This window comes from Nonomuraea sp. NPDC050310 (genome assembly GCF_040655795.1).
Classification (GTDB): Bacteria; Actinomycetota; Actinomycetes; order Streptosporangiales; family Streptosporangiaceae; genus Nonomuraea.
Genome location: NZ_JBFAKP010000010.1, coordinates 166,902 through 222,517, shown reverse-complemented (window position 1 = coordinate 222,517; position 55,616 = coordinate 166,902). Strand labels below are relative to the sequence as shown.

Here is a 55,616-nt window from a genome sequence, read left to right as displayed (position 1 = left end):
CCGAGCGCGGCGTTGCCCGGGTACGGGCTGCCCACGTGGTAGGCCAGCCGGGTGACGTCACCGCCCTCCTCGTCGAGGGAGATGACCGGCTCGCCGGCCGACTTCAGGGCCGCGGTGAGCTCGCTCACCTGCGGCGGGGTGGAGACGTTGAATCCGAAGAGTGTGACGCCACCCAGGCCCTCGCCCAGCGCCCGCAACACCCAGTCGGGTGCCGTGGTGCCCTGGAACGCGGCCAGGAGTGTGCCGGCCGCAAGGCGGCGCAGCCCCCGATCACTCATGATTTTTCCCATCAGGAAGTACGGCCCGCGCCCCGGCAGGACGCGGCGCGAGCCGTACGGAGACCTTGGCTAGCCCTTGACGGCGCCGGCCACCAGGCCGGACACCATGCGGCGCTGAACGAGGAGGAAGAAGATGACCACGGGCAGGGTCATCAGCGTTGACGTCGCCATGATGGCGCCCCAGTCAGTGCCTCGCTGGCCGAAGAAGAACTGCAGCGCGACCGGCATGGTGTACTTGGTCGGGTCGTTGATCAGGTACAGCGCCATGACCAGTTCGTTCCACGCCGTGATGAAGGAGAAGATGCTGGTCGCCACCAGGCCGGGGGCCACCAGCGGGAAGAGCACCTTCCAGAAGGTGGTGAACCGGCTGGCCCCGTCGATCCAGGCCGCCTCCTCCAGCGACTTGGGCACGGCGGCCACGAAGGTGCGCAACATCCAGATGCCGAACGGCAGCGTCAGCGCGATCTGCGTGACGATCAGCCCGGCGAGCTGGTCGTACAGGCCGAGCCGCTTGACGTTCATGAAGAGCGGGATGACCAGGGCTTCGGCGGGGATCATCTGCATGATGAGCAGCGTGGCCAGGAAGCTGGTGCGGCCCTTGAAACGGAAGCGGGCGATGGCCGTGGCCGACAGCAGGGCGAAGACCGCGCCGATGAGCACGGTGACCAGCGCCACGATGGCGCTGTTGCCCAGGTAGAGCCAGATCGAGTGCTCCGCGACGCCCTTGGTGAGGACGTTCGTGAAGTGCTCGAAGGTGAAGTCCGTGGGGAACGGGATGAACTCCGTGGTGAAGATCTGCTCGTTGGACTTGAAGGCCGTGGAGACCATCCAGTACACGGGGAAGATCATCACCAGCAGCACGATCACGGCGAGCGCGTTCATGCCGATCTTGCCGATGAGGCGGCGGGCGTACGGAGTCATCAGAGCTCCTCCTGCTTGAACAGCTGCCGGATGTAGGCGGCGGTCACGATGAGCAGCAAGATCGTGAGCACGACGGCGATGGCCGCGCCCGAGCCCATCTTCGGCGGGGCCTTGAAGGCCTCGGCGACGGCGTACATCGACAGGTTGAACGCTTCCCGGTTGGTCTGGCCGCCCAGGACGACCAACTGCCCGAAGACCTTGAAGTCCCAGATGATCGACAGCACGGTCAGCACCGCGAACACCGGCTTGAGCAGCGGGAAGGTGATCTTCCAGAACGTGCGCCAGGCGCCCGAGCCGTCCACCCTCGCGGCCTCGTAGAGCTCACTGGGGATGCCCTTGAGCCCGGCCAGGACCGAGACGGCGACGAACGGGATGCCCGCCCAGACGACGCAGAGGATCAGGATCATGTAGATGGACCAGGCGTCGTTGAGCCAGGGCTCGCCGGTCCAGTCGGAGCGGCCGAACAGCAGGTTCGACAGCCAGTCGGGCAGCAGGTTCAGCGCCCAGTTGATGATGCCGCGCTCGCCGTCGGCCAGCCAGCGCCAGATGGCGCCCTGGGCCACGGGCGGGACGGCCCAGGCGAACATCAGACCCACGATCAGGACCAGGGACATCTTGCGGCCGAGCTTCTGCAGCAGCACGCCGACGGCGGTGCCGAGGATCAGCGTGAGCGGGACGGCGATGGCCGCGAAGACCACCGTGTTCCGCAGCGCGGTCCAGAAGATCTCGCTCTCGAAGATGCTGGTGTAGTTGTCGACCCCCACCCACGTGGCCGGCTTCTTGCCGGCGACCTGGGCCACGCCCACCTTCTGGAAGGACATGATCGCCATCTGGATCAGCGGATAGACGAGCAGTCCGATGATGACCAGCAGGCCGGGGATGAGCAGAACGTACGGCACCGCCCAGTTGGGCAGGCCCTTCGCCCGGGCCGGGCGGCGGCGATTGGACCCCCGACCCGGGGAGGAGGAGTGTCGGCCCCCACCCCGGGCGAGCGTAGACGTGTCAGTCATGTGATCAGGACTGGTTGAGGATCGTCTCGATTTCCTTCTTGGCCGCGGCGAGAGCCTCGTCGACCGTGGCCTTGCCCTCGATCACCTGGCGCGCCGCGTTCTGCATGACGGCCTTGGTCTCGTTGGCCTCGGTCCAGTTCGGGTCGGCCGGGAAGGCCTTGGCCTTGGCGAAGGCCTTGGCGAACGGAGCCTGGTCCGGGTCCTCGGCGAGCTTGGCCAGGGTGTCGGAGTAGACCGGCAGCAGGCCGCCCTCGAGGGCGTAGCGGTCCGCCCACTCCTTGGTGGTGGCGAACTTCACGAAGTCCTTGGCCAGGTCCTTGTCCTTGGCGTTGCCCCACACCGCGATGTCGTTGCCACCGAAGAAGGACGCGGCCTCGCCGCCGTCCTTGGCGGGCAGCGGGAAGAAGGCCAGCTTGTCCTTCTTGATCTTGCCCTTGGAGTCCTGCTCGATGCCGGGGATGTCCCAGGAAGCGGTCAGGTACATGCCCACCTTGCTGTTGGCGAAGCGGGTGCGGATGTCGGTGGTGTTCTGGTTGAGGCGCGACTTGGAGGAGATGCCGCTGGTCACCAGGTTGGTGTACTGCTCGAAGCCCGCCTTGAAGGCCGGCTCGGTCACCTTGCTGACCCAGTTGTCGCCTTCCTTGACGGCGTACTCGCCGCCGCCGGTCCAGGCGAGGGCGCCGAGGAGGTGGTTGGCGTCGGAGCCGCCGTTGAAGGCGAAGCCGTCGACGTCCTTGCCCTTGGCCTCCTGGATCTTCTTGGCCGCCGCGAGGAGCTCGTCCCAGGTCTTGGGCACCTCGAGGTTGAGCTCCTTGAACCAGTCGGTGCGGTAGAGCACGGCGCGCGAGCCGCCGCCCCACGGCACGGCGTAGGTCTCGCCGTCAATGGTCTCCAGGCCCATCAGGTTCTTCGGGATCTGGGCCTGGTCGCCCGCGGACACGATGTCGGTGACCGGCTCCAGGGCCTCCTGGCTCTGCCAGAGCGGGACCTGGTCGTTGCCGATCTCAGTGACGTCCGGGCCGGCGCCGCCCGCGGCGGCGGCGGTGAACTTGTCGTTCACCTGCGGCCACGGGATCCACTCGACCTTGACGGTGGCGCCGGACTGCTCGGTGTAGGCAGCGGTGAGGGCGTCGGTGTACTTCTTGGCGGCCGGGTTGACGTCACCCAGGCGCCAGAGCGTCAGCTCCTTGCCGGCGAACTGCTTGCCGGCGGGGGTCGCCGCGGCGGACGAGCCGCCGGCCTGCGGGGCCTCGGACGGCTTGGCGGGCTCACTTCCGCCACACGCGGCCAGACCCAGGGCAAGGGCGGCCGTGGTGACCGTCGTGGCCGTGATCTTCGAGATCCTCACTAGGGTTCTCCCTTCCCGGCTTCAAACGCGTCGGGGGTTTGCGTTTCAGAAACGGTGCCGGGCCCTGGGGTCCGCACCTGGCTGATCGTCAGTCTGGATGACTGCTGCTAAACTAACAAGAAACTTTCTTAAAAGAAACAACTCGTTAGCCGATCGTGACGAGAGGGGGGCCGAACCGTGGTCCAGAGTCCTGGGACGCCTCGACTGCTCCGCAGGCTGAACGATCGCAGCGCACTCGAGCTCCTCCTGTCGGTCGGACCGCTGACCCGGGCCGAGCTGGGGGAACTCACCGGCCTCTCCAAGGTAACCGCAGGTCAGCTGCTGGCACGCCTGGAGGAAAGGGGACTGGTCGAGGTCGCCGGCGAGCGGGCCGGCGGGCGCGGTCCCAATGCCGCGCTGTACGGCGTCGTGCCCTCCAGCGCCTACGTCGCCGGGCTCGAAGTGCTGCCGGAGAGCATCACCGTGGGTGTGGCCGACATCACAGGTAAAATCGTGGTTGAGATCACTGTTGACCCATTGGACGGCAAGAATCCCGTCAAGACCGTACAAAGCGCGGTCCAGCGGGCGTGTGCTTCAGCCCAGATCGAACTGGGCCAGTTGCGGTCCTTCGTCATCGGCACCCGCGGCGTCGTCGACCCGGCCACCGGCGACGTCCGCTTCTCCCTCGACCTGCCCGGCTGGCACGTCGGCGTGCTGGACAACCTCCGCCGGACGCTCGGCGCCTCGGTCACCATAGAGAACGACGTCAACCTGGTCGCGCTGGCCGAGCACCGCTACGGCGCCGCCACCGGCCAGGACGACTTCGCGGTCGTGTGGGCCGGCATCGGCCAGGGCCTCGGCGTCATGCTCGGCGGCCGGCTGCACCGCGGCATCTCCGGCGGCGCCGGCGAGATCGGCTGGCTGCCCGTGCCCGGCCAGCCGCTGCCGACCGACGTCTCCCAGCCCAAGTCCGGCTCCTACCAGCGGCTCGTCGGCCACGACGCGCTGGAGGAACTGGCCGCCCTGCACGGCGTGCCCGGCCGCACCGTCCCCGACCAGCTCCGCACCGCCGTCGCGCGCAACTCCGAGAGCTACCTCGACGAGGTCGCCACCCGCCTGGCGGTCGGCGTCGCGGCCATCTCCGTCGTCCTCGACCCCGGCCTCGTCGTGCTCAGCGGCGACGTCGGCCGCGCCGGCGGCGAGGTGCTGGCGGCCAAGGTCGAGCAGGCGGTCGCCCGCGTCTGCCCCACCCGGCCGCGCGTCGTCACCACCGGCGTCACCGGCAATCCGGTCCTGCGCGGCGCGCTCGTCGCCGCGCTGGAGCAGGCCCGTGAGCAGGTCTTCTCCGACACCGTGTGAGAATTGATCCCCATGCGGGATGACATCGTGCTGATCTCCGACCCTCGGGTGGCCGCCGTTCCGGTGGCGGAGTCCGGCGAGCCTCTGGCCGACGTGCGCGGCCGGCTCCGGCTGGACACGCGCCTGGCCGACGCCGCCGGCGCCTACGCCCACCTGCGCACCGGGCTGCTGGCCCGGCTGGAGAAGGCCGAGCGGAGGCTGCCCGACGGCTACCACCTGCTGATCGTCGAGGGCTACCGGCCGATCACCACCCAGCAGGAGATCTTCGACGGCTACTCGGCCTCGCTGCGCGAGACCTTCCCCGACCTGAGCCCTGAGGAGATCGAGGTCGCGGCCAGCCGCTACGTCGCGCCCGTCGCGGTCGCGCCGCACACCGCGGGCGCCGCGGTGGACCTCACACTCTGTGACCCCGACGGGGTCGAGTACGACCTCGGCACCGAGCTCAACGCCACGCCCGAGCAGAGCGACGGCGCCTGCTACACCGGCGCCGCGAACATCTCCGGCGAGGCCCGCCAGCACCGCAAGCTCATGGCCGCCGCGCTCGAACCGGTCGGGCTGGTCAACTACCCGACCGAGTGGTGGCACTGGTCCTTCGGCGACCGCTACTGGGCCCTGGCCACCGGCTCGGCGCACGCGCTCTACGGGCCGACCGTCCTGTCGAGCGTGCCCAGGGCCTCCGCCACGTAGTGCGCCGTGCCCGTGCGCACGCCGTAGGCCAGGTCGCCGACCAGGGCGCAGCGCGCGTAGAAGGGCACCCGCTCGACCCAGCCCGCGTCCGTCGGGTTGTGGTACGGCATGCGCGCCACGAAGTCCGGGCCGACGTCGCGGTAGAGGAGGGCGAAGTCGCGGGCCGGGTCGGCGATCGCCGCGTCGCTCCAGTCGATCACGCCGCTCACCCGGCCCTCGCTCACCAGCACGTGCTCCTGGGCCAGGTCGTTGTGGCAGAACGCGAGCAACGCCGAGTCGGCCGGCACCGGCCGCGCGAGGAAGCGCTCGATGGTACGGCAGGCCGCGGCGGGCAGCTCGGCGGCCACCTCCCGGAACTCCGCCGCGGCCCGGTCACGCAGCTCGGCCAGCGGGGTGGCCACCCGCGGGACCGGCTGGCCGGTGACCGGCGCGCGGTGCAGGGCGGTGAGGAACTCGCCCAGCTCAGCGGCGATGCCCGGTTCCGGGGCCGACAGAGGCTCGCCGTGCAGCTTGCGGTAGACGATCAAGCCCGTGCTCTCATCGGCGAACACCACCTCGGGTACCGGCAGGGTCGCGTGCGCCGCGACGGCGGCGAGCAGAGCCACCTCGCGCCGGGTCAGGTCTGGGTCGGGCGCCTTGCTCAGCCGCACGATCAACTCGCCGCCGAAGTCGTAGGCGACGTTGTCCCATCCCTCGCCCAGTCTGGTAATCACCGCCGCAGCCTAGCCGGGTTCGCCTGACGCACTGGATGGGCACAAACCGGTACGTGACCCCCCTTATCGGGATCGAAGAGGAATATCTCGTCGTCGATCCGGCCACCCGGCATGTCACGCCCCGGGCGGCCGAGGTCCTGGCGGCGACCTCGCGGACACTCGACCTGACCCACGAGATCACCAAGTTCCAGATCGAGGCCCGCACCCCGCCCACCACGGCGCTCATCTCCATCGGCCACCACCTGCGCGCCGCCAGGAAGGAGATCGCACGTGCGGCGCGCGAATGCGGGCTGGCCGTCGTGGCCAGCGGAATTCCGGTGCTCGGCGAGGTGGCACCGGCCCCGCTCACCGAAGGCGCCCGCTACGACCACGCCCGTGCGGTCTACCGTGCGCTGCACGACGAGATCAGCATCTGCGCGCTCCACGTCCACATCGACGTCCCCAGCCCCGAACACGCGGTCTACGTGGGCAACCACCTGCGGCCCTGGCTGCCCGCGCTGCTCGCCCTCGCGGCCAACTCCCCGTACTTCGCCGGGCGCGACACCGGCTACGCCTCCTGGCGGGCGATCAGCTGGAGCCGCTGGCCGGTGGCCGGGGCTCCGCCGTACTTCGCCAGTTACGCCGACTACCAGGCGGCCCTGACCGCCATGGCCCGCTCCGGCGCGCTCATGGACCCCAAGACCGTCTTCTGGGACTGCCGGCCCTCACCGGCCCTGCCCACCGTCGAGATCCGCGTCGCCGACGTGCCGCTCGACGTCAACGACAGCCTTGTGCTCATCGGGCTCATCCGCGCCCTCGTCGTCACCGCCCTGGACGCCGTCGCCCGCGGCGACCTCGGGCCGCCCATCCCCGCCGAGCTCGTCCGCGCCGCCTACTGGCGGGCCGCCCGCGACGGCACCTCCGGCTCCGGCCTCGACCTGCTCCAGGGCGACCTCCTGCCCGCCGCCGCCCTGGCCCACCGCCTCTTCGACCACGTACGGCACGCCCTCGACGCCGCGGGCGACCTCGAATTCGTCGAAGAGGGACTCGACCTGCTCATCCTGCGCGGCTCCGGCGCCACCCGCCAGCGCCGTGCGCACTCGTGGGGCAACGGCCTCACCGGCGTCGTCGACGACCTCATCGAGGCGACGGTCGCCTGACCCGTACAGCGCGTCGCCGTCCTGCCCAGACCGATCAGCATCACCGCAACCGCCACCGGCCGACGCAGGGCCGGTGGTCGGGAGGTCGCCAGGGATCAACTGCGGCGCACCTGGCCGTTGCCGACGAAGCCGACGGCCAGAACGCCCTGCGGTCTCACCGGATCAGCGGGACCTTCGGGATCTGCGGATCAGCTGGATCTGCGGGAGCTTCGGGGTTTGCGGATCAGCTGGCTGCGGGATCAGCTGAATCTGCGGGATCAGCTGGGCGCGGCCGCGAGACGAACCCCCTGACCCCGTCCCCGGAGCGCAGCGGAACCTGCGGGGATCAGCCTGGCCGGCGGGATCGAACCGAGACTGCCCCGGGTGCCGACCTGCTCGCGCCCGGGGATTCTTCTGCCGCACGGCCCCTGGGGCGGGCTCAGGCGCGCAACCGAAGGCCCCGGGGCGTCGGATGGAACCCAGCCGCCTCCAGCGCCGCCCCCAGAGGCGAGTCGTTGATGGACTCCCCGTCCGCCCGCTCCACGGTCAACTTTCCCAGCACCCCGTCCCGGACGGCCAAGGCAAGCGCATCCACCGCCGGCTGGAGCCGCTCGTCGTCGGTGAAGGAGAGCAACGTCTTCCCACCCCGCTCCACGTACACCACGAGCGACCCGTTCACCAGCACCACCAGCGCACCCGCCTTCCGCCCAGGCTTGTGCGAGACGTCCCCGGGATGTGCGGGCCAGGGCAACGCCGCCCCGTACGGGTTGGCCGGATCGGCAGCAGCCAGCACCACAGCACGCCGCACCTCCCCAGACCACCCCGCGGATCCGCCCCCTCCACCCGCCGCCGAGCGAGGCTCCCCAGCCGAGCGGGGCCCGTCGGCTGAGCGAGCCCCGTCGGTCGAGTGAAGGCCGTCGGTTGAGCCGAAACCGCCCGCCGAACGAGGGCCGTCACCTGCTCCAGGGTTGTCCACCGGGCCGGGGCCATCGCTCGGGCCGAGGCCATCGGTCGGGCCGGAGACGAGGGTCGAGGGGAGGGCGTCAGCCGGGGGAAGATCGGTTGGGCGAAGGGTGTCGGTTGAGGGAAAGCCGGTTGGGCGGGGAGTGTCGGTTGGGCGGTAGCCGGGGGAGTCGCCCAGGCGAGGGGAGAGTGCCCGCATCCGATCCACCGCGCCAGGCAGCGCGAACTGCGCCCCACCCAGCCCCTCGACGAAGTACCCCCGACGACACCGCCCGCTCTCCTCGAAAGCCCGGAGCACCTGGTAAACCGCCGAGAACCCCCCGGACAGCCGCTCGGCCGTGACAGCCCCCCGGGTGACCACGCCGTGCCGTTCCAGGAGCACCTCGGCCTGGGCCTGGGCCCGGAGCGTGGGTTCGGCGGACGGCTCGGGCAACAGCCACCACCGCCCGGCCGCCGTGGGCGGCCCGCTACGGGTGGGCAGGACGGCCCGGCGACGGCGGGTGGTGGCCGGGCGGTGGGCGGGACGTCCGGTGCCGAGAGTGGCCCGGAGCGGCGCCAGGGTGTCCCCCGACACCCGGCCCGACCACACCAGGTCCCACAGCGCGGCGACCAGTCCGGAGTCGTCGAGCGACCCTGCCCGGTCGGCCAGCCCGCGGAAGAACAGCGCGCCACCGCCCCCGAGCACCTCCAGCACCTTCTCGTGCAACGGGGTGAGGGTGATGTCGAGCGGGTCGGGCATCAGCAGGGGCGCGGTGTCGGCGAAGTACAGGGACACCCAGCCGTCCCCGCCGGGCAACGAGCCCTGGCCGGCCCAGACGACCTCGCCCGAGGCGGTCAGCTCGTCGAGCAACGCGGGGTGGTAGCCGGGCACGCGGGCGGGCAGCACCAGGGTCTCCAGCGCGGAAGCGGGCACTGCGGCGCCTTGCAGTTGCTCCAGGGCGTTGACCAGCGAATCCATCGCCCGAGCCGCCCCGGCCGCCCCGCTCCGCGCCCCCCGAAGGTCGGCCCCGCCATACCCCCGCCCACCAGCACCAGCCGGCCCGGCGTAGCCGTGCACCCCGCCGTAGTCCCGCCCACCGCCTCCGACAGAACCGCCGGCCCTGCCGTACTCGTGTCCGCCGACACCGGCAGGACCGTCCGCTCTGCCGTACCCTCCGGAACCGATAGGACCGTCCACACCGCCGGCGGCAGCGGCTCCGCCGTACCCCTGGTCGGGGCCGCGCGCGCCGGAGTAGGTCGAGGCCGTGATGCCGTGCCAGGCGGGCAGGAAGGTCGCCAGGGTCTCCGCGGAGACCGGCTCGACCTCCTTGCGCAGGGCGGCCAGCGACCGGCGGCGGATCATCCGCAGCACCCCGGCGTCACACCACTCCTCGCCCCGCCCGCCGGGCCGGAACTCACCGCTCACCACCCGTCCCGAGGCGACGAGCCGCTGCAGGGTGTCGCTCACCACCGCGACGCCCAGGCCGAAGCGGGCCGCGGCGGTGCCGGAGGTGAAGGGGCCACGGGTGCGCGCGTGCCTGGCCACGAGGTCGGCGAGCGGATCGGCGACCGGCTCCAGGAAGACGTGCGGGATGCCCACCGGCAACGGCACGCCGAGGGCGTCGCGCAACCGGCCGGCGTCCTCGATGGCGGCCCACTGCTCCTCGCCGGCCACCCGCACCCGGATGGCCCGCCGGGCCTGTTCGAGCTCGGCCAGCCAGGCTGGGTCGCCCTCGCGGACGCTGACATCGGCCGCGAGCAGCGGGCCGTGCGAGCGCAGCAGGTCGGCGAGGTCCTCCCGGTCACGCAACGGCCGGTCGAGCCGCGCCAGCTCCCGCTCGCAGTCGGCGATGACGTCGGGGTCGAGCAGCTCGCGCAGATCGGCCTGCCCGAGCAGCTCGGCCAGCAGCGCGGTGTCGAGCGCGAGCGCCTGCGCCCGCCGCTCGGCCAGCGGCGCGTCGCCCTCGTACATGAACGCGCCGATGTAGTGGAAGAGCAACGACGCGGCGAACGGCGAGGCCTGCGAGGTCTCGATCTCCACCACCCGGATCCGCCGCGCGGCGATGTCGCGCATGAGCTGCACCAGGCCGGGGACGTCGAAGACGTCCTGGAGGCACTCGCGCATGGTCTCCAGCACGATCGGGAAGCTGGCGTACTGCGAGGCGACCCCCAGCAGGTGCGCCGCCCGCTGCCGCTGCTGCCACAGCGGCGACCGCTTCCCCGGCGTACGGCGGGGCAACAGCAGCGCCCGCCCCGCGCACTCGCGGAACCGCGAGGCGAACAGCGCCGACCCGCCCAGCTCCTCGGTGACGATCCGCTCGATCTCGTCGGCGTCGAAGGCGGCCACGTCGGTCGGCGGCTCGCTCAGCGTGTCGGGGATGCGCAGCACGATGCCGTCGTCGGAGTGCACCGCCTGCACGTCGAGGCCGTAGCGCTCGCGCAGCCGCCGGTTGATCGCCAGTGCCCAGGGCGCGTGCACCCGCGCGCCGTACGGGGAGTGGATGACGACCCGCCAGTCGCCCAGCTCGTCGTGGAACCGCTCGACCACCAGCGTCCGGTCGTCCGGCACATAGCCGGTGGCCTCGCGCTGTTCACCGAGGTAGGCCAGGAGGTTGCCCACGGCGTAGTCGTCGAGCCCGGCCGCCCGCAACCGCCCCACCGCGTCACCGGGGCCGCCGCCCTCGGCAGAGGCCCCGGCCTTCGCACGCTTACCGGTGGCCGCGGTTTTCCCGGAGGTCCCGGACCCTCCCGGCTTCCCGGTCTTCTTCTCCGCGCCCTCGCTCGACAGCTCCCGGAGGAACGCCCCGATCGCCCGCCCCAGCTCCACTGGCCGCCCCTGGGTGTCGCCGTGCCAGAACGGCAGCTTGCCCGGCTGCCCGGGAGCGGGGGAGACCAGCACCCGATCGGCCGTGATGTCCTCGATCCGCCAGGAGCTCGCGCCCAGCACGAAGACGTCGCCCACCCGCGACTCGTACACCATCTCCTCGTCGAGCTCGCCCACCCGCGAGCCCTTCTCCCCGACCAGGAACACGCCGAACAGCCCGCGGTCGGGGATGGTGCCGCCGTTGGTGACCGCCAACCGCTGGCTGCCGGGCCGGCCCTGGAGCAGGCCGGTCACCCGGTCCCACACCACCCGAGGCCGCAGCTCGGAGAACTCCTCGCTCGGGTAGCGCCCGGCCAGCATGTCGAGCGTCGCCTCCAGCGCGGTGCGCGGCAGCGTCGCGTAGGGCGCGGCCCGCTTGACCAGGGCCTCGACCTCGTCGACCGTCCACTCGTCGAGCGCGGTCATCGCCACGATCTGCTGGGCCAGCACGTCGAGCGGGTTGCGCGGGTAGCGCATCTCCTCGATCTGGCCGCTCTTCATCCGCTCGGCGACGACCGCGGTCTGGATCAGGTCGCCGCGGTACTTCGGGAAGATCACGCCACGGGAGACCGCGCCCACCTGGTGCCCGGCCCGGCCGATGCGCTGCAGCCCGCTGGCCACGCTCGGCGGGGCCTCCACGCAGGCGACCAGATCGACCGAGCCCATGTCGATGCCCAGCTCCAGGCTGGAGGTGGCGACCACGGCCGGCAGGCGGCCCGACTTGAGCGCCTCCTCGATCTGGGAACGCTCCTCCTTGGAGACCGAGCCGTGGTGTGCCCGGACGATCTCGGTGGGCGCGCCCTTGGCCGCGCCGGCCTGCGCCATCATGTCGGCGGGCGGTCGCCGGGCGCCGGGCCCGCGCACACCCTTGTCCTCCCGGGGCGGCCGGGCGGGCTCGCCGGAGCCGGGCGGCGTCTCCCAGACGGACAGGTCGATCGCCTCCAGGCCCTGCTCCCGCTCGAAGGCCAGCTCGTTGAGGCGCGTGCACAACCGCTCGGCCAGCCGCCGGGAGTTGGCGAAGACGATGGTGGAGCTGTGCTCCTCGATCAGGTCGAAGAGCCGGTCCTCCACATGCGGCCAGATCGACCGCCGGGCCGGCTCGGCCATCTCGAACTCGGCCCCGGAAGGCGGCGGCGCGGCGTCGAGCTCGGTCATGTCCTCGATCGGGACGACCACCTCGACCTCGATGACCTTGTCCGACGGCGGCTGCACGACGGTCGCCGGGCGGGTGCCGCCGAGGAAGGCGGCCACCTCGCTGACCGGGCGGACCGTCGCCGACAGCCCCACCCGCTGCGCCGGCCGCTCCAGCAGGGCGTCGAGCCGTTCGAGGCTGAGCGCGAGGTGCGCGCCGCGCTTGGTCGCGGCGACGGCGTGGACCTCGTCGACGATCACCGTCTCGACGCCGCGCAACGCCTCGCGCGCCTGGCTGGTGAGCAGCAGGAAGAGCGACTCGGGCGTGGTGATGAGGATGTCGGACGGTTTGCTGGCGAAGCGCCGCCGCTCCTCGGCCGAGGTGTCGCCGGAGCGGATCGCGACCGAGATCTCCGGCACCGGCTCGCCCAGCCGCCGCGCGGTCTGCTTGAGCCCGGCCAGCGGCGCGCGCAGGTTGCGCTCGACGTCGACGGCGAGCGCTTTCAGCGGCGAGATGTAGAGGACCCGGCACGACTTCGTCTCCGACGGCGTGGTGGCCAGCCGGTCGAGCGACCAGAAGAAGGCGGCGAGCGTCTTGCCGGACCCGGTCGGCGCCACGACCAGCGTGTTGTCACCGCGCGCGATGGACTCCCACGCGCCGTCCTGCGCCGCCGTGGGCGCGGCGAAGGCGCTGCGGAACCACTCTTGCGCCATCGGGCTGAACCGGTCGAGCGAGGTCATGCCCACAGTGTGCCCTCGCCGACCGACAGAATCGGTCAGCCGGCGGACAGGCCACGGGAGATCAGCGCCACGACCGCCTCGAAGTGCTGGTCGATGCCGGGATCCGACCACTCGGGGGCGTACTGCGGATCATGGAAGCGGTTGGTGGCGTCGAAGACCGCCCGGGCCGACACCGCCGGGTCGTCGGTGCGGAACACGCCCTGCCGTACCCCGTCGGAGATGATCTCGGTGAGCTGCCCGACGAGGTCCGCGATGTGCGCGTCGATGACGGCGCTGGACTCGCCGACGAGCACGAGGTAGGTCGCGAACAGCTCGGGATCGTCGAACGCCTTCTTGCGCTTGGCCGCGAACAGGGCGCTCAGCCAGGCGCGCAGCCGGTCCGGGGCCGGTCCGGCGGGGACGGCGGCCAGGGCGGCGTGCGACTCCTCCAGCCAGAGCTGCGTCACCGCCTCGCGCAGCGCGGCCTTGCTCGGGAAGTGCCGGTAGACGCTGCCGTGGCTCACCCCGAGGGCGCGGGCCACGTCGACGACGGTGGCCTTGGCCGGGCCGTACCGCCTGAGCACCTCCTGCGCGGTGGTCAGGATCTGCTCGCGGGTCAGCACGCCGTCGGTCATGTCCCGATTTTCTCAGTGTTCACTGTCCAGGTGCGCCATCTGGGCCTCGCCGTACCGCGAGCCGGCCGCGGCGCCCGCGGGCACGGCGGCCTCGACGGCGGCCAGGTCGGCGGGGGTGAGCGCGAGGTCGAGCGCGCCGAGCGCCTCGGCGAGCCGTTCGCGGGTGCGAGCGCCGATCAGGGGCACGATGTCGGCGCCGCGCGAGAGCACCCAGGCGATGGCGAGCTGCGCGACCGTCACGCCACGGGCTCCGGCGAGGTCGCGCAGGGCCTCGGTGAGCGCGAGGTTGTGGGAGAGGTTCGCGCCGGTGAAGCGCGGGCTGACCGAGCGGAAGTCCCCGGGCGCGAGTTCGCGCGCGGGGGACCAGTGGCCGCTCAGCAGGCCGCGGGAGAGCACGCCGTAGGCGGTGATCCCGATGCCGAGCTCGCGGCAGGCGGGCAGGATCTCGTCCTCGACGCCGCGCGACAGCAGCGAGTACTCGATCTGCAGGTCGGCGATCGGATGGACCGCGTGCGCCCGGCGGATGGTGTCGGTGCCCGTCTCGGACAGGCCGATGTGCCGGACATATCCGGCCGACACCAGCTCGGCGATCGCGCCGACGGTCTCCTCGATCGGGACCGCGGGGTCGACGCGGGCGATCCGGTAGACGTCGACGTGGTCGGCGCGGAGCCGGCGCAGGCTGTGCGCGAGGAAGTTCTTGACCGCCGCGGGCCGGCCGTCGTAGCCCAGCCAGGCGCCCGCGGGGTCGCGTAGCGCGCCGAACTTGACGCTGATCTGCGGCCGTTCGCGGCCTTCGAGGGCCTTGGCGATGAGCAGCTCGTTGTGCCCCATTCCGTAGAAGTCGCCCGTGTCGAGCAGGGTGACCCCGGCGTCCAGGGCTGCGTGGATGGTGGCGATCGACTCGGTTTCGTCGGCCGGGCCGTACAGATCGGACATGCCCATGCAGCCGAGGCCGAGCGCGGAGACCTGGTTCTTACCCAGGGTGCGAAGTTCCATAGCCTTGAGTATGGACTATGGACTGACAGATTTCAAACTTTGTCAGCGAGGATTGAGTCCCATGCCGCGGGAGATATGAGGAAGTGAGGTGAACCCCAGGTGAGCGAGATCGACTACGCGGCCGTCGCCGCCAAACGTGAGCACATCAAGCAGCAGTACCTCCTTCCCCACCGTCCCCCGAGCAGCGCACGCGGCCTCCACCACTTCGCCCTGCTCTCCTCCGACGTCGAGCGGACCGTCCGCTTCTACCAGGAGCTGCTCGAATTCCCGCTGACCGAGATCTTCGAGAACCGCGACTACAAGGGCAGCAACCACTTCTTCTTCGACCTCGGCAACGGCAACCTGCTGGCCTTCTTCGACTTCCCCGGCCTCGACCTCGGCCCCTACCAGGAGGTGCTCGGCGGCCTGCACCACATCGCGATCTCCGTCGACCCGGCCACCTGGGAACGGCTGCGCGGCAAGCTGGAGATGGCCGGCGTGCCGCACCAGATCGAGAGCGGCGCCTCCATCTACTTCAGGGACCCCGACGGCGCCCGGCTGGAGCTGCTCGCCGACCATCTCGGTGAGATGTACGGCTCGCGCGTGCTGTGATCAGCGGCGCGAGGCGCGCCTGGAGCGATCGACGCCCGCCCGCGGCTCCCGCCGGAGACCCGCGTGCCGCTCGGAGCGCTCCGCCTTCTCCTTCTGTACGGCCTGCCGCATCAGAAGGTCGAGGTGGCGGCGCCGGGCCCGGCCGGTCCGGTTCTTGGCCGACTTCGGGGGCGATGGCTGCGACTTCTTGGGGGATTTCGCCATGGCCCGGTCCTACCCACTCCGGCGGTGGTTCGATACTTGGCTGATGCGCCTGACTGAGTTTTGGAGACGGATGCGGGCCCACTTCGGCGACGCCTACGCCGAGTCGTGGGCACGCGACTACGTGCTGGCGCCGCTCGGCGGCCGGACCGTCGAGCAGGCGCTGGCCGACGGCATCGGCGCCAAGGAGATCTGGCGCGCGGTCTGCCAGGTGGAGAACGTCTCCAGCCGGCTCACCTAGTCGTCGGGCTCCTGGGCCAGCACCGTCTTGATCGCCGTGGCGGTGCCGCCCAGATCCTCCGCGCTGCCCTGCCCGCCCGGCGACCACAGGAAGAGCCACCCGCGCTGCGTGGGCGTGGCGAAGATCAGCGTCTGGCGGCCCGTGCTCGGGTGCCAGGCCCACAGCACCGGATCGTGGCCGCCGACCATGCGGCCGACCAGGCCGTGATCGGGGAGCAGTTCGGCCAGCGCCTGGAGATGGCCGCGCCGTTCCTCGGTGTAGGTGCTCGCCACACCTTTCAGGATCTCCCCAGGTCACGGCCATGGCAACAGGGCGGGAGCATTGTGGGGGAATGTCTAGTCCCGGTGTCGGGCCAGCTCCCGCACGATCTTCCGGAAGCGAAGGTGCGCCCGGACGGTGATCGCCGCCGAGGCCCCGATGAACAGCGCTCCGGCCGCGATCGCCACGGCCAGCCCGGTGCCGCGGTCCGCGGCCACGGTGACCGTCACCGCCGTCGTCGCCAGCGAGGCCGCCAGCGCCAGCCAGCCCGCGACCAGCCCGTCCAGCGCGAACAGCGGCCGCGGCCCGAGCACCGACCAGGCCCCGAACGCCGTCCAACCGGCGCAGATCAGGGCCAGCAGCGCGAACACCAGCCGGGTGCGGTCCGGCAGCGGCCCGGGCTCGGTCGCCCACAGCGTGATCAGGAACGTCCCGCCCACCAGCCCGCCGAGCAGCGCCACCGTCCCGCGCAGCCGCCGCCACGGGCTCGACTCGGCCCGCACCAGCGCGATGATCTCGTCGTCTTTCATGGCTTCTCCTCCAGTTGTCCACGAAGCAGGCCGCGTGCCCGGTGCAGCCGGGATTTGGCCGTTCCCAGCGGAATGCCGCAGATCTCCGCGCAGTCCTCCAGCGACAGGTCCTCCAGGTAGAAGAGGACGAGGATCTCCCGCTCGCGCGGCGGCAGCGCGGCCAGGCCGTCGAACAGCTCGGCCCGGTCGAGAACCGCTTCCGTCCCGTCCGGTACGGCAGGCGGCTCGGCCCCGGCGTCGAGCGCGGCCTCGCCGTACTCCGCCCGCAGCCGGGTCGCCACCGCCCGCCGGGCGATGGTGAACAGCCACGGCGCGAAGCGCGCCGGGTCCTTGAGCCGGGGCAGCCCGCGCACCACCGCCACCCAGACCTCCTGGGTCACGTCGTCGGCGCGCCCGGGGCCGAGCATCCGGCGCACGTAGGTCAGGACCGGCTCGTGCCACGCCCTGACCAGCTCCGTCAGCGCGGCCCGGTCGCCCAGACGGCACCTGAGCACCAGCGATTCGTTGTCCATCCCACTCCCTCGTCGTCCACGCCGGTACAGTCGCGGAGCGGACACGCCAGGTTCACGTTCGGATGAGATCGAACAGCCGTTCGGCTACTATGAAGCCACCCGGACCGAGGTCCGGCGGAAAATTGTCGGTCGCAGGCCGTAGCTTTCTCACGACTGACCGGACCACGATCCTCCAAGGGGAGATCCCATGGCTATCAACGACCGCGAGAAGGCCCTTGAGACTGCCCTCGCACAGATCGAGCGTCAATTCGGCAAGGGCTCCGTCATGCGCCTCGGCGACGACGCCCGCGCGCCGATCGAGATCATCCCGACCGGCTCGATCGCCCTCGACGTCGCCCTCGGCATCGGCGGGTTCCCGCGCGGCAGGATCGTGGAGGTCTACGGCCCCGAGTCCTCCGGCAAGACGACGGTCGCCCTCCACGCCGTGGCCAACGCCCAGCGCGGGGGCGGCATCGCCGCCTTCATCGACGCCGAGCACGCGCTCGACCCCGAATACGCCAAGAAGCTCGGTGTCGACACCGACGCCCTCCTGGTCTCCCAGCCCGACACCGGTGAGCAGGCCCTCGAGATCGCCGACATGCTGATCCGCTCCGGCGCGGTCGACCTGATCGTCATCGACTCGGTCGCGGCCCTGGTGCCCAAGGCCGAGATCGAGGGCGAGATGGGCGACAGCCACGTCGGCCTCCAGGCCCGCCTCATGTCCCAGGCGCTGCGCAAGGTCGCCGGTGCGCTCAACAGCACCGCCACCACCGCCATCTTCATCAACCAGCTCCGCGAGAAGATCGGCGTCATGTTCGGCTCGCCCGAGACCACGACCGGTGGTAAGGCGCTGAAGTTCTACGCCTCGGTGCGCCTCGACATCCGCCGCATCGAGACGCTCAAGGACGGCACCGAAGCGGTCGGCAACCGCACCCGCGTCAAGGTCGTCAAGAACAAGATGGCCCCGCCCTTCCGCGTGGCCGACTTCGACATCCTGTACGGCGTGGGCATCTCCCGTGAGGGCGGCCTCATCGACATGGGCGTCGAGCACGGCTTCGTCCGCAAGGCCGGTGCCTGGTACACCTACGAGGGCGACCAGCTCGGCCAGGGCAAGGAGAACGCGCGTAACTTCCTGAAGAACCACCCGGACATCGCCAACGAGATCGAGAAGCGGATCAAGGAGAAGCTCGGTGTCGGCCCGCGGGTCGACGCTCCCGCCGACGCCGCCCCTGCCGCTCCCGCTCCGGCGGCTGCCGCCCCGGCTCCGTCCGGCCGTGGCTCCCGCGCCGCTGCTGCCGCCGCCGCGCCGAAGCCCGGTGACGTCTGAGCGCTCGGCGTATGAACGAGCCGAAGAGCCGGCCTGACCCCGGGCGCGCCCGCCGCGCCCGGCCATCGCCGCCTGGCTGGAGCGACTCCGATCCAGCCGACGCCCCACCCTGGCTCTTCGGCGACCCTCCTACACCGAGCGACTCCCTTACACCCGGCGACCCTCTTCCGCCGGGCGATCATCCTCCACCTGGCGATTCTCTTTTGCCGGGCGATCACCCTTCACCTGGCGCCCGTCTTTTGTCGGGCGATCATCCTTCACCCGGCGATTCTCTTTTGCCGGGCGATCACCCTTCACCCGGCGACCCTCTTGTGCTGGGCGACTCTCTTCCTCCCGGCGGGCTCACCTCGCCGGGCGGCTCTGCCTCGCCAAGCGCTGCCCCTTCCCCGGCTCACCCGCGGGACTGGGGTGCCTGGCCCGACCCCGCCGAACACCCCATCAAGCGCCGCCGCCGCAACCCGTCCTCCCGATCTCAGACCCCGGACCCGACCGGCACCTCCTACCCGGCTCAGCCTTCGGGTACGGCTCAGCCCTCGGGTACAGCTCGCCCCTCGGGTACAGCTCGCCCCTCGGGTACAGCTCGCCCCTCGGGTACAGCTCAGACGTCGAGCTCGGCTCAGACCCGTGGCGAGGCCCGGCCTCAGGCCCTGGACTCGTCGGAAACCTTTGCCTGGCCCACCTTCCCATCTGAGGCCGCGTCCCCACTCGAGGCCACGTCCCCACCGGTGACCTCGTCGTCGCCTCCGGCTGCGGACGAGGGCTCCTGGTGGGCTCCGGCTGCCCAGGAGGGGCTCGACTCCGGCCAGGACGGGCACCCGTTCTTCAGCCTGGGCTCGGGAGACGACGGCAGCGGCCCGCTCTCCGGTCTGGCGTCCGGGGACGACGGTTCCGAGACCCGGAGTCGTAAGCGCGCGCGCCGCTCCAAGAGCACCGGGTACGGCAAGCGTCCCCGCCGGGCCGACCCTGACACCGATGACCAGGCCTTCGAACCGGCCCCCTTCGAACAGGCTCCCTTCGGCGGCCTGTTCAGCAAGCCCTCCTCAGACTCTGAACCGACCGAGCTCCGCCACTTTGAGGGCAGCGGCTTGTTCAGCGAGTCGACGACCTCGGGGGCTGAGCCGACTCCGGCCAGCCACGTCGAGGGCGGCGGCTTGTTCAGCGAGCTGACCCCGGAGCCCGAGCCGACTCCGGTCAGCCACGACTGGGGCAGCGGTCTATTCAGCGAGCCGGTCTCGGAGGCTGAGCCGACTTCGGTCAGCCACGACGGGGGCGGCGGCTTGTTCGGCGAGCCGACCCCGGAGGCCGGGCCCACCTCGTCCGCCGAGCTCACCTCGTCCGCCGAGCCGGCCTGGGCCGCCGAGCTCAGCTCGCTCACCGAGCCGACCCCGGCTGCCAAGCCCACCCCAGCCACCGAGCTAACCCCGCCCAGCCCCGACACCGGCGGTGGGCTGTTCGGCAGCGAGTCTGGCCAGGGGGGCGGGCTGTTTGATGGGGTGCAAGCCGATTCGGGCGGGCGGGGAAGTTCGGGTGGCGGAGGGCTGTTCGAGGGTGAGCCGTTCGGGGCGGCGGGGGGCTCCGGCGGTGGGCTGTTTGATGACGACGGTGGGGAGCGGCGGCGGGCTGGGCGGGGGAAGGGGCGGTACGGGCGGAAGAAGGGGCGCGGGCGCTACGGGGACGGGCCGGATCCGGGGTCGGGGGCGGCGCAAGGGCCGCCGGCGGATCCGGAGTCGGTGGCACGGAACATCGCGCTCCGTCTGCTGGCCATGGCGCCCAAGACGCGGGCGCAGCTCGCGGAGGCCATGCGGAAGCGGGAGGTGCCCGAGGAGGTCGCCAACGTCGTGCTCGACCGGTTCACGGAGTTGGGGTGGATCAACGACGAGGCCTTCGCTGAGGCTTGGGTGGAGTCCCGGCACCATGGGCGGGGGCTGGCCAAGCGGGCTCTGGCGGCCGAACTGCGGCACAGGGGTGTGGACGGGGAGACGGTCAACGAGGCCGTCGAACGGCTGGATCCCGACCAGGAACTGGAGACGGCTCGGCGGCTGGTTGAGCGGAAGCTCGGGTCGACGCGGGGGCTTGAGTCCCAGGTCCGGATTCGGCGGCTGGCGGGGATGCTTGCTCGGAAGGGGTACGCGCCGGGGCTGGCCTATCGGGTGGTTCGGGAGGCGCTGGAGCAAGAGGGCATCGAGGTCGAGGACGACTTCTCCTAGGACGAGGCCCGCGGCCGGGACGAGGACCGGACACGGGGACCAATGCCGGGACGGGGACCGGGGCCGGGGCGGAGACCGGGGGTGGGGTGAGGACCAGTGCCGGACGGGACCCGGGGGTGGGGCGAGGGTTGGTTTCGGCTTGGGATGCCCTTCGAGGGCCCGCAGCACGTCGGCCTGTGTGCTCCGGTCCGGCGTCCGTTCTGAGGGCCGCGGCCGTCGGCTGGTGTTGCGCCGGCGCTGCTGTGCGGCCCTCTGTCGGCTTCGGTGCTGTCTCTTGAGCTGCTGCGCCAGCCCCACCTCTCTGGCTCGCTGCTTCGGTGGGTTCCCTTGGGAGGGTCCAGCAGGGTGGGGGGTTCGGGGCGGTGGCTGCTTGGTGTGGGGAGCTGGCGCAGGCGTGGGGGTGGTCAGGCGAGGTGGCCGAGGGTGAGGGCGGCGATCACGGGGGCCAGGTAGAGCACGGGGTAGACGACGGTCGAGTAGGAGCGGGCGCGGAGCACCGTGACGATGGCGCCGGTGAAGTACAGGATCAGGGCGATCCCGGCCAGGATGCCGATGATCGGCACGAACAGACCGATCAGGAGGCCGATGGAGCCGGCGGCCTTGGCCGCGCCCAGCCAGGGCCACCACGTGCTGGGGACGCCGTAGTCGGTCAGCGGCTTCACGACCCACTCGGCGCGGCGGAGGAGTGAGAAGGCGGAGAAACCCACCCAGAGGGCGGCCAGAACGGTGACGACGGTGGCGGTGGTGGACATCGGGGACACTCCCTAGCTGGTGCTTTCTTGTGAGCTCCATCCTGGGGAGGCGGGTTGATATGTCCGCTATGTGTGTGCGATGTGCGGCACAGGCAAGGGGAGCGATCCGGCGGGAAGAGGGGGAGCAGGGCGACGAGGAAGAGGGGGTGTGCCCCAACCGGAGCTCGACCGGGAGGGGGCGGTTGGCTCGGTCGAGTCGTGGGTGAGGGCGGTCAAGGGCAGGGGAAAGGGTGGTCGGGGCCGAAATTGCTTTCCCATGGAGCGGTTTCATCAGGTCAAACGTTGGGAAAAGCCGTCCAGGCAAGGGTTTTGCTCGTTGTGGCCGAGAGATTCGGGCGAATGGGACGGACTGTCGAGTGGGACACGCTTGACAGCCAGTCTTTGCTTGCTCGTTACCACTTCGACGCATAACCTCGACGGCAGTGAGGAGTTACTCCGCGACGCGCGGATTGCCATACCGGTGAACTACGGACGAACGAACGTGATCGATCGAGGCGGGGCGAGGTGTCGGCTCAGGCAGTCGGCGCCTGTTCAGCCTTGGGTGCAGTCCCGTCCTGGTGTCGACGCCGTCCCGGCTGTCCGCGCCGTGCAGGTGACCCCTCCCGTGGCAAGGCAGTAGCTGAGCGAGCGATGCAGGGGCACAGCAGCGCTGTGAGCGTGAGCGCGAGGAGGGCGGAGCGCCGATATGGACGCGGTAGTGGTGCTGACCATGGCGGTACTCCTGCTGGCGTTCGTGACGATCGCGACACTGGTGCTGGTCATCAGGCGTACCGCGACGCCGAAGGTGGCGCGCCCGTCGGCTGAGCAACTGGCCGAGGTGGACGACGAGCTGGCGCTGGCCAGGGCGGAGGCCGGGCAGATCCGGGTCAAGGCCGAGTCGGAGGCCGACGAGATCCTGCGCAGGTCGGAGGCGGCGGCCGAGAGCGCGGCCCGGCTCCGGCAGGAGGTCGAGGAGGAGAGCCGGACGCTCAAGCACGAGCTGAAGGAACTGCGCGCCGACCTCGAACGCCGCGAGAAGCGGCTGGCCGAGCGCGAGGAACGGCTGGACGAGGAGTCCAAGCGGCAGGGCGAACGCGAGCGCAAGCTGGCCGAGACCGAGGCGGAGCTGGCCGAGCGGCGCACGGAGTTGTCCCAGGTGGACGAGGAGCGCCGCAAGGTGCTGGAGCGGGTCGCCCGGCTGACGGCGGAGCAGGCCAAGGCCGAGCTGATCAGGGACATCGCCAACCAGGCCAAGCGCGAGGCGGCGCTGATCATCCGGGAGATCGAGAGCGAGGCCCGCAAGGAGGGCGAGAAGCGCGCGACGAAGATCGTGACGCTTGCCGTACAGCGGGTGGCGGCGGAGCAGACGGCCGAGTCGGTGGTCAGCGTGCTGCATCTGCCGGGTGATGAGATGAAGGGCCGCATCATCGGGCGCGAGGGGCGCAACATCAGGGCGTTCGAGTCGACGACCGGGGTCAACCTGATCATCGATGACACGCCGGAGGCGGTGTTGTTGTCGTGTTTCGACCCGGTGCGCCGCGAGACCGGGCGGTTGACGCTGGAGAAGCTGATCCTCGACGGGCGCATCCACCCGCAGCGCATCGAGGAGGCCTACGAGCGCAGCAAGGCCGAGGTGCAGGCGTTGTGCGCGCGGGCGGGCGAGGACGCGCTGGTGGAGCTCAGCATCACCGACATGCACCCTGAGCTGACGCTGCTGCTGGGGCAGTTGCGCTATCGCACCTCCTACGGGCAGAACGTGCTCAAGCACCTGATCGAGTCGGCGCACATCGCCGGGATCATGGCCAGCGAGCTCAAGCTGGACCGGCAGTTGCTCAAGCGGTGCGCGTTGCTGCACGACATCGGCAAGGCGCTGACGCACGAGGTCGAGGGCAGCCACGCGCTGATCGGCGCGGAGATCGCGCGGCGGTACGGCGAGAGCGAGGACGTGGTGCACGCGATCGAGGCGCACCACAACGAGGTGGAGGTCCGCACGGTCGAGGCGGTGCTCACCCAGGCGGCCGATGCGATCAGCGGGAGCCGGCCCGGGGCGCGGCGGGAGTCGCTGGAGGCCTACGTCAAGCGGCTGGAGCGGCTGGAGGAGATCGCCTCGTCGTACGAGGGAGTGGAGAAGGTGTTCGCCATGCAGGCCGGGCGAGAGATCCGGATCATGGTGAAGCCCGACTCGATCGACGACATCCAGGCGCAGGTGATCGCGCGGGACATGGCCAAGCAGGTGGAGGAGGAACTGACCTATCCGGGGCAGATCCGGATCACCGTGGTCAGGGAGTCCAGGGCCACCGAGTTCGCCCGCTGACCCTTCCCGCTGATCCTCCTAGGGGGTGACGGTGGGGCTTTCCACGCCGCCGAGCCAGGCGGCGGTCTTGTGCGGGCGCCACTGCTGGCGGACGTAGTAGGGGCGGCCGGCGACGGCTGACGGGATGGCGTACCAGCCCTCGGGGACGCAGACGTGCTGGGTGCGGCCCAGGGTGAAGCGCATGTCGTGGCACTTGAGCTGCACGGTGATCGCCCGGTTGTCGTGGGCGTCGAAGACCTGCATGGCCATGTCCGTCTGGAAGCCGTCGGGCGCCTTCATCCGGACCTGCGTGTAGAGCCTGCCCTCGACGGCGCGAAGGCACGGGCTGAGGTAGACGCCCTGGCCGGCGTGGCCCCAGTCGCCGCAGCGGATGACCTCCTTGGCGGCCGGGGTGGGGTCGTCGGCCTCGGCGGCGAGTTCCTGGGCGATCTCGGACTCGGCGGGTGGCGACTTCTTGACCGGCGGCTTGGTGGTGGCGGGGCGGGAGGGCTGGGGTGTGGGCTTGGCGCCCCGGGACTGGGGGGTGGGGGTGCGCACCGGCTTGGTGGAGGGCGGCTTCCGCGTGGACGGCTTAACGGAAACCGAAGCCGACACTGACACCGGAACCGAGGCCGACACCGGAACCGAGGCAGCAGCGGCAGGGCCGGCGTGCCGTACCGGGTCGGCGGTGGACGGGGTGCGGTCCCACAGGACGAAGGTGGTCGCGGCGACCAGCGCGACCCCGGCCGCCCCGGCGCCCAGCAGCAGGCGCGGCGGACGCCTGCCCGCCCGCGGCGCCCCCGCCACAGCGGGCGAGGTGGTGGCCGAAGAGGAGGAGGGCGCGGCCGGTTGGCGGGCCAGGGGAGTGCCGTCGAGCGGGACGGCGGTGTCGGAGAGAGGCGCCTCCCGCGAGACCGGGTCGAGCGAAGGCACCCCCGCCAGCGCCCCCGAAGCCGCCCGGAGCTGCCGGGCGACCTGCTCGGCGGCGGGCCGGGCGCCGGGGTCCTTGGCGGAGCAGGCCACGATGACGTCCCAGAGCGGGTCCGGAATCCCGGGCAGCCGGCGCGGCGCCATGTGGAAGGCGCAGTGCAGGGCGCTCATCGTGTGCCCGCCGGCGAACGGCGCCCGGCCGGCCAGCAACTCGTACAGGAGCATCGCCAGCGCGTAGAGGTCGGCGGCGGGCCCGGGGCGCTCGCCGCGCAACACCTCGGGGGCCATGTAGACCGGCGTGCCGACCACGCTGGTCGCGGTGCCGACGGTGGTGGTCTGCAGGATGCGTGAGACGCCGAAGTCGCTGAGCCGGAGCGCGCCGCCGCCCGCTTCGAGCAGCACGTTGCCCGGTTTGACGTCGCAGTGCACGACCCCGCCGGTGTGCGCGTAGGCGAGGGCGTCGGCCACCTGCGCGGCCATGGCGGCGGCGGACACGGGCGCGAAGGTGCCCTGGCGGCGCAGCGCCTCGCGCAGGTCGCCGCCGGACACGAGGTCCATGATGATCGCGATCCGGTCGCCTTCGAGGACGAAGTCGCGGATGGAGACGATGCCCGGATGCCGTAACCGCAGCAGGACCGTCCGTTCCCGGACGAAGCGCGCCACCACCTCCGGATCGGTCGCCAGCCCGGGATGCAGCAGCTTCGCCGCCACGAACTCGCCGGTCCGGCGATCGACCGCGCGCCAGACGGCGCCCATGCCGCCTTCACCCAGCGGCTGGACTAAGTGATAGGCGCTGCCGAGCGTATCGTCCACCAAGGCCTCCCCCGCCCCGTAAAGAAGAATGATCTTAGCGGGGGCGCGGCCTCAATCGAAGATCTGCTGGTAGAATGCCAGCTCGGCGGCGAGCGCGGCGGTGCGCGTCTCGGCCCGCCGGAAGCCGTGCGACTCGCCCTCGAAGGCCAGGTAGGTGCACGGCACGCCACGTTCGGCGAGCGCGTCGGCGAAGGCGGAGGACTGCTCGGGCGGCACGACCGGGTCGTCGAGGCCCTGGAGCAGCAACATCGGGCAGCTCACCCCGTCGACCAGGGCCAGCGGCTCGCGGGTGGCGTACAGGCCGGGGTCGTCCGGCCCGACCAGCCACTCGACGTAGCGCGACTCGAAGTCGTGCGTGTGCGCGTTGAGCGGCGCCAGCGCGCTGACCCCGTAGTACGAGACGCCGCCGGCGAAGGCGTCGGAGCGGCAGCAGGTGGCCATCACCGTCCAGCCGCCCGAGCTGCCGCCGCGGACCGCGACCTGCCCGGCGAGGCCCTGCGCGAGCAGCCATTCGGCCGCGGCGACGGTGTCCTCGACGTCGACCACGCCCCACTGGCCGCGCAGCCGTTCCCGGTAGGCCCTGCCGTACCCGGTGGAGCCGCCGAAGTTGAGGTCCAGTACGCCGATGCCGCGCGAGGTGAGGAACGCCTTCTCCAGGTCGAGCGCGGTGGTGGTGTGCGCGGTCGGGCCGCCGTGGACGAAGACGACGTACGGCGTGGCCCCCTCGGCGCTGCGGCCGGGTGCGGCGGGACGGTAGAGGAAGGCGTGCGCGCGCCGCCCGAAGCGGCCGGTCACCTCGACCGGCTCCGGGGCCGGCAGCCAGGCGATGTCCGGCAGTTCGTCGATCTCGCGCCGCAGGCCCTCGACCCGCCCGGTGGCCAGGTCGAGGCGGACGACCGAGGTCGGGACCGCCGGGCCGTACCCGACGCCGACCAGGGCGCCGCCGTCGGCGGCGAGCGCGGGCAGCCAGCCGTCGTAGGGCACGTCGAGGTCGGTCAGGACGCCGCTGTCCGGGTCGAGCAGGCCCAGCCGCAGGTCGCCCTGCCCGTGCAGGACCGCGAGCCGCCCGTCCTCCAGCACGAGGTACGGCAGGCCGCCCAGGGTCCACATCGGCCAGGCGAACTCCTGCTCGGCCGGGTGGAGCGCCTGGGAGGAGGTGCCGTAGATGCTGATCCGGTAGAGGTTCCACCACCCTGACCAGTCGGAGATCAGGTACAGGTGGGAGTCGTCGCGGAACTGCGGCGCCAGGACCGATTCGCCGAGCCCGCCCTTGACCGTCCACGAGCTCCCGTCGGCCAGCCGGGTGAGCCGCAGTTCGGTGCCGTTCCACGGCATGCGCGGGTGGTTCCAGCAGATGTAGGCCAGGAGCTGGCCGTCGGGGGAGAGGGTGGGCGAGGCGTAGAAGTCGCTGCCGGTGACGTGCTCGCGCGGCTCGCCCCCGGCCAGCGGGATGGACACGATCGAGCGCTGCACCTTGCCGTCGTCCTCGTGGCGTTCCCGGACGGCCCAGAGGTCGTCGCCGCGGACGAGCAGGTCGGCGTAGCGGCAGCCGTCGTCCGGGGTCAGCGGCACGGGGTCGCCGCCGTCGAGCAGGTAGAGCCGCTGGTCGCCGAGGTTGGCGAAGACGACCGCGCCGGAGCCGGTCACCGCGTAGGGCCGCCCGCCGTACTCGTGCACGCGGGTGCGGGCGCTCCAGGGCGCGGGCAGCAGCTCGGTGCGGGTGCCGTCGGCCGCCCGATGCATGATCGTCGAACGGCCGCCCTCGTCGGGCCGGTCCTCGGTCCACCACACCTGCCCGGCGGCCGCGGTCGGCCAGCCCAGGCGCAGGCCCGCGCGGGCCACGTCGGAGGTGCTGAGGGGCGAGCTCCAGGGGGAGAACGACATAGCCCGAATCCTGCCCGAAACTCGCCCGGAGTTCCTCGCTATTCCATGCCTTCGATGGCCGCCGCGCCGGGCGTGGCCGGGCCCATCCCGATGAGGGCCGGGCCGGGCGGCGCGATGGGCGGAGCGGCGGTCTTGCGACTGCGCCGGCTGCGCTTCTCCAGCCAGGTGGCCAGGGCGCTCAGCGCCATGTTGAGCCCGATGTAGATGATGCCGATCACGATGGCGGCCGGGATCAGCGAGCCGAAGAAGTTGGCCGGGATGAGCTTGAAGCCCATGTTGAGCAGGTCGACGTAGGCGATGATGTAGCCGAGCGCGGTGTCCTTGAGCAGCACCACGAGCTGGCTGACGATCGCCGGCATCATCGCGGTGACCGCCTGCGGCAGCAGGATCATCCGCATGACCTGGCTCTTGCGCAGGCCGATGGCGTAGGCCGCCTCCGACTGCCCGTTGGGTACGGCCAGCACGCCGGCCCTGACCACCTCGGCCAGCACCGAGCCGTTGTACAGGGTCAGGCCGAGCACCAGGGCGAAGAAGGTGTAGTCGCCGCCCTGCATCAGGAAGTAGATGAAGAAGATCAGCAGGAGCAGCGGGATCGACCGGAAGACCTCGACCACGAAACCGGCGATCATCCGGATCCAGCGGTGCTCGGAGAGCCGGGCCAGGCCGAACACCGCGCCGAACACCAGCGCCAGCACCGCCGCCGCGGCGGCCGCCTTCAGCGTGCCGAGCAGGCCGGGAATGATGTAGTCGGTCCAGGTGCTGGGGTCGACGAACGGCGCCCAGATCTTGCCGTCCCACTGGCCCTTGTCGTCGAAGCCGCGGTAGATGAACCACACCACCGCGCCCACCGCGACCAGGCTGATCGCGGTGAGCAGGTGGTTGCGGATCCGGGCGCGCGGCCCGGGTGCGTCGAACAGGACGGACGAGCTCATCGGGCCACCGCCAGCCTCCGGGCCAGCCACCCGGTGAAGAATCCGATGGGCAGGGTGACCGCCATGAAGGCCACTACGATGCCCAGGAAGATCGGGATCGAGGCGCCGGTGGTGTCGAAGACCTCGCGCATGTTCGCCGCGACGTCGGCGGCGAAGCCACCGGCCACCGCCACGGTGGTGTTCTTCACCATGGCGATCATCACGCTGCCGAGCGGGGCGACCACGACCCGGAAGGCCTGCGGCAGGATGATCAGCGTCAGCGATTGGAAGAAGCCCAGCCCGAGGGCGCGGGCCGCCTCGGCCTGGCCCATCGGCACCGTGTTGATGCCCGACCGGATCGCCTCGCAGACGAAGGCCGCGGTGTAGACCGACAGGCCCAGGGCCACGATCCAGAAGGCGTTGGTCCGCGGCTCCTCGGAGAAGACCAGGTCGAGCTGGTCGCTCAGGCCGAGGATGGAGAAGGCCAGCACCAGGGTCAGCGGCGTGTTCCGCAGCACGTTCACGTAGACCGTGCCGACGCCGCGCAGGACCGGGGTGGGCGAGACGCGCATCGCGGCCAGGATCGTGCCGAGGATGAGCGAGGCCACGGCGCAGATCGCGGCCAGCTTGAGGTTCTCCAGGAAGCCCTCGGCCAGGAATCCCGCGTACTCGAACAGTTCGTCCATGGTGCTCCAGACGACGACCGCGGCGGCCGGGAACGTCCGGCCGCCGCGTCAGGGGGTGGACTCTAGGCGCAACCCTCGGCGGGCGGGGCCGCGTCCGAGAGCTTCAGGCCGTCGATGCCGCCGAACCAGGTGGTCAGGAGCTGCTTCATCGTGCCGTTGTCCCACAGCTTCTTCACCGCGGCGTTCACCGCCTCGCAGGTGGCCTTGTCACCCTTCTTCAGGCCGATGCCGTACTTCTCGTCGGTGAACGGCTGGCCGAGGATCTTGAAGTTGCCGCCGGCCTGCTTGGCGAAGCCCGCCAGGATCAGGTCGTCGGTGGTGACGGCGTCGAGGTTGCCGCCGCTCAGCTTGGAGACGCACTCGGAGTAGTTCGTCGCGTCCACGAGGGTGGCGTCGAGGTCGAGCTGGCCGTCGGGGGGCGGGTCGGTGATCCGCTTGTAGGAGTTGGAGCCGGACGCCTTGCAGATCTTCTTGCCGACGAGCTGCTGCGGCTGGCTGATCGAGGCGTCGTCCTTGCGGACCATGACGTCCTGGTGCGCGATCACGTACGGCCCGGCGAAGGTGACCTTCTGCTTGCGGGCCTCGGTGATGGAGTAGGTGGCGAAGATGATGTCCACCGTGCCGTTGCCCAGGAAGGTCTCACGGTTGGCGGAGATCGACTCCTTCCACGTGATGTCGACGTCCTTGCCGCCGTTCATCTCCTTCAGCACGGCCTTGGCCACGTCCACGTCGAAGCCCTCGGGCGCGTTGCCCTTCTTCAGGCCGAGGCTCGGCTGGTCCCACTTGGTGCCGACGATGATCGTGCCGCCGTCCTTCACCTTCTCGACCACGCTGGCGTACGTCTTGTCGCCGCCGCAGGCCGCCAGGCCCGAGATCAGCAGGCCGGCGGCTCCGATGGCCGCGCCTACTCGCCGAATACTCATCTGAACCCCTCAGTGCGTGAGAATCTTGGACAGGAAGTCTTGGGCCCTGTCGGTCCGGGCGTTGGTGAAGAACTCGTCGGGGGTGTTCTCCTCGACGATCTGGCCTTCGGCCATGAACACCACTCTGTTGGCGGCTCTCCTGGCGAAGCCCATCTCGTGGGTGACGACCACCATGGTCATGCCGTCGCGGGCCAGCCCGATCATGACATCGAGCACTTCCTGGACCATCTCCGGGTCCAGAGCCGAGGTCGGTTCGTCGAACAGGATCATCTTCGGGTCCATCGCCAGCGCGCGGGCGATGGCCACCCGCTGCTGCTGGCCGCCGGACAACTGCGCCGGGTACTTCTCCGCCTGGCTGGCGATGCCCACCCGCTCCAGCAGCTCCATGGCACGCTGGTCGGCCTTGGCTCGCGCGAGCTTGCGCACCCGGACCGGGCCGAGCGTCACGTTCTCCCTGATCGTCTTGTGCGCGAACAGGTTGAACGACTGGAACACCATGCCGACTTCGGAGCGCAGCGCGGCCAGCGCCTTGCCCTCCTCCGGCAGCTCCCGCCCGTCAAAGATGATCTTTCCGCTGTCGATGGTCTCCAGGCGGTTGATCGTCCTGCACAGCGTCGACTTTCCGCCGCCGGACGGACCGATCACCACGAGGACCTCGCCGCGGGAGACGGTCAGGTTGATGTCCTTCAGGACGTGGAGCGCCCCGAAGTGTTTGTTGACGTTCTCCATCTTGACCAGCGGAGCCCCGTCACCGTTGTCCGTCATGGGTGACAACGTAGATGGCCTAAGAGCGCTGGTCACTAACTGACCGGTACCGATCAGATCACAGCGGGTTCAAGGATCCATGGACTTGCCAAGGCCGTGCAGCGCCTACCCTTGAGAGTGCGATGAGGACCTACCAGGTGCGCACCTACGGGTGCCAGATGAACGTGCACGACTCCGAGCGTCTGTCCGGTTTGCTGGAGGACGCCGGTTATGTCGCCGCGCCCGAGGGCGAGACCGCCGACGTGGTCGTCTTCAACACCTGCGCGGTGCGGGAGAACGCCGACAACCGGCTCTACGGCAACCTCGGCCACCTCCGCCCGGTCAAGGCCGGCCGGCCCGGCATGCAGATCGCCGTCGGCGGCTGCCTCGCGCAGAAGGACCAGGGCGAGATCGTCCGCAAGGCCCCCTGGGTCGACGTGGTCTTCGGCACGCACAACATCGGCTCGCTGCCGGTGCTGCTGGAGCGCGCCCGGATCGCCGGCGAGGCGCAGGTCGAGCTCAAGGAGTCGCTGGAGGTCTTCCCCTCCACGCTGCCGACCAAGCGCGAGTCCGCCTACGCCGCCTGGGTCTCGGTGTCCGTCGGGTGCAACAACACCTGCACCTTCTGCATCGTGCCGTCGCTGCGAGGCAAGGAGAAGGACCGCCGCCCCGGCGAGGTCCTGGCCGAGGTGCAGACCCTCGTCGAGCAGGGCGTCCTGGAGATCACCCTGCTGGGCCAGAACGTCAACACCTACGGCGTCGAGTTCGGCGACCGGCTGGCCTTCGGCAAGCTGCTGCGCGCCTGCGGCGACATCGAGGGCCTGGAGCGGGTCCGCTTCACCTCGCCGCACCCGGCCGCCTTCACCGACGACGTGATCGCCGCCATGGCCGAGACGCCCAACGTGATGCACCAGCTCCACATGCCGCTGCAGTCCGGCTCCGACCGGGTGCTCAAGGCGATGCGCCGCTCCTACCGGGCCGAGCGCTACCTCGGCATCATCGAGCGGGTCCGCGCGGCCATGCCCGACGCGGCCATCTCCACCGACATCATCGTGGGCTTCCCCGGCGAGACCGAGGAGGACTTCCAGCAGACCCTCGACGTCGTACGGCAGAGCCGCTTCGCCAACGCCTTCACCTTCCAGTACTCCATCCGGCCCGGCACGCCCGCGGCGACCATGGACCAGCAGGTCCCCAAGGAGGTCGTCCAGGAGCGGTACGAGCGGCTGGTCGCGCTCCAGGAGGAGATCTCCTGGGCGGAGAACAAGACCCAGGTCGGGCGGACGCTGGAGGTGCTCGTCGCCGAAGGCGAGGGCCGCAAGGACGAGGCCACCCGCCGCCTGTCCGGGCGGGCGCCGGACAACCGGCTCGTGCACTTCGCCGTGGGCGAGGAGACGCCGCGGCCCGGTGACATGGTGCGGGTCGAGGTCACCTACGCCGCGCCGCACCACCTCGTCGCCGACAGCGGCGTGCTGGGCCTGCGCCGCACCCGGGCCGGCGACGCCTGGGCCGCCCGCCAGGCCGCCCCGGCCTCGTCGGGACCGGGCGTCATGCTCGGCATGCCCGCCATCGGCCGCCCGGCTCCGCTTCCTCCGGTCGCCACCGGTTGCTCCTGACCTTCAGGGGCAGCGGCAGGCGCGGGGAGAAGAGATGGAGCACAACCGCAGACGCGTGCTCGCCGCGGCCCAGGCGTTGTTCGCCGAGCGCGGCTTCCGCGAGGCGAAGCTCGACGACATCGCCGAGCTGACCCGCGGCGCGGTCTACTCCCACTTCCCCACCAAGCGGGCCCTCTACTTCGCCGTCCTGGCCGAGCTGGCGGAACTCGAAGCGGACAACGGGGAACGGCCGAAGCCCGAGGTGGGCGGCCCGGGCGCGGCGTTGCGCGAGTTCGCCAGGGCCTGGGTGGAGCGGCTGCCGCTGGCCGGCGACGCCGAACCGCCCCGCCTGACGATGGACCTCCTGACCGAGGTGCAGGCCGACGAACGGATCCGCCGGCCGTACGCCCAGCTCATGTGCTTGGCCGCACTCCTGCTCGGGCTGGCGCTGGAACAGGTGGCGGCGGGCGGCGGTGGCCGGCCGGAGCGCGGGCCCGGTTCCTGGACGGCGCGCGCCGAGGTGACCCGGCGCGAGGAAGAACGGGACTGGGAGGACCAGGAAGAAAGGCCGCGGCTGGTGCGAGTGGCCGAGGCCGCGCTCACCACGCTGCACGGAGCCGCCCAGTTGAGTGCCGCCGCACCCGGCTTCGTGGACGAGTTCGGCCTGCCCCTGGCCGTCGAGCGCCTGGCCGGGCTCGACGGCCAGGGGCAGGCCGACCGGTGGGCGCCCCCGCACCTGGAGTTCGCGCCCTTGGCGGTGACCGAGGAGCGGACGTGGGACCCGCCGGCGGCCTTCGACGCGGTCACCGCGGAGCCGGCCCGGCTGGGCGGCGACGGCGTCGTGGCGGTGCTCGGCGTCCGACGGCTGTCGGTCGCCGAGGAGGCCGTACGGGCGGTGCCGCCGGGGGAGACCGTGTCGGTGATCGTGGTGAGCGAGGAGCCGGCCGAACTGCTGCCGCTGGCCCGGCTGGTCGTGGCGGAGGTGGCCGGGCGGGTGCGCCGGGTCTTCCCGCTGCACGCGTGGCCGCGGGTGCAGGTGGTCTTCGACGAGACCGGCGCCCTCGCCGCCGCGGCCGGCGTGCGCGAGCCGGACGATCTGACGCAGATCGCGCTGCGGGTGGCCGGGGGGCGAGTGGTCGCCTCCGCCGAGGGCTACGGCGCCTGCCACGCCGCCGGCACCTGGCCGAGCCTCGACTGACCGCCCGCTTCGGGACGCTATCGAGTGAGGGCGTCCAGGACCTGGTGACAGTAAGCGCGGCGCAGGCCGTCGAAGGTGGCGCACGGGTCGGCCACGCGGCGGGGCACCGGACGGGCCGGGGCGGGCCGGCCCGGGCGCGGACGCGGGACAGGCGTGACGGCCGGGCGGGCGGTGACAGGAGCCGGGAAACGGCGCTGCCAGCGACGGGGCGGCGGTTCGAGGTAAACGGCCCAGCGATGGACCGTGCCAGAACTCGGATGCGGAATTGATCGTTTATCGCGATCATCGATAGGGGCGCTTTCCGCACCGAGAAACGCACAGGAAATCCCCAGGATCGCGAGGGCGACGACGGAAAGTGCGCTCACCAGGGGCAGGAGCGACCTGCGGTTACCTGGGTGAAAGGGATCAAGTTCCGACAAGTCGTGATTCCTTCGTGATTGGTGCGCGAGCATTGTGCTGACGCGGCTAGTGTGGTCCATCACCCGCGGAAGCCGGCGCGCTTTCCCCCGATCCGACCCGCAGGAGCTGTTTCCATGGAAGGCCACGATCCCGAGCGTCTGGACGTCCTCACCGGCCCGGGCGACGAGCCCCGGCCGCCGCGGCGGAAGACCGCCGCGAACGCCAACAAGAAGCTGATCGTCATCGCCGCCGTCGTCGTCGCGGCGCTCGGCGCCGGAGGGCTGGGTTTCGCCCTGTCCGGCTCCGACCAGCCCGCCGCCGGCACCACTCCGGTCTCTCAGACCCAGGACCCGGCCGCCGACCAGAGCGGCGCCCCGCAGGACGGCACGCAGGACGAGCCCGGCGACGCCACCGAGGACCAGGACGGCGGGCAGGCGGGCGACGGCTCGACCGGCGACGCCGGGAACACCGGCGACTCCGGTGACTCCGGCGGGAACACCGGCGACTCGGGCAGCACCGGCGACTCCGGGACCACCGGTGGCGGGTCCAAGGGCACCACCAACACCGGGAACACCGGCAACTCCGGGAACGCCGGCGACTCCGGTGGTTCGAACGGCAAGCCGTCCGCGCCGCCCGCCGAGGACAACCCTGCCGACGGCCCGGGCGGCATGTTCCCCGGCCAGTGCGCCGCCAGCGGCTGCGGCTGACGCCCACCGGGGACTGGACTTCGGATTTCGGCCGTCAGTGGCTCTAGGGGCCGGCCGTCGCGGTTCCTAGGCTCGGCCCATGACCGATCCACGCGCCACCGAGCTCCGGGCCCTGCATGTGCCCGGCACCCCGTTGATCCTGCCCAACGTCTGGGACGGGGCCTCCACGCATGCCGTCCAGGACGCGGGGTTCCGCGCGATTGCGACCGGGAGCGCGGCGGTGGCGGCGGTGCTGGGCTACCGGGACGGGGAGGACACCCCGCCCGCTGAGATGTTCGCGGCGATCGCCCGCATCGTCCGCCTGGCGCGGGTCCCGGTGACGGCCGATGTGGAGCGCGGCTACGGGCTGCCGCCGAAGGAGCTCGCCGCGCGGCTGGCCGAGACGGGCGCGGTCGGGTGCAACCTGGAGGACTCGGACCCGCGCACCAACGCCCCCATCGACGCCGCCCGGCAGGCGGACTTCCTGGCCGAGGTCCGGGCCGCCGACCCGGACCTGGTGATCAACGCCCGGGTGGACAGTTTCCTCCACCCGGACGCCGACCAGGAGGAGGCGGCCGACCGGGCCCGCCGCTACCTCGCCGCCGGCGCCGACTGCGTCTACCCGATCGGGCTGTCCGACGCGGAGCGGATCAGGTGGTTCGTGCGGGAGGTCGGCGGGCCGGTGAACATCCTGTTCCGTCCCGGTACACCCAGTTTGGCCGAGCTGGCCACGCTCGGGGTGGCGAGGGTGAGCTACGGCCACGGCCTGCACGCCGCCGCGCACGCCCGCGCGGTCGAGATGATCTCCGCGATCCGGTCTGGGGCCAGCCCGTACCAGTAGATAGCCTGTCGGCGTGCTAGTCGCCGCGGCAGTGTGCCCGCATCCGCCCCTGATCGTGCCCGAACTGGCCGGCGCCGCCGCCGCCGAGCTGGACGGCCTGCGCGCCGCCTGCGCCGCCGCGGTGGAGTCCCTGCTGGCCGTGCCGCACGATGAGCTGGTGGTGGTCGGCGGCGGCCAGACCACCCGGGTGTACGGCGGGCAGGCCGCCGGGTCGTTGCGCCCGTGGGGCGTGGAGGTCAAGGCCGGGGCGGGCGAGCCGGTGCTGCCGTTGTCGCTGACCATCGGGCGCTGGTTGTTGCGGCGTGACCCGGACGGTTTCCAGGAGGTGGCCTTCGACGCCCCGCCGGGGGACTGCCTCGACCTTGGGGCTTCGCTGGTGCGCGGGCCGCGGGTGGCGCTGCTCGTCCTGGCCGACGGGTCGGCGTGCCTGACCGAGAAAGCGCCCGGCTACCTCGACCCGGCGGCTCAGCCGTACCAGGAGGGGCTGGTCAGGGCGCTGGCGGAGGCGGACGCGGCGGCGCTGGCCGCGCTCGACCCGGCCGAGGCCGAGCGGCTGTGGACCGGCGGCCGGGCCGCGCTCCAGGTCCTGGCCGGAGCGGCGGACCAGCCGCTCACCGGCACGGTCCTCGCCGACACCGCGCCCTACGGCGTCGGCTACGTCGTGGCGACCTGGACCTGACCGGAACCGAGGGTCAACGGAGCCGCACCCGCATCAGGTCGCGGGCCAGGACCACCTCGCCGTCGAAGTGACGCCGCGCCTCCGCCTCGAACCGCGGCTCGTCCGCCTCGCCGTACCGCTCGGAGAAGTGGGTGAGCACGAGCGTGCGCACCCCGGCCTGGGCGGCCACCAGCCCGGCCTCGTAGGCGGTCAGGTGGCCGTGCTCCTTGGCGAGCGCCGCCTCCGAGGTGAGGAAGGTCGACTCGATGACCAGCAGGTCCACGTCGTCGGCGAGGGCGAAGACGTTGTCGCACAGCCGCGTGTCCATGACGAAGGCCATGCTCTGGCCCCGCCGCGGCTCGCTGACCTCCTCCAGCCGCACCCCGCGCAGCTCGCCGGCCCGCTGGAGCTCGCCGATCGCCGGCCCCTCGATGCCGCGCGCCCGCAGCGCCTCGGGCAGCAGCCGCCGCCCGTCGGGCTCCTTGAGGCGGTAGCCGTACGCCTCCACCGGGTGCGACAACCGCATCGCCACCAGCGGCGGCGCCTCGGCCACCTCGCCCGCCAGCGGATGCTCCACGATCTCGGCGGTGTCGTGGAAGGCGGCGGCGTGCCGCAGCCGCCGCCAGTACTGCTCGCCCGAGGCCGGGAAGGCGGCGTGCACCGGATGCGGGACCTGGTCGCGGGCGATGCGCTGCACCGTACCCGGCACCCCGAGGCAGTGGTCGCCGTGGAAGTGGGTGACGCAGATCCAGGTGAGGTCGTGCGCGCTCAGCCCGGCCCGCGTCAACTGCCGCTGGGTGCCCTCGCCGGGGTCGAAAAGGTAACCTTGCCGGTCCCAGCGCAGAAAATACCCGTTGTGGTTACGGTTCCGGGTAGGGACCGCGCTGGCGGTGCCGAGGATGACGAGTTCACGCGAGGACATGATGGACACAGTCGCATATGCGGAGCTCGAGACGCCGGTCGGGCCGTTCGCCGTGGCGGTGTCCGAGCAGGGCCTGGTGGCCACCGGCTGGCACGGGCTGCGGCTGGAGGCGCCGGTGGCCGAGGACGCGGCACGGACCGCGCCGGTGGTGGCGGAGCTGCGGGCCTACTTCGCCGGTGAGCTGACGCGGTTCGAGACGCCGATCGACTGGCGGCTGACCGCGGGGAGCAGGCGCAGGGTGCTGCAGGCCCTGTTCGGCGTGCCGTACGGGAAGGTGGTCACCTACGGCGAGCTGGCCGGGCTGAGCGGGACGGGCGTGCCGGCGCGGGGGATCGGGTCGATCATGGGCTCCAACCCGCTGCCGATCGTGGTGCCGTGCCATCGGGTGGTCGCGGGCAACGGGCTGGGCGGCTTCAGCGGCGGGATCGGCGTGGAGACGAAGCGCTGGCTGCTGACCCACGAGGGGTACCTGCAGCCAACGCTCCTGGACCTCTAGCTAGCCTTCCTTGCCGTCGATCCGGTCGGCGGCCCTGCGCGCGGCGTCGGCGCCCTTGGCGAGGTGCTCGTCGTACTTGCCGCCGGTGGCCTCGCTCGCGGCGGCGGCCGCCTTGTCGATGCCGGACCTGGCGGCGTCCTCCGCCTTCTCGCGCAGCCCGTCGACCTTGGAGCCGGCGCCCCCGGCGGACTGCCTGGTCCTGGCTCCGCCGTCGTCGGCGGTGCCCGCCGCCTGTTCGGGGACGTTCCGCGCCTTGTCCGAGGCGTCGTTGAACATCTCCTTGACCTTGTCGAAGATCGACATGCTTTCTCCCGGTCTGTTTCGCGGCGGCCCCCCCGAGCCGCCGTCCCACTCATACCCGCATCGTTGACACACTTATCGGTGTGCGCCAGCAGCCAGTCATCGCCGTCGTGGGACCCACCGCGGCCGGAAAGTCCGACCTAGCCGTGGATCTCGCCCTCCGGCTGGGCGGCGAATGCATCAACGCCGACTCCATGCAGCTTTACCGAGGAATGGACATCGGCACGGCCAAACTCGACCTTTCCGAGCGCAAGGGGGTTCCGCACCATCTCCTGGACATCTGGGAGGTGAGCGTCACCGCCAGCGTGGCCGAGTACCAGAAGCTGGTCCGGCCGCTGCTGGACACGATCGAGACGCCGATCCTGGTCGGCGGCAGCGGGCTCTACGTCCGGGCCGCGCTCGACGAGCTGGAGTTCCCCGGCACCGACCCGGAGATCCGCGCCCGCCTGGAGGCCGAGCTGGCCGAGCGCGGGCCGCGGGAGCTGTACGAGCGGCTGCGGGTGGCCGACCCGGTGGCGGCCGAGGCGATCCTGCCCAGCAACGGGCGGCGGATCGTGCGGGCGCTGGAGGTGATCGAGTTCTCCGGGCGGCCGTTCTCCGCGACGATGCCCTCCTACGAGGCGGTCTACCCCAGCGTGCAGATCGGGCTGTCGGTGCCCAGGCCCGAGCTCGACGAGCGGATCGCGCTGCGCGTGGAGCGCATGTGGGCGGCGGGGCTGGTCGAGGAGGTGCGCTCGCTGCCGGGGCTGCGCGAGGGCTTCACCGCCTCGCGGGCGCTCGGCTACGCCCAGGTGCTGCGCTTCCTGGACGGCGAGTGGAGCGAGGAGCAGGCCTTCGAGGAGACCGTCCGGGCCACCCGGCGCTTCGCCCGGCGGCAGGAGTCGTGGTTCCGGCGCGACCCCAGGGTGGTCTGGTTGCCGTACGATTCGCCGGACCTCATAGGCTTGGCGCATGAGGTTCTTGAAGGGGCACGGCACTGAGAACGACTTCGTCATCCTGCCCGATCCCGACGGCGAGCTGGAGCTGACCGCCGCCCGCGTGGCGGCGATCTGCGACCGGCGCGCGGGTCTGGGCGCCGACGGAGTCCTCCGCGTCGTGCGCACCAAGGTCTCACCCGAGGTCTCGCACCTGGCCGGGCAGGCCGAGTGGTTCATGGACTACCGCAACTCCGACGGCAGCATGGCCGAGATGTGCGGCAACGGCGTCCGGGTCTTCGCCCGCCACCTCATCGACGCCGGGCTGACCGACCCGGCGGAGTTCGCCATCGCCACCCGCGGCGGGCTGCGTGCCGTCCGCGTGGACGCCGCGGGCGAGATCTCCGTCGACATGGGCCTGCCGCGCGTGCTGGGCGAGAGCGTCGCCACCGTCGCCGGCCAGGAGTACACCGGCCTGCACATCGACGTGGGCAACCCGCACCTGGCCTGCGTCATCGGCGACCCGGTCACCCAGCTCGTGCTCGACCACCAGCCCGCCTTCGACCCGGCGGTCTTCCCGACCGGCGTCAACATCGAGCTGCTCAACGCGGTCGGCCCGCGTCGCGCGGTGATGCGCGTCTACGAGCGCGGCTCCGGCGAGACCCGCTCGTGCGGCACCGGCGCGGTGGCCACCGCCGTCGCCGCCGCCCACCTGGCCGGGGAGAGCACCGGCACCTGGACGGTCGAGGTGCTCGGCGGCCGGCTCACCGTGACGCTCACCGCCGAGACCAGCTACCTGGCCGGCCCGGCGGTGATCATCGCCTCCGGAGAACTTGCCGAATGATGTTCTGCTGAGGGATTCTGGGGACGTCTTCCCCACCCCAGGAGGTACGGCATGGCGGATCCCCGCACCACGGCGGCCGAGGTCAAAGGCCCCATCGGCGTGCTCGGCGGCAAGTGGATGCTCTCGCGCGAGGCCAAGGCGGCCTGCGAGGAGCTCCGGCTCGGTCCTCGCGAGGCCTACTTCCGCGGCCGCTGCGGCGTGCTCGGCGAGGTCCACGCCGACGTGGTGACCTCGGTCGCCGTCTTCTTCCCGCCCGCGCACGTCACCGAGAGCTGGGAGGGCGGGCGCAAGGTCCCGGTCGAGCAGGCGGTGGCCCGCTACGCCGTGGCCTGCCAGGAGTGGGGGCGGCGCAACCTCGGCGGCTTCGACGGCTGCGCCCGGCTGGCCGAGCTGCTGGAGCCGGTCGTCGAGCACGCCTCGCCGGTGGGCGCGCCGCTGTTCGCCGGGTGGCGGGCCGTACCGCTGCCGGCCGACGCGCCGGCGCGGGCCACCCAGCTCATGCACGTCGTGCGCGAACTGCGCGGCGGCGTGCACGCGGCGGCCGTCGTCGCGGCGGGCATGCATCCGCTGGACGCGATGCTCGCGATCGAGCACCCCGGAACACCTTTCGGTAACGTCGCGGGCGAGACGATGGCGAAATTCTTCGAATGGCCGGAGCCGTACCCGGCGCCCGCTCCCGACGTGGTCGAACGCCGGAAGGTGATCGAGGAGCAGACCAACGACGTGATGGCCCCGTTCTTCGAAGTGCTCTCTGAGGCGGAACGCGACGAGCTCATCGGGCTCGTGCGTTTGGGGCATGCCAGTTGACCTGGCAGACTTTCTGCCCATGGACGTGGACATCTGGTCGTGGGTCGGCGACACCCAGCAGCAGCTCGGCGAAGCGGGTCAGGGCGGGCTCGCAATGGCGCTGGGAGACCTTCCCGCGCAGGCATACCAAGGGCGGTACGCCCAGCTCGACGTGATGGCGCCCGCCATCGCGCAGCAGGCGGAAACCCTCCAGATGCCCTGGCTGGAGCTCTACGCCCGCTACTGGCACCTGGTCGGCCGCGTCGGCGACCGCGCTCAGGGCGCGGTCGCGATCGGCGACGCGGAGGCGCTGGTCGCCTTCGCCGAGCGAGAGGACGTGCGTGACTGCCCGAGCACCCCGGCCGCCCTGGAGGCGCTGGCGGTGGCCTGGGCCAACACCGACGCACCCGGCTACGCCGCCGAGCGGCTGGCCAAGCTCGGCCCCGCGCTGGAGCAGTTCGGCCCCGACCACCTGGCCTACTGCGGCCTGGTGACGCAGTACGTCTCGGCGCTCACCGACGCCGGCCGCGCCGACGAGGCGGTCGCCTACGCCGAGTCCGCCGTCGAGCGCCTGCGCGCCGACGGCAAGCAGGCGAGCTGGGAGCTCGGCGCCGAGAGCGCCCGCGCCCTGCTGGCCGCCGGCCGCGCTGACGCCGCCCTCACCGCGCTCCAGGCGGCCGTCGACTTCCAGGCCGACGACCCGGTGGCCAAGCCGTACCGCGACGCGGTGCGCCGCGCCCGCATCCTGGCCGAGCTCGGCCGGATGGAAGAGGCCGTCGACGCCCTGCCCGACCTCGACGTGGTCGGCGAGCACCCGCGCGTCTTCGCCGAGTGGAGCCAGGCGGTCGCCAAGCTCGCCTCCTCCGCGCAGATCACCAACACCTGGCAGCTCGGCCGCGTGCTGCGCCAGTGGATCGACTACTTCGGCACCATGGGCGGCTACCGCGCCCGGGTCGAGCTGGCGCTGGTCGCCGGCGAGCTGGCCGTGGCCCGTCAAGGCGTGTGGCAGGCCAGGCTGCTGGCCGACGCCGCGCAGTCCTACGCCGGCGAGCTGCGGGCCGACGAGGGCGTCGCCGAGCGGATCGCCGCACTGCGCGCCGCCGCCGACGCCACCGAGCCGCCCGCCGAGCCCGAGGGCTCGCTGGAGGAGCGTGTCGGCCAGTTCGACGCCGCCGACGGCTTCAACGCCGACCCGGAGAAGTGGGTGGGCTGGCTGGAGCCGCTGTCCGGCACGGACCTGGAGGCCACCCGCCGGCACACCACCACGCTCGGCTTCCTCGGCTACCCGGCGCGCGGCGCCGACATCTACTGGAAGCTGCTGGTCGACGGCGGCGACGTGGCCGCGGCCGACCCCGAGGACATCGCCTACCTGGCCACCCTGCTCATCGAGGCCCGCCAGGACGAGCGGCTGGAGCAGCTCGCCGCCCAGCTCCCGCACGTCCAGCGCCACCTCACGCTGGCCCGCCTGCACACCGCTCGCGAGCGCTGGGAGGAGGCGGTCGGCGAGGCCGAGCACGCCGTCACCAACGGCGGCGGCATCGCCGCGCGCCGCCTGCTGTCCGGCGCGCTCCAGCAGATGGGCGAGAACGAGAAGGCCGCCACCGTGCTCCTCAACGTCATCGACGATGAGGACACCACGGAGGAGGACGTCTGGCGCATGATCGTCATGGCGACCTCCGCCGAGGACTGGGCGACCGTACGGCGGGGCGCCGCCAAGATCGGCATGCCGCTCAAGTCCACCGAGGGCCCGGTCGAGGAGGAGATGGGGCTCGTCCGCATCATCCTCCCCGCACCCGACGGCAGCCAGCGGCAGATCCTGTCCATCCGCACCGGCCCGGCGACCGCCCGCCTGGCGCTGCCGCAGCCGCGCGGCATGGAGTACAACGCCGGTGACCTGGTCGTCTTCGACCCGCAGTTGCTGGAGCCGATCCCCTCCTCCCCGGAGGAGCAGCAGAACTTCGTGCCGCCGTTCGCCGCGGTCAGCCTGCTGCGCCAGGGCGGCTACACCAGCTACTTCTTCGACGGCGCCGCGCCGTCGGAGTCGGACTGGGCCGAGTTCACCGAGGTCATGGCCGAGCGCGGCTGGCCGATGTGGGTCTACAGCGACGAGAACTACACCGTCACCCACCCCTCGACCGGTGAGCGCCTGCCCGGCCTGTACGGCTGGGTCGCCGTGCCGCCCGGCGTGAGCGCCGAGGAGGTCGACGCGCTGCTCGACGACGCCACCGAGCGCTGGTCGCACCCGCTGGCCTGGCTCGACCTGGCCCGCGAGATCGACGTCGAGGTGGAGCGGCACGAGCGCATCACCAAGGAGTACGGTCTCTAATCGTTCTCTCTAGAATCTCCTTCTATCCAGAACGTACGGGTCGAAGGAGATTCGCCATGCTCGAACGGTTCAGCCTCGGCGGCAAGGTCGCCATCGTGACCGGCGCCTCCTCCGGGCTCGGCGTGGCCTTCGCCCGCGGCCTGGCCGAGGCGGGCGCCGACGTCGCGATCGGCGCCCGGCGCAAGGACCGCCTGGAGGAGACGCGGCGGCTGGTCGAGGAGACCGGCCGCCGGTGCGTCGCCGTCGAGACCGACGTCACCGACCCGGCCGCCTGCGAGGGCCTGGTGGGCGCCGCGATGGAGGCCTTCGGCCGGGTCGACGTGCTGGTCAACAACGCCGGGGTCGGCACCGCCGTACCGGCTCTGCGGGAGACTCCCGAGCAGTTCCGCGCGGTCGTGGACATCAACCTGCACGGCACCTACTGGATGGCGCAGGCGTGCGCGCGCGTCATGGCGCCGGGCTCGTCCATCGTCAACATCGGCAGCATCCTCGGCGAGACCACCGCGGGGCTGCCGCAGGCCGCCTACAGCGCGTCGAAGGCGGGGGTCATCGGGCTCACCCGTGACCTGGCGCAGCAGTGGACCGGGCGGCGCGGCATCCGGGTGAACTGCCTGGAGCCGGGGTTCTTCGCCTCGGAGATGACCGAGCAGTACGCCCCCGGCTACCTGGAGCGCATGCTCGACTCCCGGGTGCCGATGGGCCGGGCGGGCGATCCGGCCGAGCTGGTCGCCGCCGCGGTCTTCCTGGCCTCCGACGCCTCCTCCTACGTCACCGGGGTGGTCCTTCCGGTGGACGGCGGCATCCTGCTGACCTGAGGCGCTCTTGTAGCGGGGCGGTCGGCGCTCTATGGTCGTTGCGTAGTCCGGTGCGTGTTGCGTATTAAGGAACAACCGGAGGGCGCATGGTGGGCCGGCCGCGATTAGTGATCATTGGAGCCGGCATCGTCGGCTGTGCGCTCGCCGACGAGCTGACCGGCCGGGGCTGGACCGACGTGACCGTCGTCGAGCGAGGCCCGCTGTTCCGCACGGGCGGGTCGAGCTCCCACGCGCCCGGGCTGGTCTTCCAGACCAACCCGTCCAAGGCGATGACCGAGTTCGCCGCCTACACCGTGCGCAAGTACCTCGCGCTGGGCACCTTCGACCAGGTCGGCGGGCTGGAGGTGGCCACCACCCCCGAGCGCCTGCACGACCTGCACCGCCGCCGCGGCTGGGCCGAGTCCTGGGGCGTGCACGGCGAGGTGATCGGCCCCGAGGAGTGCGCCCGGCTCTGGCCCCTGCTCGACCGGGCCAAGGTGCTCGGCGGCTACCACGTGCCGACCGACGGCCTCGCCGACGCCGTGGCCAGCGGCGAGGCGCAGGCCCGGCGGGCGATCGCCCGCGGAGCCCGCTTCCTGGGCGAGCACACCGTCGTCGGCGTCGAGCAACGCGGCGGCCGGGTCGTCGGGGTCACCGTCGAGTCGGCCGACGGCCCGCGGACCGTCCCGGCGGACGTGGTCGTCTGCGCCGCCGGCTTCTGGGGTCCCACGATCGGCGCGCTGGCCGGGGTGAGCGTGCCGCTGCTGCCGCTGGCCCACCAGTACGCCCGCTCCGGCCGCCTGGCGGGTGTGCGCGAGCCGCTGCCGATCCTGCGCCACCAGGACCGCGACCTGTACTTCCGCGCGCACGGCGACCGGCTAGGCATCGGCTCCTACGCCCACCGCCCGATGCCGGTCGCCCAGCACGAGATCGCCGCCAGGGCGACGACGATGCCCTCGGTGCAGGCCTTCACCGCCGAGGACTTCGACCCGGCCTGGGCCGACGCCGCCGAGCTGCTGCCGGAACTGGCCGCGAGCAAGCACACCGACGGCATCAACGGGGTCTTCTCCTTCACCCCCGACGGCTTCCCGCTCATCGGCGAGGCCGCCGAGCTGGAGGGCTTCTGGCTGGCCGAGGCGGTCTGGGTGACGCACTCGGCGGGCGTGGCCAGGGCGGTGGCCGAGCTGCTGGTGGACGGCGTCTCGACCTTCGACCTGCACGAGTGCGAGCTCAACCGGTTCGAGCCCGTGCAGCTCGCCCCGGCCTTCGTCGAGGAGCGCGGCCGGCAGAACTTCGTCGAGGTATACGACGTCATCCACCCGCTGCAGCCGATGGAGTCGCCCCGGCCGCTGCGCACCAGCCCCTTCCACGTGCGCCAGCGCGAGCTCGGCGCGTGCTTCCTGGAGGGCGCGGGCTGGGAGCGGCCGCACTGGTTCGAGGCCAACGCCGCCCTGGCCGAGGAGGTGCCCGAGCGCGACGAGTGGGCGGCCCGCTTCTGGTCGCCGATCGCCGCCGGGGAGGCCAGGGCCACGCGCGAGCGCGTCGCGTTGTACGACATGACGCCGCTCAAGCGCATCGAGGTCAGCGGCCCCGGCTCGGCCGCCTTCCTGCAGTACCTCACCACCAACGACGTGGACCGCAAGCCCGGCTCGGTGACCTACAGCCTCCTGCTCGACAGCCGGGGCGGCATCCGCTCCGACCTCACCGTCGCCCGGCTGGCCGAGGACCGCTTCCAGGTCGGCGCCAACGGCAACCTCGACCTCGACTGGCTGCGCCGGCACGCCCCGGCCAACGTGCGCGTCGCCGACCTGACCCCGGGCACCTGCTGCATCGGCGTCTGGGGGCCGCAGGCCAGGGAACTGGCCCAGCCGCTCACCGACATGGACCTGTCGCACGAGGGCTTCCGCTACTTCTCCTGCCGCAGCGGCTACGTCGGGCACGTGCCGGTGCTGGCCATGCGCGTCTCGTACGTGGGCGAGCTCGGCTGGGAGCTCTACACCAGCGCCGACCTCGGGCTGAAGCTCTGGGACACGCTGTACCGCGAGGGCGTGACGGCCGGCGGCCGGGCCGCCTTCAACTCGCTGCGGCTGGAGAAGGGCTACCGGCTCTGGGGCGTGGACATGACGCCCGAGCACAACCCGTACGAGGCCGGGATCGGCTTCGCGGTCCGGGAGGACAAGGACTTCCTCGGGCGCGAGGCCCTGGCCCGCGAGCCGGTGCGCCGACTCGTGCCCCTGCTGAGCGCCGCCGTGGTGCTGGGCAAGGAGCCGGTACGGCACGCCGGCCGGACGGTCGGCCACGTGACGAGCGCCGCCTACGGGCACACCGTCGGCCACGCCATCGCTTACGCGTGGCTGCCCGTCGAGCTGGCCCAGCCCGGCACCGAGGTGGAGATCGCCTACTTCGACCGCCTGGTCCCCGCCACGGTCGCCGCCGAGCCGCTGTACGACCCCAAGATGGAGAAGATCCGTCGGTGACCCACCCAGACTTCCTCTGGCGCACCCCCGAGCCCAAGCACTCCTACGACGTGGTGATCGTCGGCGCCGGCGGCCACGGCCTCGCCACCGCCTACTACCTGGCCAAGAACCACGGCATCACCGACGTCGCGGTCCTGGACAAGGGCTGGCTGGCCGGCGGCAACATGGCCCGCAACACCACGATCATCCGCTCCAACTACCTCTGGGACGAGAGCGCGGCCATCTACGAGCACTCGCTCAAGCTCTGGGAGGGCCTCAGCGAGGAGCTCGACTACGACCTGCAGTTCAGCCAGCGCGGCGTGCTCAATCTGGCGCACACCCTGCACGACGTGCGCGAGGGCCGCCGCCGGGTCAACGCCAACCTGCTCAACGGGGTGGACGCCGAGTGGCTCGACGCCGACCAGGTGGCCGAGTTCTGCCCGATCGTCAACGTGCGCGGCAGCGCCCGCTACCCGGTGCTCGGCGCCACCCTCCAGCGGCGCGGCGGCATCGCCAAGCACGACCACGTCGCCTGGGCGCTGGCCCGTCAGGCCGACCGGTACGGCATCGACCTGCTGCAGAACACCGAGGTCACCGGTTTCGAGATCACCCGCAACCGGGCGGTCGCGGTCAGGACCAACGCCGGGGTCATCCACGCCGGGAAGATCGCGCTGGCCGCCGCCGGGCACACCAGCGTACTGGCCGCCCAGGCCGGGATCCGGCTGCCGCTGCAGTCGCACCCGCTCCAGGCCCTGGTCTCCGAGCTGCTCGAACCGGTGCTGGACTGCGTGGTCATGTCCAACGCGGTGCACGTCTACGTGAGCCAGGCGCACAAGGGCGAGCTCGTCATGGGCGCGGGCATCGACCAGTTCACCTCCTACGGCCAGCGCGGCGCCGCGCACGTCATCGAGGCGCAGATGGCCGCCGCCCTGGAGCTGTTCCCGCTGTTCGCCCGGGTGCGGGTGCTGCGCACCTGGGGCGGCATCGTGGACGTCTCGCCCGACGCCTCCCCGATCATCGGCCCCACCCCGGTCGAGAACCTGTTCATCAACGCCGGCTGGGGCACCGGCGGCTTCAAGGCCACCCCGGGCTCCGGCTGGGCCTACGCGCACACCATCGCGCACGGCAAGCCCCACCCGCTGGCCGAGCCCTACTCGCTGGAGCGCTTCCGCACCGGGGCGCTGATCGACGAACACGGAGCGGCGGCGGTCGCACACTGATGATGCTCCTGCCTTGCCCGCACTGCGGGCCACGTGACGAGAACGAGTTCCGGTACGGCGGGCAGGCCGGGATCGCCTACCCCGAACGGCCCGGCGACCTGGACGACGCGGCCTGGGCCGAGTACGTCTTCCTGCGCGACAACCCCAAGGGCTGGTTCCACGAGCGCTGGTTCCACTCCGGCGGCTGCCGGACGTGGTTCACCGTCCGGCGGCACACCGTGACCCACGAGATCAGGACGGCGCCATGACCACCCCGCCCACCCTGGCCTTCCGCTTCGACGGCGTGCCGTACAGCGGGCTGCCCGGCGACACCCTGGCCGCGGCGCTGCTGCGCAACGGCGTGCGGGTCGTCGGGCACAGCGTGGATCTGGGCCGGCCGCGCGGCGTTTACACCGCCGGGCCCGAGGAGCCCAACGCCCTGGTCCGGGTGGGCGCCGATCCGATGCTCCCGGCGACCACGATCGAGCTGCGCGAGGGGCTGGAGGCGTGGAGCCTGCGCGGCAAGGGCCGCATCGACCCCTCCGCACCGGACTCGCGGCGCTGCGACAAGGCCTACCTGCACTGCGACGTGCTGGTCATCGGTGGCGGGCCCGCCGGGCTGGCCGCCGCCCTGGCCGCCGGCAGCGCGGGCGCCCGCGTCGTGCTCCTGGACGAGGGACCCCGGCTCGGCGGCGACCTGCTGTCCAGCCGCGTGCTCCTCGACGGCGCGCCCGCCGCGCGCTGGGCCGGGAACGCCGAGGCCCGGCTGCGGGAACTGCCCGAGGTGCGGATCCTGACCCGGACCACCGCCACCGGCTACTACGACCACAACTACGTCCTGGCCGTCTCCCGCCCCACGCCGGAGGCCGAGCGGCTCTGGCACCTGCGCGCCCGCCGCGTGGTCCTGGCCACCGGCGCGCACGAGCGGCCGATCGCCTTCCCCGGCAACGACCGCCCCGGCGTCATGCTGGCCTCGGCCGCCCGGACCTACGCCAACCGGTACGGCGTGGCCCCCGGCCGGCGGGCGCTGGTCTTCGCGTGCGCCGACTCCGGCCACGAGGCGGCCCGCGACCTGGCGGCGGCCGGGGTCGAGATCGTCGCGGTCGTGGACCCGCGCGCCGACGGCCAGCTCGTCACCGGCACCACGGCCGACGCCGCCGGGGTGCTCGACGGGGTGCTGATCGGCGACCGGCACGTCGAGGCCGACCTGCTGGCCGTCGCGGGCGGCTGGAACCCGGTCGTGCACCTGTTCAGCCAGTCGCAGGGGCGGTTGCGCTTCGACGACGAGCTGCAGACCTTCGTCCCGCACCTGTCCGCGCAGGCCGAACGCTCGGCCGGGGCGTGCCGCGGGGTCTACGGCAGCGCCGAGGCCATCGCGGACGGGCTGGCCGCGGGCGCCGAGGCGGCGGCGCTGACCGGGTACGGGGCGCCCGTCGCCGTGCGGGTGCCGGACAGCGACCAGGGCGCGCTCCGCCCGCCGGCCCGGTTGTGGACCTGCGGGGACGACCCGGCGACCGCCTTCGCGGACCTGCACCGCGACGTGACGGTGGCCGATCTGGCGCGGGCGGTCGGGGCGGGGTTGCGCTCGCCGGAGCACGTCAAGCGGTTCACCACCGCGGGGACCGGCGCCGACCAGGGCAAGACGTCGATCGTGGCCGGGGTGCTGGGGGCTCTGCTGGGGGTGACGCCGGCGGCCACCACGTTCCGCCCGCCGTACACGCCGGTGTCCTTCGCGACGCTGGCCGGGCGCGACCGGGGGCTGCTGTCGGACCCGGTGCGGGTCACCGCGATGCACGGCGAGCACGTGGCCCGCGGGGCGGTCTTCGAGGACGTGGGCCAGTGGAAGCGGCCGTGGTACTTCCCGCGGCCGGGGGAGTCGATGGCCGAGGCGGTGGCCCGCGAACGCCTGGCGGCCCGCACGGCGGTGGCGGCCATGGACGCCTCGACGCTCGGGAAGATCGACATCCGGGGGCGCGACGCGGGGGAGTTCCTCGACCGGATCTACACCAACCTGTACTCCACGCTGCCGGTCGGCTCGTGCCGGTACGGGGTGATGTGCGGCGCCGACGGGATGGTCTTCGACGACGGCGTGACCACGCGGCTCGGTGCCGAGCACTACCTGATGACCACGACCACCGGCAACGCCGCCGCCGTGCTCGACTGGCTGGAGGAGTGGCACCAGACCGAGTGGCCCCAGCTCGACGTGCGCTTCGTGTCGGTCACCGACCACTGGGCCACCGTCGCGGTGGCCGGGCCGCGGGCTCGGCGGGTGATCCGCGCGCTCGCGCCGGAGGCGGCGGAGCTGGCGTTCATGACCTACGCCGAGACCGCCGTGCTGGGGGTGCCCGGGCGGGTGTTCCGGATCAGCTTCTCCGGTGAGCTGGCCTTCGAGGTCAACGTGCACTGGCAGTACGGCGGGGCGCTCTGGCGGCGGGTGCTGGAGCTGGGCGCGGTGCCGTACGGGACGGAGACCATGCACGTGCTGCGGGCCGAGAAGGGCTTCGCGATCGTCGGCCAGGAGACGGACGGGACGGTCACGCCGCAGGACCTCGGCATGGGGTGGATCGTCTCGCGGCGGAAGCCCGACTTCGTGGGGCGGCGCTCGCACCTGCGGCCGGACACCGCGCGGGAGTCTCGTAAGCGGCTGGTGGGACTGGTGGCGGAGGAGCCCGTGCCGGAGGGGGCCCAGCTCACCCGGGAGGGGGCCGCGCCGGCGATCGGGTATGTGACCTCCAGCTATCCGGTGGCGGTGCTGGCGCTGGTGCGGGAGGCGGCCGAGGGGGAGCGGCTGGTCGCGGTGGACGGGGCGCGGCGGGTGCCGGTGACCGTCGTCTCGCCGGTGTTCTACGACCCCGACAACCTCCGCCGCGACGGCGACCCGGAGCCCGACGACCTGCACCGCGACGGCGACCCGGAGGCCGGTGAGCTCGCTGACCCGGTTGACCCGGAGTCCGGGGTGCTGGAGGCGGTGAGTCCGGCGGCGGGGTTCGCCGGGCGGTTCGCGGCGGCCTCCGGCGCGCGGGTGCGGGTGCGCGAGGTGCCGTTCGTGCCGATGTGGGAGGTGCGTGGGGAAGATCCGGGCCGCGGGCTGCGGCTCGGTCCGGCGTGGTGGCTCGTCGTCGGCGGCGAGGCGCCCGCGGGCGGCGTCGAGGTGTCCGGGCAACGCACCGTGCTGGAGCTGTCCGGCCCCGCCGCCCGGGAGGTGCTGATGACCGGCTGCCCGCTGGACCTGCATCCCCGGGTGTTCACCGGCCACGCCCAGACCACCGTCGGCAAGGCGGGCGTGGTGCTGGAGCGGACGGAACCCGACACCTACCGCCTCTACGTCCGCTCCTCCTTCGCCGCCTACCTCGCGGAATGGCTCCTGGACGCCCTCGACGGCATATAGCCGCTATTTCCGGAAATATGGTGGAAGGCGTACCGGAACTTGACCGAACGGAGCGTGCCGCGTGCGCATGCGGTGGGCAGTGGCAGGCATGGCGGGCATGATCGGCCTCGCGGCGCTGAGCGGGTGCGGCGGCCTGGAGGCGGCCATCGACCGTCAGCCCCAGAAGGACCCGGTCAGCACCGGCAAGCCCGGCGAGGCGCGCAAGAAGCTGGACAAGCTCGCCGTCAAGGGCCGCGCGCCCAAGACCGGCTTCGACCGTGACGAGTTCGGCCCCGCCTGGGCCGACGTCGACCGCAACGGCTGCGACACCCGCAACGACATCCTCAAGCGCGACCTGACCGACGAGACCTTCAAGTCCGGGACGCACGACTGCATCGTGCTCACCGGCGTCCTGAAGGACCCCTACGGCGGCAAGACCATCAAGTTCCGGCGCGGCAACGACACCAGCATGGCCGTGCAGATCGACCACCTGATCCCGCTGTCGGACGCCTGGCAGAAGGGCGCCCAGCGGTGGTCGGCCGACAAGCGCAAGCAGTTCGCCAACGACCCGCTCAACCTGCTGGCGGTGGACGGGCCGCTGAACAACCAGAAGAGCGACTCCGACGCGGCGACCTGGATGCCGCCGCGCCGGTCGTACTGGTGCGAGTACGTCACCCGCCAGATCGACGTGAAGGCCAAGTACGACCTGTGGGTGACCGAGGCCGAGAAGAAGGCTCTGGAGCGCGGCCTGGAGACCTGCTAGCCCTTGGCCCCGCAGGGCGGCTCGTCCGGCTCGGGGGCGGTGTCGGAGACCGACACCTCGAGCTGGGCGGTCGAGGCCAGCAGGCTGCCCTCCGGCGCGCCCGCCCGGCCCGCGTCGGTCACCACGCTGCGCTCGCCGAGCAGGGCGAAGCTCTCGCGGTCGAAGATGAGCTCGTCGCGCTGCCCGCCGTACTCGCGCCCGACGCTCACGCCGGTGCGCCCGGCCGCGTCCTCGGCCGTCCCGGTGACGCTCACCCCGGGGATGGTGGCGACCGCCTGGTAGAGGGCCTTGCGCTGGGCGGGCGGCAGGTAGGTCTCGCGCAGCAGGCCGCCGGCGCGCTGGAAGGCGGCGCGGTCGGCGTCGTCCGGCTCGCCCTCCTGCGCGTAGAGGTGGGCGCGCATGCCCTCGGCGTCGGCCGGCAGGCGCTTGAGCGAGACGTAGTCGGTGCGCAGCCGCTCGGGGATCGTGCCGCCGTCGCAGTCGACCAGCGCGCGCAGCTCCGGCCCGGCCGCCGCCTCGGCGAAGGCCTTGCGGGGGATCGGCCAGCCGGGGAACGCGCGTGGCTCCAGCATCTCGATGCGCAGCACGCCGTACGGTCCTTGCTCGGGCTGGCGGGCCCTGAGCCAGATGGTGCGCTTGGAACGGTAGAGCCAGCGCTCCTCCTTCTTGCCCAGCGCGTAGGAGCCGTACATGGTCTGCGAGCGCACCACGACGTACTGGTCGTCGCGGGGGGTCAGCTCCTCGTCCACCGCCTGCGCGGCGCGGTCGAGGACCTCGGCCGCCGACATCAGCGTCAGGGCCGGCTCGGTCGTCCGGGCCGCTCGGGCCGACTGGGCCGGCTGGGCCGACTGGGCCGGCGGGGGCGGCGGGGTGGCGGGCAGCGCCTGGACCACCGTGACCGCCGCCGCCAGGGCGAGCCCGCCCGCCGCGACCATCAGGTACGGCCCGCGCCGCCGAGCCGTCCGCCCGCGCCCCGCCGCGGCCAGCCGATCCCGGGCCATGGCCTTGGTGCCCGGGTCGTACGGCGCGGCATCCGGCCGCTCGTCGCGGTAAAGGTCGATCTCGTTCATCGGGCGGCCTCCAGGACACGGCGGATCTTGGCACGGGTGCGGGACAGGCGGGACCGCACGGTCCCCAGCGGGATGCCGAGCGCCTGCGCGGCCTGCTCGTAGGAGAGCTCGGCCCAGGCGACCAGGAGGAACAGCTCGCGCTCCGACCGGCTGAGCGCGGCGAGCGCGGCGGCCAGCGCGGGCCGCAGCACCTCGGCGTCGACCCGGTCGTGGCTGCGCTGCTCGAAGGGCTCGTGCACCGGCTCGGCCAGCCGGGCCAGCGCGCGGAGCCGGCGCAGTTCGGTGCGGCGGTGCTTGCCGATGAGGTTGGCGGCGATGCCGTACAGCCAGGGCCGGGCGTCGGGGCGGGCCAGGTCGTAGCGCCCCCGCTTGCGGAAGGCGGCCAGGAAGGTCTCGGCCGTGACGTCGTCGGCGGCCGAGACGTTCTCCGGGCCGAGGCGGCGGGCGGCGTACCGGTGGATCTCCTCGGCGTAGCGGTCGAACAGCCCGGCGAACCGTTCGGGCTCGGCCAGCGACTGCTCGATGAGCCGGGCGTCGGCGTGCGCCGGCGGCACCGAGGCGGTGGCGCCCGCCGGCCTGCCCGCCGGCACGGCCTGGCTCACCACGGAAGGGGTCGTTGCATCGGAGGGTCCTCTCATGGGCGCGTCCGCGCCCGTCACCCTCTACTCACCCGCACCCGCCCGGCCGGTTCCAGGCTCGTTCCCGGCCAGCCGTTCGCGGGCGATCCTGAGCTCGGCGCGGAGCCGGGTGACCTCCGCCTCCAGTTCGAGGATGCGCCGGATGGCGTTGAGCGTCATGCCCTCGTCGGCCATCCGGGTGACGTGCTGCACGGCGAGGATGTCGCGCCGGGAGTAGCGGCGCTGGCCGCCGGGGGAGCGGCCGGGCGAGACCACCTCGTGCTGGTCGAGGCGGCGCAGGTAGGCCTGCTGCACCTGGAGCATCTCGGCGACCTGCCCCAGCGAGTACAGCGGGGCGTGCTCGTCGTCGAACGGCAGTCGAGCCATGCGGCCTCCTCACGACGAGAGGGACGAGCCCGCCGGGCTCGTCCCTCTGCTGGATCTCTCGTCAGGCCCGGATGGCCTTGTTCTCGCCCTGCCGGATCTCGACCTTGCGCGGCTTGGCGCGCTCGACCACGGGGATGCGGACGGACAGCACGCCGTTGTGGTAGCCGGCCTCGATGCCGTCGCTGTCGAGGTGCTCGGACAGGTAGACGCGCCGGGTGAAGGTACCCATCGGGCGCTCGCGGACGAACACCCGCTCGTCCTGGCCGATCTCCTCCTCGCGGCGGGCGCTGACGCTGAGGACGCCGCGGTCGACGGTCACCTCGATCGAGCCGGGGTCGATGCCGGGCAGATCGAACCGCAGGACCACGTCGTCCTCGCGGCGCAACCCGTCCATCGGCATGATCGGGCCCTGCTCGGCGGTCTGCCGGGTGAGGCGGTTGAACTGGCGCTCGAACTCCTGGAAGAACGGGTCTACGGAGGTGAGCAGCATCGCCGGTCTCCTTCTCGTAGTGAAGCTAACCTCTAACTACAGTTGTAGGTTAACTCCACTTCGGGATAGAAGCAAGCCCTCAGTCGTCATCCTGAGCGTCGTCGGCGTCGTCCTGAGCGTCGTCGGCGTCGTCCTGGGCATCCGTCTCGGTGTCGGTCTCGGTGTCGGTCTCGGTGTCGTGCTTGAGGACCTTGCCGTTCTGGTCGTCGATGTCGAAGTCGTGCTCGACGGTGTCCTTGCGCAGCTCGACCTCCCAGACCCTGCCATCGTGCTCGGCGTCGGTGAGCGTCGCCCCCGGCACCTGGGCCTGGGCGATCTGGACCGCGCGCTCCTTGGTGATCGCGGGCGCCTCCTGGGAGGCGGCGAAGGCGGCACTGCCCCCGGCGACGACGGCCATGGCGGCAACGCTCACTACGATGATCTTCGTTGTCTTCTGCATGATCCCAGTGCACCGCGATCCGCCCTAAAGGCGCGCTAAGCCGCGGTTAACGTCCGAGCCGGACCTCGACGCCGTGTCCGGTCAGCCGCATCGAGCCGCCGGAGGACTCGGCGGTGCGCCGCACGATGTCCAGCCCGAGGCCGGTCGAGCCGGTGCCGCTGGTGCCGCGCTCCAGCAGGGCGGGGTCGAAGCCGGGTCCCTCGTCGGTCACTGTCAGCGTGCCCTCGTCCGACAGCCCCACGGCGAAGGCGGTGCCCTCGGGCGTGTGCGCGAAGACGTTGCCGAGCAGGGCGTCGACCGCCGCGGCCAGCTCCTCGCGGCCGACGGCCACGTGCACCGGCCGCTCGGGCAGCGTCACCGTCACCGCCCGCTCCTGGTCCTCGGCCAGCACCGACCAGAACCGCACCCGCTCGCCCACCACCTCGGCGGCGTCGCACGAGGCGGAGGCGGCGGTGCGGTGGCGGGCGTCGGTGATGACCGCGCTCACCGCGCGTTCGAGGTCGTCCACCCGGGCGGCCAGCCGCGCCGCCTCGGCCGGGTCGCGCAACGCCTCGGCGTCCAGCCGCAGCCCGGTCAGCGGGGTGCGCAACCGGTGCGACAGGTCGGCGACCGACTCACGCTCGGCGGCCAGCAGGTCGCCGATCCGGCCGGCCAGATGGTTGAGGGCCAGCGCCACGCTGGCCACCTCGGGCGGGCCGCCCGGCGCGGCCCTGGCCTCCAGGTCGCCGCGCGCCAGCCGGTGGGAGACGCCGGCCAGCTCGTGGATGGGCGCGGTCAGCCGCCGGGCCAGCCGGTCGGCCAGGCCGATGCCGAGCACGACCAGGCCCAGCCCCAGCACGAGCAGGGCGAGCCACGACTGCGAGACGCCCTTGCGCAGCTCGGCCTCGCTGACGAAGACGCAGATGACGACCGTGCCCTCGCTCGACTGGACCGAGGTCAGCACCTCACGCCCGTCGTCGGCCTCGGCCGTCACGCTGCGGCCGGTCGCGGCCAGCCGTACCGCGGCGGATTCGGCCTGCGCAGGGCGGTGGTAGACGGTCACCGGCAACGAGGCGCGCTGCGCGGACAACTCGGGATCGGGCGAGAGCGCCACGGCCTCGGCGGCGGCCGTGGCGCGGTTCATCGCCGCGTTCTCGGCCGCCACCCGGATGAGCAGCGCCATCGGCACCAGCAACGCGATCAGCACCAGCGAGGTGGTCGCCGCCACCAGCAGGGCCAGCCAGCGCCTCATGACGGCTCGGCCAGCTTCACCCCGACACCGCGCACGGTGTGCAGGTAGCGCGGGCTCGCGGCGCTCTCGCCCAGCTTGCGGCGCAACCACGACAGGTGCACGTCGACCGTCTTGTCCGCGCCGCCGTACGGGACCTGCCAGACCTCGGTGAGCAGCTCGCGCCGGGTGACCACCTCGCCCGGCCGCGCCGCCAGATGGCACAGCACGTCGAACTCGCGCGGCGTCAGATCCAGCTCGCGCCCGTCCAGCGTCGCCACCCGGGCGCGCGGATCCACCGTCAGCCCGCCCACCCGGTACGGCTCGGCCCCCCGCCCCTCCCCGCCGCGCCTGAGCACGGCCCTGATGCGGGCGTCGAGCTGCGCGGCGCTGTAGGGCTTGAC

General features: G+C 72.1%; 52 protein-coding genes (2 of these 52 cut by a window edge). 24 read left to right on the top strand and 28 right to left on the bottom strand.

The window, feature by feature from the left end; translation table 11 throughout:
* The 4 genes from AB0I67_RS24135 to AB0I67_RS24120 form a co-directional block, all read right to left on the bottom strand.
* Positions 1–278: the 5' portion of a glycoside hydrolase family 3 protein gene (locus AB0I67_RS24135; RefSeq protein WP_357927474.1), read on the bottom strand. 1,150 nt of this gene lie to the left of the window's left edge; the window shows 278 of its 1,428 coding nt (coding positions 1–278); the start codon lies at positions 276–278; the stop codon falls past the left edge of the window.
* A 69-nt stretch (positions 279–347) separates the two neighbouring features.
* Positions 348–1,199, bottom strand: coding sequence for a carbohydrate ABC transporter permease (locus AB0I67_RS24130; protein WP_357927473.1), 852 nt, complete (start codon positions 1,197–1,199; stop codon positions 348–350).
* Positions 1,199–2,098 (bottom strand): sugar ABC transporter permease, encoded by a 900-nt coding sequence (locus AB0I67_RS24125; RefSeq protein WP_357927471.1) that lies wholly within the window; start codon positions 2,096–2,098, stop codon positions 1,199–1,201. The genes AB0I67_RS24130 and AB0I67_RS24125 overlap by 1 nt, the downstream gene beginning before the upstream one ends.
* 115 nt (positions 2,099–2,213) lie before the next feature.
* Complete coding sequence (locus tag AB0I67_RS24120; protein WP_357927469.1) at positions 2,214–3,557, bottom strand: extracellular solute-binding protein; 1,344 nt, start codon at positions 3,555–3,557, stop codon at positions 2,214–2,216.
* Positions 3,558–3,734: 177 nt separating this feature from the next.
* Between AB0I67_RS24120 and AB0I67_RS24115 the strand changes: the two genes are divergently transcribed.
* Entirely contained in the window at positions 3,735–4,895 is a 1,161-nt protein-coding gene (locus AB0I67_RS24115) for an ROK family transcriptional regulator (protein WP_357927467.1), read from the top strand.
* A gap of 12 nt (positions 4,896–4,907) precedes the next feature.
* Complete coding sequence (locus tag AB0I67_RS24110) at positions 4,908–5,582, top strand: M15 family metallopeptidase (RefSeq protein ID WP_357927466.1); 675 nt, start codon at positions 4,908–4,910, stop codon at positions 5,580–5,582.
* Here the strand turns inward: AB0I67_RS24110 and AB0I67_RS24105 are convergent.
* Positions 5,534–6,295 carry a phosphotransferase gene (locus tag AB0I67_RS24105; protein WP_357927465.1) on the bottom strand — a complete coding sequence of 254 codons (762 nt, stop codon included), beginning with the start codon at positions 6,293–6,295 and terminating at the stop codon, positions 5,534–5,536. The two genes, AB0I67_RS24110 and AB0I67_RS24105, sit on opposite strands and share 49 nt — an antisense overlap.
* A gap of 53 nt (positions 6,296–6,348) precedes the next feature.
* On the opposite strand from AB0I67_RS24105, the gene AB0I67_RS24100 reads away from it, so the two are divergent.
* Positions 6,349–7,434: a glutamate--cysteine ligase gene (locus AB0I67_RS24100; RefSeq protein ID WP_357927464.1), complete on the top strand. Its 1,086-nt coding sequence runs from the start codon at positions 6,349–6,351 to the stop codon at positions 7,432–7,434.
* Between the two features lie 418 nt (positions 7,435–7,852).
* On the opposite strand, the gene AB0I67_RS24095 is transcribed toward AB0I67_RS24100, so the two are convergent.
* From AB0I67_RS24095 to AB0I67_RS24085, 3 genes are read right to left on the bottom strand one after another with little or no spacing between them, the layout of a single operon-like run.
* The gene (locus AB0I67_RS24095) at positions 7,853–13,090 is read right to left on the bottom strand and encodes a DEAD/DEAH box helicase (protein WP_357927462.1); all 5,238 of its coding nucleotides are present in this window, start codon (positions 13,088–13,090) and stop codon (positions 7,853–7,855) included.
* 35 nt (positions 13,091–13,125) lie between these two features.
* A complete protein-coding gene (locus AB0I67_RS24090) occupies positions 13,126–13,704 on the bottom strand; it encodes a TetR family transcriptional regulator (protein ID WP_357927460.1) in 579 nt (192 codons plus the stop codon).
* Positions 13,705–13,716: 12 nt separating this feature from the next.
* Positions 13,717–14,700: an aldo/keto reductase gene (locus AB0I67_RS24085; RefSeq protein WP_357927458.1), complete on the bottom strand. Its 984-nt coding sequence runs from the start codon at positions 14,698–14,700 to the stop codon at positions 13,717–13,719.
* Between the two features lie 99 nt (positions 14,701–14,799).
* Between AB0I67_RS24085 and AB0I67_RS24080 the strand changes: the two genes are divergently transcribed.
* The gene (locus AB0I67_RS24080; RefSeq protein WP_357927456.1) at positions 14,800–15,291 is read left to right on the top strand and encodes a VOC family protein; all 492 of its coding nucleotides are present in this window, start codon (positions 14,800–14,802) and stop codon (positions 15,289–15,291) included.
* Here the strand turns inward: AB0I67_RS24080 and AB0I67_RS24075 are convergent, their stop codons facing one another.
* Positions 15,292–15,495 carry a hypothetical protein gene (locus tag AB0I67_RS24075; RefSeq protein ID WP_357927455.1) on the bottom strand — a complete coding sequence of 68 codons (204 nt, stop codon included), beginning with the start codon at positions 15,493–15,495 and terminating at the stop codon, positions 15,292–15,294. It abuts the gene before it with no gap.
* A gap of 43 nt (positions 15,496–15,538) precedes the next feature.
* On the opposite strand from AB0I67_RS24075, the gene AB0I67_RS24070 reads away from it, so the two are divergent.
* Positions 15,539–15,733 (top strand): DUF3046 domain-containing protein, encoded by a 195-nt coding sequence (locus AB0I67_RS24070; protein WP_357927453.1) that lies wholly within the window; start codon positions 15,539–15,541, stop codon positions 15,731–15,733.
* Here the strand turns inward: AB0I67_RS24070 and AB0I67_RS24065 are convergent.
* From AB0I67_RS24065 to AB0I67_RS24055, 3 genes are all read right to left on the bottom strand, one after another.
* Positions 15,730–16,005 (bottom strand): hypothetical protein, encoded by a 276-nt coding sequence (locus tag AB0I67_RS24065; RefSeq protein ID WP_357927452.1) that lies wholly within the window; start codon positions 16,003–16,005, stop codon positions 15,730–15,732. The two genes, AB0I67_RS24070 and AB0I67_RS24065, sit on opposite strands and share 4 nt — an antisense overlap.
* Before the next feature lie 63 nt (positions 16,006–16,068).
* The gene (locus tag AB0I67_RS24060) at positions 16,069–16,521 is read right to left on the bottom strand and encodes a hypothetical protein (protein WP_357927450.1); all 453 of its coding nucleotides are present in this window, start codon (positions 16,519–16,521) and stop codon (positions 16,069–16,071) included.
* Positions 16,518–17,033 carry a sigma-70 family RNA polymerase sigma factor gene (locus tag AB0I67_RS24055; protein WP_357927448.1) on the bottom strand — a complete coding sequence of 172 codons (516 nt, stop codon included), beginning with the start codon at positions 17,031–17,033 and terminating at the stop codon, positions 16,518–16,520. Before AB0I67_RS24055 ends, AB0I67_RS24060 begins: the two co-directional genes overlap by 4 nt.
* Positions 17,034–17,220: 187 nt before the next feature.
* On the opposite strand from AB0I67_RS24055, the gene recA reads away from it, so the two are divergent.
* Positions 17,221–18,339: a recombinase RecA gene (recA, locus tag AB0I67_RS24050; protein ID WP_357927446.1), complete on the top strand. Its 1,119-nt coding sequence runs from the start codon at positions 17,221–17,223 to the stop codon at positions 18,337–18,339.
* Between the two features lie 725 nt (positions 18,340–19,064).
* Complete coding sequence (gene recX / locus AB0I67_RS24045; RefSeq protein WP_357927444.1) at positions 19,065–20,546, top strand: recombination regulator RecX; 1,482 nt, start codon at positions 19,065–19,067, stop codon at positions 20,544–20,546.
* Between the two features lie 404 nt (positions 20,547–20,950).
* Here recX and AB0I67_RS24040 read toward each other — a convergent pair whose 3' ends face one another.
* Positions 20,951–21,298 (bottom strand): DoxX family protein, encoded by a 348-nt coding sequence (locus tag AB0I67_RS24040; protein ID WP_357927442.1) that lies wholly within the window; start codon positions 21,296–21,298, stop codon positions 20,951–20,953.
* Between the two features lie 685 nt (positions 21,299–21,983).
* On the opposite strand from AB0I67_RS24040, the gene rny reads away from it, so the two are divergent.
* Positions 21,984–23,591 (top strand): ribonuclease Y, encoded by a 1,608-nt coding sequence (gene rny, locus AB0I67_RS24035; RefSeq protein ID WP_357927440.1) that lies wholly within the window; start codon positions 21,984–21,986, stop codon positions 23,589–23,591.
* Between the two features lie 18 nt (positions 23,592–23,609).
* Here rny and AB0I67_RS24030 read toward each other — a convergent pair whose 3' ends face one another.
* From AB0I67_RS24030 to AB0I67_RS24005, 6 genes are all read right to left on the bottom strand, one after another.
* Positions 23,610–25,313 (bottom strand): protein kinase, encoded by a 1,704-nt coding sequence (locus AB0I67_RS24030; RefSeq protein ID WP_357927438.1) that lies wholly within the window; start codon positions 25,311–25,313, stop codon positions 23,610–23,612.
* A gap of 51 nt (positions 25,314–25,364) precedes the next feature.
* Entirely contained in the window at positions 25,365–27,197 is a 1,833-nt protein-coding gene (locus tag AB0I67_RS24025) for a prolyl oligopeptidase family serine peptidase (protein WP_357927436.1), read from the bottom strand.
* A gap of 38 nt (positions 27,198–27,235) precedes the next feature.
* Positions 27,236–28,129 carry an amino acid ABC transporter permease gene (locus tag AB0I67_RS24020; protein WP_357927434.1) on the bottom strand — a complete coding sequence of 298 codons (894 nt, stop codon included), beginning with the start codon at positions 28,127–28,129 and terminating at the stop codon, positions 27,236–27,238.
* On the bottom strand, positions 28,126–28,794 hold the full coding sequence (locus AB0I67_RS24015; RefSeq protein ID WP_357927432.1) for an amino acid ABC transporter permease: 669 nt from the start codon (positions 28,792–28,794) through the stop codon (positions 28,126–28,128). Before AB0I67_RS24015 ends, AB0I67_RS24020 begins: the two co-directional genes overlap by 4 nt.
* Before the next feature lie 62 nt (positions 28,795–28,856).
* A complete protein-coding gene (locus AB0I67_RS24010) occupies positions 28,857–29,717 on the bottom strand; it encodes a glutamate ABC transporter substrate-binding protein (RefSeq protein WP_357927430.1) in 861 nt (286 codons plus the stop codon).
* Positions 29,718–29,726: 9 nt separating this feature from the next.
* Positions 29,727–30,482: an amino acid ABC transporter ATP-binding protein gene (locus AB0I67_RS24005; protein WP_357927428.1), complete on the bottom strand. Its 756-nt coding sequence runs from the start codon at positions 30,480–30,482 to the stop codon at positions 29,727–29,729.
* A gap of 122 nt (positions 30,483–30,604) precedes the next feature.
* Here AB0I67_RS24005 and miaB point away from each other — a divergent pair, with 122 nt between their 5' ends.
* The 5 genes from miaB (at position 30,605) to AB0I67_RS23980 (ending at position 35,856) form a co-directional block, all read left to right on the top strand.
* Positions 30,605–32,074: a tRNA (N6-isopentenyl adenosine(37)-C2)-methylthiotransferase MiaB gene (miaB, locus tag AB0I67_RS24000; protein WP_357927426.1), complete on the top strand. Its 1,470-nt coding sequence runs from the start codon at positions 30,605–30,607 to the stop codon at positions 32,072–32,074.
* Between the two features lie 34 nt (positions 32,075–32,108).
* The gene (locus tag AB0I67_RS23995) at positions 32,109–33,251 is read left to right on the top strand and encodes a helix-turn-helix domain-containing protein (RefSeq protein WP_357927425.1); all 1,143 of its coding nucleotides are present in this window, start codon (positions 32,109–32,111) and stop codon (positions 33,249–33,251) included.
* A gap of 533 nt (positions 33,252–33,784) precedes the next feature.
* The gene (locus AB0I67_RS23990; protein ID WP_357927423.1) at positions 33,785–34,357 is read left to right on the top strand and encodes a hypothetical protein; all 573 of its coding nucleotides are present in this window, start codon (positions 33,785–33,787) and stop codon (positions 34,355–34,357) included.
* A gap of 79 nt (positions 34,358–34,436) precedes the next feature.
* Entirely contained in the window at positions 34,437–35,177 is a 741-nt protein-coding gene (locus tag AB0I67_RS23985) for an isocitrate lyase/phosphoenolpyruvate mutase family protein (protein WP_357927422.1), read from the top strand.
* Positions 35,178–35,190: 13 nt separating this feature from the next.
* Complete coding sequence (locus AB0I67_RS23980) at positions 35,191–35,856, top strand: hypothetical protein (RefSeq protein WP_357927420.1); 666 nt, start codon at positions 35,191–35,193, stop codon at positions 35,854–35,856.
* A 13-nt stretch (positions 35,857–35,869) separates the two neighbouring features.
* On the opposite strand, the gene AB0I67_RS23975 is transcribed toward AB0I67_RS23980, so the two are convergent.
* Positions 35,870–36,757 (bottom strand): ribonuclease Z, encoded by an 888-nt coding sequence (locus tag AB0I67_RS23975; RefSeq protein ID WP_357927419.1) that lies wholly within the window; start codon positions 36,755–36,757, stop codon positions 35,870–35,872.
* On the opposite strand from AB0I67_RS23975, the gene AB0I67_RS23970 reads away from it, so the two are divergent.
* Positions 36,756–37,253: a methylated-DNA--[protein]-cysteine S-methyltransferase gene (locus tag AB0I67_RS23970; protein ID WP_357927417.1), complete on the top strand. Its 498-nt coding sequence runs from the start codon at positions 36,756–36,758 to the stop codon at positions 37,251–37,253. The genes AB0I67_RS23975 and AB0I67_RS23970 overlap by 2 nt on opposite strands.
* Here AB0I67_RS23970 and AB0I67_RS23965 read toward each other — a convergent pair whose 3' ends face one another.
* Positions 37,254–37,556, bottom strand: coding sequence for an Rv0909 family putative TA system antitoxin (locus AB0I67_RS23965; RefSeq protein WP_357927416.1), 303 nt, complete (start codon positions 37,554–37,556; stop codon positions 37,254–37,256).
* Between the two features lie 80 nt (positions 37,557–37,636).
* On the opposite strand from AB0I67_RS23965, the gene miaA reads away from it, so the two are divergent.
* The 10 genes from miaA to AB0I67_RS23915 all read left to right on the top strand — a co-directional run bounded on the left by miaA (position 37,637) and on the right by AB0I67_RS23915 (position 51,002).
* The gene (gene miaA, locus AB0I67_RS23960) at positions 37,637–38,533 is read left to right on the top strand and encodes a tRNA (adenosine(37)-N6)-dimethylallyltransferase MiaA (protein ID WP_357927414.1); all 897 of its coding nucleotides are present in this window, start codon (positions 37,637–37,639) and stop codon (positions 38,531–38,533) included.
* Complete coding sequence (gene dapF / locus AB0I67_RS23955) at positions 38,505–39,311, top strand: diaminopimelate epimerase (RefSeq protein WP_357927412.1); 807 nt, start codon at positions 38,505–38,507, stop codon at positions 39,309–39,311. Before miaA ends, dapF begins: the two co-directional genes overlap by 29 nt.
* A 51-nt stretch (positions 39,312–39,362) precedes the next feature.
* A complete protein-coding gene (locus AB0I67_RS23950) occupies positions 39,363–40,118 on the top strand; it encodes a hypothetical protein (protein WP_357927411.1) in 756 nt (251 codons plus the stop codon).
* A 19-nt stretch (positions 40,119–40,137) separates the two neighbouring features.
* The gene (locus AB0I67_RS23945) at positions 40,138–42,423 is read left to right on the top strand and encodes a tetratricopeptide repeat protein (protein WP_357927409.1); all 2,286 of its coding nucleotides are present in this window, start codon (positions 40,138–40,140) and stop codon (positions 42,421–42,423) included.
* Positions 42,424–42,479: 56 nt separating this feature from the next.
* Positions 42,480–43,238 carry a glucose 1-dehydrogenase gene (locus AB0I67_RS23940; RefSeq protein WP_357927407.1) on the top strand — a complete coding sequence of 253 codons (759 nt, stop codon included), beginning with the start codon at positions 42,480–42,482 and terminating at the stop codon, positions 43,236–43,238.
* A gap of 86 nt (positions 43,239–43,324) precedes the next feature.
* The gene (locus AB0I67_RS23935; RefSeq protein WP_357927405.1) at positions 43,325–45,694 is read left to right on the top strand and encodes an FAD-dependent oxidoreductase; all 2,370 of its coding nucleotides are present in this window, start codon (positions 43,325–43,327) and stop codon (positions 45,692–45,694) included.
* A complete protein-coding gene (locus AB0I67_RS23930) occupies positions 45,691–46,893 on the top strand; it encodes a sarcosine oxidase subunit beta family protein (protein ID WP_357927403.1) in 1,203 nt (400 codons plus the stop codon). Before AB0I67_RS23935 ends, AB0I67_RS23930 begins: the two co-directional genes overlap by 4 nt.
* Positions 46,893–47,141, top strand: coding sequence for a sarcosine oxidase subunit delta (locus AB0I67_RS23925; RefSeq protein WP_357927401.1), 249 nt, complete (start codon positions 46,893–46,895; stop codon positions 47,139–47,141). The genes AB0I67_RS23930 and AB0I67_RS23925 overlap by 1 nt, the downstream gene beginning before the upstream one ends.
* Positions 47,138–50,260, top strand: coding sequence for a 2Fe-2S iron-sulfur cluster-binding protein (locus AB0I67_RS23920; protein WP_357927399.1), 3,123 nt, complete (start codon positions 47,138–47,140; stop codon positions 50,258–50,260). Before AB0I67_RS23925 ends, AB0I67_RS23920 begins: the two co-directional genes overlap by 4 nt.
* Before the next feature lie 67 nt (positions 50,261–50,327).
* A complete protein-coding gene (locus AB0I67_RS23915) occupies positions 50,328–51,002 on the top strand; it encodes an HNH endonuclease family protein (RefSeq protein ID WP_357927398.1) in 675 nt (224 codons plus the stop codon).
* Here AB0I67_RS23915 and AB0I67_RS23910 read toward each other — a convergent pair.
* The 7 genes from AB0I67_RS23910 to AB0I67_RS23880 form a co-directional block, all read right to left on the bottom strand.
* Positions 50,999–52,072 (bottom strand): CU044_5270 family protein, encoded by a 1,074-nt coding sequence (locus tag AB0I67_RS23910; RefSeq protein ID WP_357927396.1) that lies wholly within the window; start codon positions 52,070–52,072, stop codon positions 50,999–51,001. The genes AB0I67_RS23915 and AB0I67_RS23910 overlap by 4 nt on opposite strands.
* Positions 52,069–52,677, bottom strand: a complete 609-nt coding sequence (locus AB0I67_RS23905; RefSeq protein ID WP_357927394.1) for an RNA polymerase sigma factor — start codon at positions 52,675–52,677, stop codon at positions 52,069–52,071. Before AB0I67_RS23905 ends, AB0I67_RS23910 begins: the two co-directional genes overlap by 4 nt.
* Positions 52,678–52,734: 57 nt before the next feature.
* Positions 52,735–53,076, bottom strand: a complete 342-nt coding sequence (locus AB0I67_RS23900; RefSeq protein ID WP_357927392.1) for a MerR family transcriptional regulator — start codon at positions 53,074–53,076, stop codon at positions 52,735–52,737.
* 61 nt (positions 53,077–53,137) lie between these two features.
* The gene (locus AB0I67_RS23895; protein WP_357927390.1) at positions 53,138–53,566 is read right to left on the bottom strand and encodes an Hsp20/alpha crystallin family protein; all 429 of its coding nucleotides are present in this window, start codon (positions 53,564–53,566) and stop codon (positions 53,138–53,140) included.
* A gap of 79 nt (positions 53,567–53,645) precedes the next feature.
* The gene (locus AB0I67_RS23890; protein ID WP_357927388.1) at positions 53,646–54,005 is read right to left on the bottom strand and encodes a PepSY domain-containing protein; all 360 of its coding nucleotides are present in this window, start codon (positions 54,003–54,005) and stop codon (positions 53,646–53,648) included.
* Between the two features lie 46 nt (positions 54,006–54,051).
* Positions 54,052–55,236, bottom strand: a complete 1,185-nt coding sequence (locus tag AB0I67_RS23885; RefSeq protein WP_357927386.1) for a HAMP domain-containing sensor histidine kinase — start codon at positions 55,234–55,236, stop codon at positions 54,052–54,054.
* Positions 55,233–55,616, bottom strand: the 3' portion of a protein-coding gene (locus AB0I67_RS23880) for a response regulator transcription factor (protein ID WP_357927384.1). 297 nt of this gene lie beyond the right edge of the window; only the last 384 of its 681 coding nucleotides appear in the window; its start codon lies beyond the right edge, outside the window; it ends in the stop codon at positions 55,233–55,235. Before AB0I67_RS23880 ends, AB0I67_RS23885 begins: the two co-directional genes overlap by 4 nt.

What these genes read in the sequence shown, in the direction of transcription:
- AB0I67_RS23965 (WP_357927416.1), bottom strand. Translation starts at nt 37,556, where the DNA reads ATGTCGATCTTCGACAAGGTCAAGGAGATGTTCAACGACGCCTCGGAC.
- AB0I67_RS23975 (WP_357927419.1), bottom strand. Translation starts at nt 36,757, where the DNA reads ATGTCCTCGCGTGAACTCGTCATCCTCGGCACCGCCAGCGCGGTCCCT.
- AB0I67_RS24040 (WP_357927442.1), bottom strand. Translation starts at nt 21,298, where the DNA reads ATGTCCACCACCGCCACCGTCGTCACCGTTCTGGCCGCCCTCTGGGTG.
- AB0I67_RS23915 (WP_357927398.1), top strand. Translation starts at nt 50,328, where the DNA reads ATGCGGTGGGCAGTGGCAGGCATGGCGGGCATGATCGGCCTCGCGGCG.
- AB0I67_RS24060 (WP_357927450.1), bottom strand. Translation starts at nt 16,521, where the DNA reads ATGAAAGACGACGAGATCATCGCGCTGGTGCGGGCCGAGTCGAGCCCG.
- rny (WP_357927440.1), top strand. Translation starts at nt 21,984, where the DNA reads ATGGACGCGGTAGTGGTGCTGACCATGGCGGTACTCCTGCTGGCGTTC.
- AB0I67_RS24005 (WP_357927428.1), bottom strand. Translation starts at nt 30,482, where the DNA reads ATGACGGACAACGGTGACGGGGCTCCGCTGGTCAAGATGGAGAACGTC.
- AB0I67_RS24010 (WP_357927430.1), bottom strand. Translation starts at nt 29,717, where the DNA reads ATGAGTATTCGGCGAGTAGGCGCGGCCATCGGAGCCGCCGGCCTGCTG.
- AB0I67_RS24025 (WP_357927436.1), bottom strand. Translation starts at nt 27,197, where the DNA reads ATGTCGTTCTCCCCCTGGAGCTCGCCCCTCAGCACCTCCGACGTGGCC.
- AB0I67_RS24130 (WP_357927473.1), bottom strand. Translation starts at nt 1,199, where the DNA reads ATGACTCCGTACGCCCGCCGCCTCATCGGCAAGATCGGCATGAACGCG.
- AB0I67_RS24075 (WP_357927455.1), bottom strand. Translation starts at nt 15,495, where the DNA reads ATGGCGAAATCCCCCAAGAAGTCGCAGCCATCGCCCCCGAAGTCGGCC.
- AB0I67_RS24070 (WP_357927453.1), top strand. Translation starts at nt 15,539, where the DNA reads ATGCGCCTGACTGAGTTTTGGAGACGGATGCGGGCCCACTTCGGCGAC.
- AB0I67_RS23925 (WP_357927401.1), top strand. Translation starts at nt 46,893, where the DNA reads ATGATGCTCCTGCCTTGCCCGCACTGCGGGCCACGTGACGAGAACGAG.
- AB0I67_RS23945 (WP_357927409.1), top strand. Translation starts at nt 40,138, where the DNA reads ATGGACGTGGACATCTGGTCGTGGGTCGGCGACACCCAGCAGCAGCTC.
- recA (WP_357927446.1), top strand. Translation starts at nt 17,221, where the DNA reads ATGGCTATCAACGACCGCGAGAAGGCCCTTGAGACTGCCCTCGCACAG.
- AB0I67_RS23970 (WP_357927417.1), top strand. Translation starts at nt 36,756, where the DNA reads ATGATGGACACAGTCGCATATGCGGAGCTCGAGACGCCGGTCGGGCCG.
- AB0I67_RS23890 (WP_357927388.1), bottom strand. Translation starts at nt 54,005, where the DNA reads ATGCAGAAGACAACGAAGATCATCGTAGTGAGCGTTGCCGCCATGGCC.
- AB0I67_RS23910 (WP_357927396.1), bottom strand. Translation starts at nt 52,072, where the DNA reads ATGAACGAGATCGACCTTTACCGCGACGAGCGGCCGGATGCCGCGCCG.
- AB0I67_RS23920 (WP_357927399.1), top strand. Translation starts at nt 47,138, where the DNA reads ATGACCACCCCGCCCACCCTGGCCTTCCGCTTCGACGGCGTGCCGTAC.
- AB0I67_RS23940 (WP_357927407.1), top strand. Translation starts at nt 42,480, where the DNA reads ATGCTCGAACGGTTCAGCCTCGGCGGCAAGGTCGCCATCGTGACCGGC.
- AB0I67_RS23885 (WP_357927386.1), bottom strand. Translation starts at nt 55,236, where the DNA reads ATGAGGCGCTGGCTGGCCCTGCTGGTGGCGGCGACCACCTCGCTGGTG.
- AB0I67_RS24015 (WP_357927432.1), bottom strand. Translation starts at nt 28,794, where the DNA reads ATGGACGAACTGTTCGAGTACGCGGGATTCCTGGCCGAGGGCTTCCTG.
- AB0I67_RS23900 (WP_357927392.1), bottom strand. Translation starts at nt 53,076, where the DNA reads ATGGCTCGACTGCCGTTCGACGACGAGCACGCCCCGCTGTACTCGCTG.
- AB0I67_RS23985 (WP_357927422.1), top strand. Translation starts at nt 34,437, where the DNA reads ATGACCGATCCACGCGCCACCGAGCTCCGGGCCCTGCATGTGCCCGGC.
- AB0I67_RS24055 (WP_357927448.1), bottom strand. Translation starts at nt 17,033, where the DNA reads ATGGACAACGAATCGCTGGTGCTCAGGTGCCGTCTGGGCGACCGGGCC.
- AB0I67_RS24090 (WP_357927460.1), bottom strand. Translation starts at nt 13,704, where the DNA reads ATGACCGACGGCGTGCTGACCCGCGAGCAGATCCTGACCACCGCGCAG.
- AB0I67_RS24095 (WP_357927462.1), bottom strand. Translation starts at nt 13,090, where the DNA reads ATGACCTCGCTCGACCGGTTCAGCCCGATGGCGCAAGAGTGGTTCCGC.
- AB0I67_RS24085 (WP_357927458.1), bottom strand. Translation starts at nt 14,700, where the DNA reads ATGGAACTTCGCACCCTGGGTAAGAACCAGGTCTCCGCGCTCGGCCTC.
- dapF (WP_357927412.1), top strand. Translation starts at nt 38,505, where the DNA reads ATGAGGTTCTTGAAGGGGCACGGCACTGAGAACGACTTCGTCATCCTG.
- AB0I67_RS23995 (WP_357927425.1), top strand. Translation starts at nt 32,109, where the DNA reads ATGGAGCACAACCGCAGACGCGTGCTCGCCGCGGCCCAGGCGTTGTTC.
- AB0I67_RS23935 (WP_357927405.1), top strand. Translation starts at nt 43,325, where the DNA reads ATGGTGGGCCGGCCGCGATTAGTGATCATTGGAGCCGGCATCGTCGGC.
- AB0I67_RS24020 (WP_357927434.1), bottom strand. Translation starts at nt 28,129, where the DNA reads ATGAGCTCGTCCGTCCTGTTCGACGCACCCGGGCCGCGCGCCCGGATC.
- AB0I67_RS23895 (WP_357927390.1), bottom strand. Translation starts at nt 53,566, where the DNA reads ATGCTGCTCACCTCCGTAGACCCGTTCTTCCAGGAGTTCGAGCGCCAG.
- AB0I67_RS23990 (WP_357927423.1), top strand. Translation starts at nt 33,785, where the DNA reads ATGGAAGGCCACGATCCCGAGCGTCTGGACGTCCTCACCGGCCCGGGC.
- AB0I67_RS23950 (WP_357927411.1), top strand. Translation starts at nt 39,363, where the DNA reads ATGGCGGATCCCCGCACCACGGCGGCCGAGGTCAAAGGCCCCATCGGC.
- AB0I67_RS24110 (WP_357927466.1), top strand. Translation starts at nt 4,908, where the DNA reads ATGCGGGATGACATCGTGCTGATCTCCGACCCTCGGGTGGCCGCCGTT.
- miaB (WP_357927426.1), top strand. Translation starts at nt 30,605, where the DNA reads ATGAGGACCTACCAGGTGCGCACCTACGGGTGCCAGATGAACGTGCAC.